The sequence below is a fragment of the Lacticaseibacillus chiayiensis genome (assembly GCF_004123795.1).
Lineage (GTDB): Bacteria > Bacillota > Bacilli > Lactobacillales > Lactobacillaceae > Lacticaseibacillus > Lacticaseibacillus chiayiensis.
The window spans coordinates 1-57671 of sequence record NZ_MSSM01000017.1; the positions used below are offsets into that span (position 1 = coordinate 1).

The following is a 57671-nucleotide window of genomic DNA, read 5'->3' on the forward strand; positions in this document are numbered from 1 at the left end:
ACCAGTGTGCCATCAGTAAGCTCAGGATCGACCTACACGGTTCAGTCTGGTGACAGTTGGTGGTCGATTGCTTACAAGTATGGCATGAGCATGTATACTTTGGCTTCTAACAACGGCAAGTCAATCTACAGTGTGATTCACCCAGGCGATGTTATCCTAGTATCTGGCACAAGTTATTCAAGCCACACGTACTACACGGTACAGTCGGGTGACGGCTTCTGGAGCATTGGCCAACGATACGGTGTCAACATGTATACCTTGGCGGCCAACAACGGTCTGTCAATCAACAGCGTGATTCATCCTGGACAGCGATTGCTGATTCGGTAACACCACAAAAAGAGCCTTCTGCCGTTTAACCGCGGTGGAAGGCTTATTTTTAGCCCGATTTTGAATTTAAAATGAAAATATTCTAATTTTTCCTTTTATGAAGGAATTTTAAGAATCGCATAGCATCAGGGATTAGAGCGAGTTTGTATATTTTATATATTATGTCTGAAATGCCTTTATTATAGGCTTTGCAAGAGTTATACACAGGGTTTATCAACAGACTTGACACTGGATATGATACGATTGAGTTGTGGTTAAAGAAATCACCAAAATCAAAGGAGGGGCATAACAGATGGAACAGCATATGTCGTATAAGGACGTCGCCGCATGGTTCTTATCAAAGTCTGCGATGTCGCCTAAAAAGCTTCAGAAACTTGTTTACTATTTTCAGGCTTGGGGCAATGCACTCCTACACTATCCAGTCATCGATGATACGTATTTTGAAGCTTGGCCACATGGCCCGGTTTCGATGGATTTGTATCAGGACTATAAAAAATATGGCTGGACTGATATTGAGAAAGGCAAGCCCATTGAGATTAATTCTGAGAACCTGGATAATCTTTTAGAATCTGTTTGGGTCACGTATGGCGATAAATCGGCTAACGAGCTTGAGGCTTTGACCCATAAAGAAATGCCTTGGAAAAAAGCCAGAGCAGAGTTAGGCCCAGGGGAACACAGTAATAAGCGCATTGCTGATGAAGATATGAAAGAGTTTTATCAGTCCATTTACTCAGGTGACTGACCGTGGGAAAGTCAAAGAAGAACCAGTTGACCAAGCACACAAGCACAGAGCAAAGTAAGTCCTCCTTCGGTAGGATATTGACGAATAGGAATTTTGCCTCAGATAAACCGCAAGGCATACAGTTGGCATCGGATTCTCGGACAACTGCCCGTTTTAAGCTCTCAATTGAACATGTTTTAGAAAATAATTACCAGTTCAAAGATATGAGAGTTGAGGATATAAAAAACTTTAGTAAGTTTATAACATCCACAGTTGGGCGAGGGTTGACGATTACTCAAGTGGAGAGTTCTCTGTTGAGAACTGATGGACCACATGGCGCGAAGAACATCGAACAAGTCGATGGCGAGAAGAAAGAGATGTACCATTTCGGACAAGACAGAACTAAATTTAGAGTGCACGGTTACTATAATGATGAAGACTATTTTGTTATTCATCGCATAGATCCCCAGCACAAAAAATTCAAGTAAAGCTTTCGAGTATATCTTGAGATTTACGGTTTTGAGTTGAAAACGCCATTTTCATTACTTTGTGGTACAAATCCGGCACTTGCGGTCCAAACATGGTGTGCAGAAAAGTGCGAGTGCTTTCAAAAATAAGCCTTCTGCCCGATTGGGTGGGAGGCTTATTTTTGTGCATAAATCATCAGCCACAGCGAAGCCGTTGAAACACGATTTAATAACTTGCTTCTGGATGCTTCTAGATTTGCGAGCCAAAGGGGACAAAAAGGGGACAAGGATACCTCAAATGTTGATACATAGCTATCAGTTATGCCCGGTGGAGGCATCTCTGTTAGCTGGCGAACGCTGACAAAATCGCATAAGAGGTCTTTGATATGCAACCTGTGCTGCTAGCCACTGTCCATCACCCAAATGTCTCTTTACCTCAGCTACAACAGGTTGTGGCGAGTGTCAGCAAAATATTTTCGTCCATTTACGTCACAATCAGTTCTGTCACTACTACTGATATCACGCATTTGCTAGACAAAGCGCCAAAATTTCATTGCCGCATTATTGAGCCGCATGGTGCTGCCGATGCCCGCCGAAAAGTACTTGAGTTTGGTTTGCGGGATGTCCAGTATGCGGCGCCATTTTTTTACTGCGATTTTGATAAAGTCGTGGTAGCGGTGGAACGGGCGGAGTCTGCGTTAGAAACATTTGTGAACCATCTTCAAGTGGTTGATGGGTATCAGATAGTTGGCCGCGATTCAGTAGTGATGCGCAGCTATCCGGCAACTTGGCGCGAAACCGAGGCTATTACCAATAAAGCGGCTTCTGCAGTGTTTGGATTGTCTGATTTGGATATAACGGCAGGATGCTGTGCTTTTAGCCAAGAAGCGGCTAGGTATATTTTAGCTAACTCAGAAGGTTTGCTGACAGATACGGAATGGCCGACGATTTGCAAAGCAGCGAAAGTACCAATCGCGGCAATAAAAGTTAGCTTTCTGCCTTATGATCCAGTGGTCAATGCCGGACGCGACGATGAAAATTGGCGTGGCTATGCATCACGGCTAAGGCTTGCTTATCAAGCACTGCGGTCATTGGAGCAAGGTGCGGATAGCCTGAACCGGACCGATCCGCTCAAGCAAGTTAGGGTCGGCTGGCCATATAATGGTCACTGAGATTGTGACAGTTTCCTATTTTTGGTTGGTGAGCAAAAAAACATTCTTTGAGTTTTACACTCAAAGGGATGTTTTTTCGTACACCTATCTCTTCTCCGCCGCCTTCAATGCCTGCGCTAAATCATCAATCAAATCCTGTTGATCTTCCAGCCCGATCGCAATGCGGACATGCTGCGGTGTCAAACCGGAACCTGTCCGTTTTTCTTCTGGCAGCTTGAACCACGGGAGTTTGACCAAACTGGAAACGGTGCCAAGCGAATCGGCAAAGTCAAAGACCTTGGTGCTGTTCACAAATTTCAGCGGATCGATGTTATCGGCGAGTTTGATAGATAGCAGTCCGCTGGCGCCGGTGGTTTCTTTTTGTGCCAGCTTATACCCCGGATCGCTTTTTAGTCCCGGATAGTAAACATGGGCAACATCAGGGTGCTGGTCTAAAAATTCGGCGACGGCCTGGGCATTGGCTGTTTCGCGATCGAGACGAACGGCGAGGGTGGCGATGCCGCGTGTTACTAAGCTACAGTCGAGGGGACTTAAGATGGCACCAATCGTATTTTGCAGGAAGGCCAGCTTTTTGCTGAGGTCGGGGTGCGCGGATACGACAAGTCCGGCAATGAGGTCGCCGTGGCCGCCGAGGTACTTGGTCGCACTATGTAACACAATGTCAGCACCGAGCTCAAGCGGCCGCTGGTAATAAGGCGTCAGGAACGTGTTGTCCACAATCGTGAGGAGATGGTGGGTTTTGGCCAGCGCGCTAATTGCCTTCACGCTGCTGACTTTAAGCAAGGGATTGGAAAACGTCTCAAAGAAGATCGCCTTGGTTTCAGGGCGAATTGCCGCCGCTACCGCCTTCAAATCACGCGTGTCAACAGCGGTAAAACTTAAGCCATGCTGGGCAAAATACTGATTGATCAGCCGATCGGTGCCACTGTACAGCGAGTCGCCGATAATGAAGTGACTGCCATTGGGGAAAATGGCTAAAACGGTGGCAATGGCGGCCACACCGCTGGAAAAGGCAAAGCCAGCGTCGCCATTTTCCAGCGTTGCAATCTGTCGTTCCAAGTATTCGCGAGTCGGGTTGCCACTACGCGCGTAATCCCAGCGAGTTTCCTGTCCATCAGGGGCAAACCGAAACATGGCGCTTTGATAAATTGGCGGCACGATAGCACCAGCCTGATCAGTCTGTAGTTGCGGTCCATGAACTAATTTCGTGTTGAATTGAGTCATTAAAACCCGCCCTCCCTTTGATGAACATGTTGACTATGTATTACCGCGAATTTCGCACATTCGCGGCTTGAAAGTTTAAAAGCAATGTGACAAGTTATTTTGTCGTCAAGTCGGCACCAAAGTATTTTTGTGATAACTTCTTCAACGTGCCGTCTTTGCGAAGCTCCTTGATGCCTTTAGAAAGAGCAGCTTGGAGCTTCGGTGATTTCTTGCTGACCATTCCCGCGATTTCGTCGGGTTTTGCTGCACTGGTTTTAAGCGTTTGACTCTTCAGACCTGCCGTTGAATTACTCTTGGCGTAAGCATACCAAGCAGCGCTTGAGTTAATGGTGCCATCAGCGCGTTTTTCTTTGACAAGGTTTAACGAAACCGTAAAGTCGCCGGACGGGGTGATGGTGGCGCCGTACTTTTTCGCTAAGGCAGCATTAGGGGTGCCGGTACCTTCAACGAATTTCTTACCTTTGATGTCACTCAGCTGCTTAATCGAAGTATCATCGCTGCGAGTGATCAACGCATAACGTGAGTACATATATGGCGTTGTGAAGGCATAAACTTTCTTACGCTGTGGCGTTTCGGCAATATTGTTGAGCACCAGATCGAACTTTTGACTGCCAAGACCGGCAATCAAAGAATCCCATTGAGTCGGGACAAACTTGGCCTTAACGCCTACCTTTTTGGCTAAGGCCTTGCCGAGTTCAACTTCGAATCCTTGCAGCTTACCGTCTTTGCGATAGGAGAACGGTGCGTAGGTTCCTTCAAGGCCAATCGTGAGTTCATTTTTGTTGATCAGTTCGCTCTTGACGTCGCTGCTTTTAGACGTGGACGAACTACTACCGCAAGCCGTGAGTGTGAAGGCGGCAAGTGCCATGATAGGCAATAACAACCACAACTTTTTCTTTGACATGAAAATTCTTCCTTCCATAATAACTTGAACTTGAACAGGTGCAATTTCTGCACCACGCGCGCAACAACAGCCATCTTACAATTGCGTTGGTTGCGTATTTGCCGTATAGCGCGAGGTGACTTTTTCGAGGTAGCGCTGACCCCAGGACAAAAAGGTGCAGACAATCGCATAAAGAAGTGCGACTAATGAGTACATCAACAACGGCTGGTAGTTTTCGGCCGCGATTTGTTGACTGACCTGAAACATTTCGACGATGGTGATCGATGCCGCCAAAGAAGTGTCCTTTACAAGGCTGATGAAACTATTTGACAGCGGCGGAACCGCGGTTCGCAGCGCCTGAGGGATGATGATTTCTCGCAAAACCAGTCGTCGCGGCAACCCCACAGCATACGCGGCTTCCCACTGACCGGAATCGATGGACAAAAGCGCCGCCCGAATCGTTTCCGCACAGTAAGCGCCAGTATTCAGCGAAAAGGTGATGATCCCCGCCACAACCGGATCGAGCTTAATACCATGCGGGAAAATGCCCGGAATAACTAGGCTTGGTAAGCCGAAGAAAACAATAAACAATTGAACCAGCAAAGGCGTTGAGCGAAAAAGCCAAACGTAAAAAGCGGCAATACCTTTTGCGATGGTGATGAAGATGCCTTTCCGTGCCGAAATGCGCGTCAAGGCAGTGATTAAAGCGATGATGAGGCCAATCGCAAAGGAAACGATCGCAATCGGAATGGTGTATTTGATTCCGGCGGCCACCATTTGCGGTACAGCGTCAACAATGATTTTCCACATATTTTTCCTCCTCTTAAGATACATGCCGGTACTTTCCGCTAAATGTCAAGCAGACTGCACGCTCTCAAGCCACTTTTCTTAGCAACATGCTGCAAACGAACGGGCAAATAAAAAAGCATTTCCGTTCTTGCCCATTTTGCATAGACAAGGACGAAAATGTTCCGCGTTACCACCTTGATTAACCGAACTGATTCGGCTCCCTTTAGGTACAACACACCTCATTGTGTGGATACCCTAACTCAATAACGGGAGCACCCGTCAGTTGCTTGCGGTGATCGTTCACAACTGAATGCATAAAAAGACCATCTTCGCCAGAACCCGACCGTTGTCTTTCACCAAATGACAGCTCGCTGCAGATCTTTGCCTGGTTACTCATCTCTTTACTGCTAAGATATTGACATAACATTAGGATAAAAAACGGGCGTTGTCAATAGGAGCGCGCGAACAGATTGGGCAATTAGGTAACACGCATGCTCTCTAATCGTCTGGCAAGTAGCTTGTAAGAAGGACATTATGTTGCCTGCAAGAGCTGGAGCAATTCGCCACTTCCAACACAAAAACAAACGCAATTTGAATGTCGAAATTGCGTCCGTCTTTATTTCTCCGTGAATAATCCTCTTAGATTATTTTTTTATGAACGAAAGCACGTTCTTCTTACTTGGTTTCATACTTCCCGCCAAGAACGCAATGATGATTGCAATAGCAGAAAGTACAAATTCCAATATTGACCACTTAAAAACCAAGGTTAAAACTAACAATATGATGGCTGCGATTAACAAAACGCCATCTCTAGGACCTAGATTAATGTAAGGATACATCATCATGAGATATCACTCCTCTCATTACCCAACTGTCTTAGGTAATACTAATTCGGTTATCCGTTGTAGTTATACTGCAGTGTCTTTACCAATCCGGGGAAACTCTTTGGCGAACAAATCAGGTTTGGACAAGCCTACATTTTGCAGTAAAACTTAGATATCAATTGAGGCGAAATCTTCTTCCGACAAGGATTGTGTCATGACATAGAAACAAGAACAACAGAAGAAAGCTCCCTTTGGTAATATGGTTGCTTAAAAACAGGTACTACAGGAACAAGAAAAGAAGAGATTTTACCTGATGTCGGTATTGAATCAGCAGGTGTTAGTGAGTTTCATCTCCTCGTAGCGTTGTAAAAAAGTATTTAAAAGAATGACTGAGACGGGAGAGGGAACGCAAAGTGCGCGGGAACATTAGTGACGAAAATGTAAGCGCTTGTTAGTCATCCCAACCACGTAATACACTCTTATCTTTTCACTGTCAATAGATGAACTTTGCCATTAAGAACGAGGACCATCGAAATACGCCGCGCAACCGTTAAACGAAGGTTCTGACCTCTTTGATACTCGTAATGTCGTTAGGAAGCACCATGAGCGTCTAGGCTACTTTCTCTTGATGCCGCAGAACCGTGTCGACGTACCGCTAGTGTGACCACCAATCCTAGTAGCAGACCAACCAAACTACCTGCTATGTGAATGTAATCGCTCATTGTGAACGAACCTCTTCCTAAGAAAGGATAGGTCCACGGTATTGAGCAGACAAACACCCAAAACGTAAGGTTGAAAAGATCAACCTTACTTTTAGCTCGATTTTTTTGGGTAATGATATACCGCACTAGTGTATAAAATAGAAGCCCGAATAAAGCAGTGGACATGCCCACTACATAGCCATTCGCTCCGTCGATATTCAAATAACTTGGAATCGTTATTTGGCTGTTAGCTAAGTAGATGATGAAGGTGTTTGCTAATAAGTTACCACCCATACCGCTGATAATGAAGATAATCAGAGACTCACTGTAGGTGGTTATTTTTTGGACAACAAAACTGAGTGCTACAAGCATGATACTGTTAGAGATTAGTTCTGAAAAGCCATAGTTACTTAAGAATAAACACGTTAAAGCACGGTACCATTGCATGGGCGAGGACATCGTGATGTTTGGAACGTTGGTAAAGTTTGCGATGCTGAAAGCGTTAAAATCGTTAAAACGGGTAGTGAGACCAAACACTAACCAGGCAATAATGAGAATTAGAATTGCTGGATTGGCAATAGTTTTCTTCGTCATTCTTTAAAGCTTCCCCTCTAGGTTGGTTTATTCGACCCGTTAAATTCTCTCATTCTGCATGGTACTTGACAACTTAGCCAAACAGTTTTGCACGCGGTGTGTTAACTTGACAGTCTGTTTTTCGTCTCGAAATTGAGCAGTCCGATAGCGATCTTGGGAAGCTCAGCTTACACTCTCTAGTCCCAAAGTCCAGTGACTTTATTTCATGAATGCGGTATATTAAATGCGGAGAAGGTATGTAAGATGTTAATGTTTTAGTGGAGGATAAGATGAAAAAGGCATGGTTTTACGGCTTAGCTGCCATGCTTGGTTTGGGTGTATCAACGGTGATCGCGAATCAATCGTCGACGTTTGCAGCAACAGCGCCGCCGACTGCGATCCAGGCTTCCGTTCCAAGCTGCAGTGACGCACAAGCAAAAGATGGACATAGCGATGAGCAGAATGTTGTCACCGAAAAGCCGACTGATGATCATCCACCGGTCATCACAGTGGCTGATACGGATGAACCGACTGATAGTAAGGAAAACTTGAAAAGTTCCGTGGTGACTTTAGACAGTCAGAATGACAAAAAGTCATCCACAAGCACTGAGGCAATCAGCAGTGTTCCAGTACCAAGTAGCAAAGCATCAGAAACCTCGGTAAACAAACCAAGTAAAACTTCCGAAAAAACGATTAGTTCCACGCCGACCATCAAAACCGAGCAGGAAGTTAATTCGCTGGTTAGTCCGTCAGTGACAAAGCCGACAGCAGAGGAGCAAAAAGAACAGGCCGTGGTTGCGGCAGCGCAAGCAGCAACTCACGATCCTGACAAAGGCGGTCAGTCATTGCCAGTCGTTTCAAGTGGTATTAATTACTTTACTACCAAAAAGCAGCAACACGAGCGAAACGCTATTGAACTCATTTGGCAGGCGTTGCTGGATACGGTTTTGCAACGGCAGCAATGCCCACTTGATTTAAATGATCGGTTGATTGTCAATGTACCGAGCATGCATCGTGGTATTCTTAAAACGTCTTGGACATTGATGACTAAAGCGCCCCACCAGACGTTTTTTGATAATGAATTTGCGCAGACTTTTCAAAAAGACATGTTGAAACCGACTCGTCGAACGATTAACGATGTCGTCGGGCTACTTAATCAAGCGCTGCTGAAGCACTTGATCAATATCGATTATCGGTGAATTTTTTAAGCGACAATAGAAGAGACCGTATAAAAATAAAGGTAGCGATCGCGCAGAACGTGATCGCTACCTTTTCGATTGCGGCGAAATGTCTGATCAAGCAGCCTTTGAGTAGCTGGCTTTTGGGATGATCAGCAAGAACGTGGCCGCTTAATTTTGTTCAGCTTAAACCTTGGCTAAGGCCGTTGCTCGCCGTGTTTTAACGGTGTGGGCGACCAAGCCGATAACCAGACCGACAGCAGCTGGAACCAGCCAGCCTAAGCCCATGGCAGCAAATGGCAGATAATGTAATTGGAAACTGTGTAAAGCCAGGCCAACTGCGCTTTGGCTCACAACTGCTGGGAATGCGGCAAACATGTCCAAAACAGCCGGTACTGCGGTGAAGGCAACGACGACGCGGTAAACGACCGGATCGTGATGGAATGCTTTACCGAAAACAGACATAAGGATGAGTACCATTGAGAATGGATATAGAAACATCAACATTGGCACGGACCAAGCGATGATTTGTTCAAGGCCGAAGTTAGCAGTCAGAAAGGACAGAAAACTCGTCAGTGCCAGCCATGCCCGGTAGCTCACCTTGGGAAAATGCCGGTGGAAGTCTTGCGCGAATGCGGCGACCAAGCCCACAGCGGTTGTCAAACAGGTCAGCGTTAGCAAGGTGGCTAAAACAGCGTGGCCAGCGGTACCGAAGTAATAAGTGACCACCTGATTAAAGGCAGTGCCACCTTCAGGACTTAGTTTGAAATGTGCCAGTGACATGCTGCCAAGCACGATTAATGCAACATAGATCAAACCGATAAAACTGGTTGCCATGACGCCGGCCTTAGCGGTTGCTTTGGCGACATGGTCATCATTTTTCAATCCCAAGCCACGAACTGCTGTTACAACGGTGACCCCAAATGCTAATGCAGCAAGGGCATCCATTGTGTTATATCCTTGCAAGAAGCCATTCATGAAGCTGCCGTTTTTGTATGCGGCGGTGACGGTTTGGGCAGCCGGATTGCCCATTGGATGCAGATAGCCGACAAAGAATACGAAGAATAAGAGCACTAGAAAAATCGGGTTCAAAACTTTACCGATAGCAGTGGTGATCTTCCGTTCCTTATATGACAGGAAGAACGCTGCGCCGAAGAACAAAGCGGAGAAAACAAGGAGGCCGCCTTGCTGCCAGTCTTTTGGCAACATTGGCAGAACACCGGTGGTAAATGAGACCGTTGCAGTCCGCGGGGTGCCGAACATAGGACCGATCGTTGCGTGAATCAGCACCATGAAGACGAGGGCGAATACGCTACCAAGCGGCCGGCCAATATCATAAACGCCTTCCGCATGCGTGGCGGCGATTGCTAAAACGCCTAACAGCGGCAGTGCAACCGCTGTGACCAGGAAACCGAGCATAGCCGGGAACCAGTTAGCTCCGGCAAGCTGACCGAGGTGCAGTGGGAAAATTAAATTGCCGGCGCCAAAGAAAAGGCCGAACAAAAGTGATGCAATGACGACATAATCACGGGTTGAAAGTTTCTTTTCAGACAATTCCATTTGAGTTCCTCCAATAGGTTTAAGTCAGATGTTAATTCATTCATGAAGCGACTAATGTGGGTAATGTCAGATTCCAATTGCATCACTTCCTTAATTGGTTTGATGATCTAGTTGCTACGCGGAAATGCGGACAAGTTGTGGACAAGATCGAGAGTTATGGCAGCTTAAGCTCACCATAACGCGTTCACCATTTCAGAAACCTGCGACCAAGGCCACTTACACTCCGTTTTCTAACAAGACTGGTTCACGCTCAAAAAAAGTCGCCCTTAGATTTAATCTAAGGGCGACTTTGCGCGGTACCACCTTAATTCGCCAAAGCATAAAGCCTTGGCCTTCATCGCATACGGTCCATTGACGATATGCTAGCACTGTAATGGGTGCTCCCATGACACGTTACTGAAGGTTCGGTGTCCTGCTTGAAAGGGATCTTCATCATGCCCTGAATGCTTCCTCACACCAACCGAAGCTCGCTGAATCCATGAACATGACTACTTGTCTTTCGCGTTGCATTTGTATTTGATTATGAGTTTAACACGCTTTGCTTCCTTGTCAACAACTAATCTAAATTTAATGTTGTTCGTAAGGTCAAAGAAAAACTCAGCGGCATTTAAAATAGTGTCTGGCAAAACTCGTGAGAGGAAAAATTATAATATTTATATAATGAAATCAATAGATATCTTTGACAAAAGTTCATTAGTGCACAGCTTATCTTGGTTAACCAACACACAAAATGACAATCACAAAAATAAATTTTTTAATGGGTTCAATAACGCTTATTTGATGAACTGGTTAAAAGTAAATTGCTAATGCTGCTTATAAATATACATTAATGTAAGTGGCCTAATTTTATAAAAAACAAAATTTCAAAAATTCCGTAATATTGCCCGTCTGACGGGGCTGAATAGCTGATCGTATTGTTTGATTACCGATTCAGCATGATGCTATATTGATATTAGTAACACAGGTAAAGAAACTTTTCATAACATCCATGGAGGTAAAATCTATGAAGAAAATTCATTATATTGTAACTGGTATTTCGGCGTTGACATTAGCAGGTTGTCTGGTACCAGCAGGCAGTGTGTTTGCTGCAAATGACACAAAGACTTCTGTGGCAGAAGTTAATATTATTCCTGGTAATATTACCCTGGATAAGGTGCCTGATCTTCACTTTGGCTCCATTGACATTGGTCAGATCACGGCAGCTAACGTTGACCTAAACCTTGACAACAATTCGATTGACACATCGGGTCCGGTTAAAGACGGCACCAATGCCATGGACGGTAACGATAATGGTGAACTAACTGTGGCTGACAATCGTGGTACCAGCGCAGGTTGGGCCCTGACCGCTCAATTAGGCAATATGAAAGAATCTGGCGGTAAAACCTTGAAAGGGTCACTGACACTCAAAACCGGTGACGTCGTGACAGATAACCCGACCCTCAATGCAGTTAATCCAACTGTAGGAAAAACACTTGATATCGGCGGTGGTTCAGTTCCAATCTGGAAGGCTGACGCTTTGGAAACAGGCACAAATGGGCAAGGGCAAGGTAAGAACACGGCCTTATTAAAGAAAGGCAGCGAAACGGTTCTTCATCTTCTCAAAGATCCAACAGCAAGCGCCGGCCGATACCAAGCAGCGATTACTTGGACGCTGGCTGATGCACCTTTGTAATTTAGTGTTCAAGCTAAAGGGCGGCGGGGCATCCGCTGTCCTTTTTTGGCAGATTAACGCGTTTTCCGGTTTCTACCCGGACTGGTTCACGCTCAGAGAGGGGTAAGCATGAAACGGAAAATTTTATTTGGCCTGATCGCGTTGCTGGGTCTCTTTTGGCTGGGCAATTCGCAGCAGGTTCAGGCGGCTGAAGGTGCAGGTTTCACGATTAGCCCCGCTCTGCCGCAAAATCAGATCGACAAGTCGACGTACTTTAATTTGCTGGTCAAGCCCGGTGATACGCAGCGGTTGCTCATTTATGTCAAGAACACGAGCAATGAGGCCAAGAAGCTAAAAGTCAGCCCCGTCAGTGCGTTCACGCAAAATAACGGAACATTAGGATATTATCCAAATAACAAGAAAGATAACTCGGCCGAATACACCTTTGCGCAACTGGCCAGTGACCCGCAAACTATTGACGTACCTGCCAATGGTCAAGTACCGGTGACGTTTGATGTCAAAATTCCCGAGCAAGGTTTCAAAGGCCAGATCCTCGGCAGCCTGTATGTCGAAGACCCGAATGTGCGTAAAAGCAGCGGCAGTGGGATGGCGATTAATAACAAATTTGCCATGCTGGTCGGCGTGGTGTTGCAGACGTCAGAAACCGAAGTGGCACCTGACTTGAAACTTTTACAGGTCAAACCGGGCTTGCAGGACAATCAAGCAGGGGTTTTGGCGACCATCCAGAATTTCAAGCCGCGTCTGTTTGGTGACATGACGCTGGACGGCAAAGTGTATCGCCAAGGCTCAAACGAACCGTATTTAACCCGACATGAAAAAGGCTGGTCGTTTGCCCCTAACTCACATTTTGACTATGCCATTTTCACCAAGGAGGCGCTTGCTCCCGGAACCTACACCTTGGATTTAACGGCCAAGGCAGTCGGAAAAACGTGGCATTGGCGCCGCAACTTTACAATTACCCGACAACAGTCAGACGCCATTGAAGAAAAATTAGGCCGGACACCGCAACAAACACCTTGGATGTGGATCATCATTGCGATCATCCTTGCCGTGGTGATTCTGATCCTGCTTTGGCTTATTTGGCGGCAACGACAGAAGAGAGGAAGGGAGACTGATGGCGAAAAGAAAGCGTAACTTTTGGTTTATGATGCTCATGATGGTCGGTCTCACGGCAGGCGGAGCCGCAGCCCATAAGGTATACGCCGAAACATCAGTGGCACAAGTCGAACTCGTCGGCGAATTACCGTCAACGGGGCCGGATCCAACGCCACCACCGACTTCGAAGCCTGATCCAAAACCTGACCCAAAACCCGATCCCGGCACAGACCCAAGTACAAAACCGGGAACCGACGATCCGAGCGATCCAAGTGCCCCTTCTCGTTCGTCTGATTCATCCGGAACAGGTGCTTCACATGATGACTCACACGGACAGGGCCAACGTCAATCGATTCTTGACTATAGCCGACTGCCGCAGACCGGAGATGCCGTTCAGCCATGGTTCATTGTGATCGGACTCGAAATTCTGGTCATTGTTGGCCTAGGCGCTTTACTGATACATGGACGTTCGCGGCAAGGAGGTAAAAAATGAAGAGAAAAACTTTAATGATGATCTGCCTTGCCGCGGTGTTTAGCATTTTGCTCGGACCACTGCAAGCTGTGGCAGCGGCGGCGACTTGGCCAGCTGGCAGCCCATACCCGGCACCGGGCGCGGGTACGTTTACGAGCTTGAATGGTGTTTTTTCACCAGTGAGCACACAGTCTCAAATGATTTCTAATGGCACGGATGAAGTTGGCCTTGAGTTGAACGTTAATAAGGCGGGGCAGACAGGTAGTGTTTGGAGTAATAAGCCGTTTGTTGATTTAGACAAAAGTTCTTTTAAGTTAGACATGCAAATTTATTTAGGTAATAGCAGCAGTGGGGCTGATGGACTTGCTTTTGCTCTGGCAGGGGACAGGCCAACCAAGCCGATGTCAGGTGGCGCGTCACTTGGCATCTGGGGGATTACTGGTAAGAGCGGTGGAAAGCCAATTGACATTGCCACAACTGGTTTGCCCAACAGTTTTGCAATCGCGGTTGACACCAAGAGAAGTATTGATGGCCTAATTGCTACAACAGGGATGGATCAAAGGGTTGGCTATCCCGTACTTGGTTCGTCAAACCAGTATATTGGTTCTGGTTATCCTGGCCAGTCAAGTATGTATGCAATCGGTTTTCCAAATTACAAAACCGAGCTCATATTCAACAACTCGGAATTTCCAAATAATGCCAAAGTTTTAAGTAGCAAAATTAACAACGGCTCATGGCACAATTTAAGCGTAGAGTGGAACAAGTCTGATACTGGCGGGGAGCTGTCTTATACATTAAGTGGTTCAGGTATCGACACTGTCACGCGCGCACTCACATGGACTGATCAACAAATCAACGACATTTTTGGCTATAAGCGCAAACTTTTCCTAGGTTTCACGAGTGCCACAGGTGACGCATTTGAACCCCATGTCGTTGCCATTAAAAGTCTCGCTGACTTCGTGACTGTCAACAAAACCGAAGTAACGTTAAAACGTGGCGATGAAGTCGTCCACGAAGATACGTTGTTAAATCCTGGTGATCAATTAACCTATAACTACAACGTTGACGTGGATAATCTCGATGGCACGAATTGGCCAGTGCACGAAATTGTCCTACCCAAAGGCGAGTATTTTGATTATCTCAAACCGGATGGCACACCGGCTCGAGCAGGTGATGAAGTGGATGTTGAATTGAAAGTGAACGGGCAACCGGGACCGACCGTTAAAGCAGTCGTCCAGGCCGATGAACGTTCCGCAATCATTTCCGAAATGCCAGCGTTGCCGAAGAACAAGGAGACGACTTTTTCATTCAGCCTCCCTGCTGAGGTCAAGCTGTATGATTTACCGACTAATCAGGCTTTTAGTGATGATGCCGGTAAGCTTGTTGGTGGCCCAGAAAATGTCAGTTATCCGTTTGTTAATACTGCCGACCGGTCGAATCAAATCAAATATGTCATTGCTTCACACCAAGGAAGCTTGTCTTTGGAAAGCGTTCCAAGTTTTATGTTTAAAAAAATGGCAGGTGGGTTTGTTAATCCGACGGTTGCCGATATCATCCGCGGTTTTCCAGGACAAAAACCGTTGCCAACAGATCCATCTGATGTTGATTTTGGAAAATGGGTAATCGCGACTGGTGAGGAAACGCCTGAAGTTTCCGGCAAATATTTGCAGGTTATCGACTCACGACCAACTAAACCAGGATGGCGTTTACAGATGTCCCTTTCGCCATTCGAATTAACCGATCATAGCTATGTGCTTGGTGATAATGGCAGTACCGCTGGCGGTAAGGCTGAAATGGTATTGGTTGATGCACCAGACCCTTCGACTGTTACTGAGGTAGCGAGGGTGAAAGACAATAACAATACCGTGACTATTAAGAATATGGCTTCGGGTGGTGACAATTGGCAGCTTGGCGATTCTGCCCAACACACCCAAGCCTTGATGGCGATTGAAAAAACACCGTCTGTCCGCGCCGGACAATACCATGCAACAGCAACCTGGACACTTGCCGATGTCCCTGAGTAAAGATTGGAGAACATGTGAAGTCTAGTATCTGTATGAATATGTTGATGATCTTGAAAATGAGGCGATATGAATGGTTCTTATTTTGGAAAATCGGATTGTCAGTATTGAAGATATAAGGGATCATAGATAAAAATATGTTAAATATTCACTTTCAATAATGCGTGTCGTCTTAAGTTCCTTAGAGCTTCTGCTTCAGTTGCCTTTTCATGTTTTGGTTGCTGGTGTTAGCGGCTTCATATAAATCATCGAAGTTAGAACCAAGCTCGGAAGATCAAAAAGAGAAGCCTAAGTTTGCAGTTTTCTCAAAACTTAGGCTTCTCTTTTTCTACTGCATTTTAGATTTTTGCAACAATTGACGGATCAGCCGTTTTTGAATACCCTGAATTTTCTTGAACGGCAGCGCCTGCAGCAAAGTGTTCAAGACGATGAGGATACCACCTAGCCATTCTGCCGGACCAAAGGCGATATGCAGGCGAGTGACGGCCAGTGTGGTGGCAGTTAGCGGTTCGAACGCGCTTAACATACCGGTTGCCACGGGTGAGATGTAATTGAGGCTGCCCAGCACTAGCAGGTAGGCAAGCATCGTGCCGAAGATGACGACAAATCCAATTGCTCCGAGATCTGGTAGCGTGAGCATCGGGTTGGGGTGAAGCGCGTACTGAGGCAAGAACGGCAGGCTACCAAGCAACATGGACCAGCCAGTGACTGCCCGCGCATCATATTTGGCCAGCAAGGTTCGCGGCAGCAACGTATAAAGCGCCTGACTGACGCCTGCCATAATGCCCCAGAACACAGCAGCAGGTGCGATCCGTAAACTGGTAAGATGACCGCGCGTGACCAACAGATAGGTACCAATCAAAGCTAATGTGATGCTGATAAAATCAATCCGCCGCGGCATTTGTCGAGTTGCCAACGCCATGTAAAGTAAAATAAACACTGGCCCTAAAAACTGCAAAATGGTAGCAGTCGCGGCATTACCTGCGTTGATGGCAAGAAAATAGGTCAGCTGCGACGGTACCATGCCAAAAAAGGCAAACAAAATCATAAGGCCCGCATCCCGGCGATTTTTCCAAAGTGCTAAAACCGATCGCGGATCTCGCAGAGCACTCCACAACCAGTAACAATCCGGCAAAAAAGAGCCGAATGCCCACAAGCCAAAGTGGTTTAACGCCGGCATTGGTAAAAAGGGTTTGCGTGAAAATACCACTCGCACCCCAAAAAATCGCGCCAACAACGGCAAATGTAACACCTTTTATTTTTCGATTTGAATCGTTCGTAAGATGAGCTTCAGTGCGCGGCATGGCGGTATTCCTTTCAAATTAAGACATCCAAACCATTCTACGCAAAAAGAACCTGGTTGGCTAGTTCGTGTTAATTTGATCAAACTCGATGAGTACGCGTTGTGTATCCGCGCACATTTTGATCGACAAACTAAAATCGCCCCTAAAGACAAACTTCGTCTAAAGGAGCGATTCCAGATTGATGTTCGTTTTAGGAGACTTGCGTGATTATTCTGGCTCGGTATTAATTCTTAATTCATACCGCAGATTGGTGCGATAAAAGTGCCCTAGTAGCAAGCCAAACGTCAAACCTAAGAGTGTCAGAACCAATGGGAAAATCCAGCCGCCAAGGAAGCCGCCAACAAAAATGATGATGACTGCCGCGATCATGCCTAAAATGATGCTGATAACGCCGATAGATCCTCCGCGGAAGTTGGCGTTGGCTGAATAGACACTTGCAAACGGAAATTGACTGCCAACCAGTGGCCAGCCCATGATCAGCGTGATGCCGTAAGTTAAAATGATGACCGCAATACCGGCCACCAACGCGTCAAGACCGCCAATGGCTGTGGTGATTGCCGTCATCAAGACTAGCGGTAGTAAGAACAGGCGGGCAAACATGGCCTTAACCACGCCGCGCAATAATAATCCGTGCGTTTTAAATGGTACATATTGGAAAATCGCCATGGCTTGAGGCTGACTCGAAAACCGGAGATTCACCAAAGCCGGTGCCAGCGCCACGATGATACCAATGCCTGCGTAAGCAATAAAGTGGCTTGCTGACTTGAAACTCATTTCCCGTAATTCATTGCCGATGAAGATTAATGGTAGAATCAGCCCATATGCCAGTTGCGGATAAACTCGTAATTTGTAGTCACGTTCACTGCCTAATACCCGCCAACCCAAGGTGAAATAAGTGCGTTCTTCGCCAGGACGCGTCATTAAAGCACTGATACCGCGGAACCACCAGCCGAGTTTGCGTGGACGGGCGTTACCTTGATTCAGTTTTTCCAAGTAAACTTCAAATACACCAGAGAAGTGAAAGAAAATAAGGGTCATGGCAACTGGAATCACGACACTTAAACCAGCTAGCAAGAGACTTAAAGCCGTTACCTGGCCGGCAAATAACATAGGCAAACCGGCGAACCAAGCAGGGAAGGCTGGTATGAAGAGCCAGCTAAATTGGTCACTAATGGACGCGCCGAAAATTGACATGGACTGTGGCAATAAATTAGGCAACTGGCCGCCAGCATAGATACCGATCATCAGTAAAATTTGCACCAGATTCAACATGTTCCGTAAGCGCTCACCATCGAAAAACCTCAAAATCAGCAAGTAGACGAAAAGCGCCAGCATCAGACTTAAGATGCCGCTGAATAGCAGTGCAATGAAACCGCCAATCGCAACAATCGGTCCATAATGAAAGCTACTGATAACAATTCCGGGACCGCCCATGGCCAGCAGCGTCATCCCTAAGTAGAAACAAATATTGAGAAGTCGGGCAAAACTCAACGTTCGGTCATTGACACCACGAGCGGCAAAAACCGTGCGATCACGCGGATCAAGAATCAAACTGGAGTAACTGGTTAAAATCGCCAGAAAACTCGTCAACAGTTGGACAGTCATGAACATGGTGAAGGTGGTCACGATTGATGCGGGAATAAGCAGTAACAAACCTAAAACTGCTCCGAATACGGTATTCCATAAAAAGGTTATTCTAAGACGTGAGCGCTTACCACGCTTATTGTTATTAAACATACTGCCTAAGCCACTCGATTCACGGGAGGCTAATAGACTCTTAGTTGCAAGGATCAATCGCAACTGATCAAATTGAATCCCGCGTTTTTCAAATGTCGGGCGAAGTCGTACTAACCATGAAAAAGCTTTCGGCAAAGGCAATGCCGCTGGGTCATTTGGTACCGGCTCTGTTTTTTTAAGCATCTTCATGGGATTCACCTTCAGTCACGATATCGACGAAGCTCTGCGCTTTTTGACCGTGTTCCGCAAAACCGGTCAGATCATTGAAGAGTTGTTGTAAATTGGTATCGGCTTCCTTGGCAATGGCTTTGAACGGTCCATCCGCCACCACTGTCCCGGCATTCAAAACAATAATCCGGTCTGAAAGCTTCTGGACAACATCAAGAATATGGCTGGAATAGAAAATCGTTTTGCCTTGATCACGCAAGTCCTGCAACACTTCTTCAATAACTAACACGGTGTTCGCATCAAGCCCGTTCAATGGTTGATCCCAGAATAAAATGTCCGGATTGTGCAGCAAACTGGCAATAATCAAAATCAGTTGCCGCATCCCTTTTGAATAGGACGAAATACGGCGGTCAAAAGCATCGCGCAAGTTGACAAGCTCGGCCAGTGCCAAGGCTTTTTGCTCGGCATCGGCAGCGCTCAAGCCATAAAGCTGGCCAATGAGACTCAAATATTCGCGCGCCGTTAACGCATCAAAAACATCGGCGCTTTCCGGCACATAGCCGATCCGCCGTTTATAGCTAGGATCTTTTGGGCTAATTGGCTGACCAAACAGTTCGAGTGTGCCGTCATCTGGCTCAAGCAAGCCGAGCATCATTTTAACGGTGGTACTTTTGCCAGCGCCGTTGGGACCGATGTAACCCACGATGTTGCCGGGAGCAATCGTGAAGTTAAGGTCTTTTAGAACCTTTTTGGATCCGAAACTTTTTTGAATGTGACTGAGGGTCACGATGGAATCTGTCATAAAAATGGCCTCCTGACCGAGTTAGCTGACATGTAGCCTCGTGCGCGAATAGCAAGATGTACATGCTTCTTTTCGCCGATTATGACAGAAATGATTATTGTTGTATAGGAAAGTGCTTGTTGAATAACGCCACAAAGATGCCACGAAAAAACACCAAGCGTTGTGCTTGGTGTAAGGTTGATTTGCGATTCGCTAGTCAAGGCTAATTTACAAAACAATTTAGGCAGTGAACCGTCTGAAGAGAGGTCGAAGCATAAAGTACAAAATTGGTACGATAAAAGCAGTGGCAACTGAGTTAATGACTGTTGCTGGCAAACTTAAAAAGGAACCGACAACTGCAGCTTTAAAGACGGTGCCAACCATTAACGCCTCAACAATGCCTGTGAGAAAGGAGGTGACGATTTTTGTTAACCCGGCAATAATTCCAATGATAATGATATTGCGAGGTTCGTCGTTATGCTTGAAGGCCTTGAATAGTGTGCTAACAACGATTGCCATCACAATCGCTTCCAAGACTGTTAGCCAAGAGGTGGCAGCGTAGCCGTTCAGCAAGTCGAAACCACCCAAGCCGATCGCTGCGGCTAAACCGCCTAGCCGACCGCCTAAAAAGAGAATGGCCAGCACCATTAAAGGATTGCCAAAGTGGATGAACGGTCGCCCGACCATGGCGGGAATTGGAATCCGCAACAGTGAAATGCCAATGTAGATGATCGCCGCGAACAAGCCAGTAAAGATGATGTTTTTTAAGGTGTTGTGAGAAGTTGTCATGATCTATAAATCCTCCAAAGATGAGCGCGAGCCCGCGCGGTTAGAAGCCGGAGTGTAAGTGGGCTTGGACGAGATGGCCCGGGCTTAGGCCATTGCGACCAAGGTCCTTACACGCAGGCATCTGCGCGGGGAAACGCGTTAAGATGAGCGTGAGCCCGCGTGGTTAGAAGCTGGCAGCCCGCTAGCGTATTTGTATAATCTAAGGCAGTTGCTTACCCAACGCCGGGATGACCCCAGCGAGATTTAACCCGTATTTTGGGTCGGCATCAGCAGTCAACGTGGCTTTGATCGCCAAGCGTGCGGCCACCATAGCAGTTGCTGCTGCTTGCCGCAAACGTTGGCCTTTCAGCAGACCGGTTGCCAAGCCGCCGCGAAAAGATCACCGGTACCAAAATAATGACCGGGTTCTTTTGGCTGTGCCAGCGCAAGCGTCGCGCCAGAGGCATCAACCCCGACAACGGCAATCTGCTTGTGAAAAGGGACGCCGGTAATCAAGACGGCATTATGAAATTGGGCATGCAGCCGTTTTGCCAACGCCATCACGGCTGACGGCTCCGTTAAGGCCACCAGTGGTTCGTCTAAGAGCAGTTGCGCTTCGGTGACATTCGGCGTCAAGACGGTGGCGCGGTAGGCTAATTGTTGCAACACTTCAACGTACGCGGCATCAAACCCTTTATAAAGTTTGCCGTCATCTGCCATAACCGGGTCAATCAACACAAGCGGCGCCGAAAATTTTGGCAGCCAACGTTGCCATTGAAGCGCGGCATTTTGGCCAAGATAACCGAGATAAATCCCATCAGGCTGCAGTTGCAATTGTTGCCAATGGGTTAGAATGCCTGGCATCTCGGAACTTAGGTCAAGATAAGTATTCGCGCCCAGTCCGCCTGTGTGGCTTGACAATAACGCAGTCGGCAGCACATATGGCGTCAACCCCAAACCAGCCGCTAATGGTAGCGCCACGCCCATGGAAACTTGGCCGACACCGCATAAATCCTGACTAATGATCAGACTTTTCGTGTTCAAAGTATGAATCCTTTCTAAAAGTATAGGTGCTTAACAAAGAGCATGCGCAATTTTTAACGAACTGTCAATGAGCTTTTTTATATATTGGCACAAACTGCCTTCTGTGCAAACTAAAATGGTCTTAGCACCGCGCCGGGACCATTCATATTGAAGGCATCAAACTCAACTAAGCATTCCGAATCGTTTTTGTCGCTGTGGCGATGCGTTTGACGACGGTGGGATTGTCCATGGTGTAAATGTGGATGCCATCGACACCGTGCACCAATAGATCAATAATTTGATCAATGGCATACGCAATCCCGGCATCGCGCATGGCTTCTTTGTTGTCAGAAAAATGTTGCATCATGGCGACAAATTTTGGCGGCAGATTGACGCCCGCCATGGTGGCCATGCGTTCGATTTGATGCTCGTTGATCACTGGCATGATCCCAGCTTCAATGGGCACGTGAATCCCTGCAAGCTCGGTCCGTTCCCGGAAGCGGTAGAAAACCTGATTGTCAAAGAAAAGTTGGCTAATCAGTTGGCTGGCTCCGGCATCGACTTTTTCCTTTAGATGCTGGATATCACTAACCACATCCGGTGATTCGGGATGTTTTTCCGGGTAACAAGCCGCTACGACATTGAAATCGCCGCGCTGGTGAATATGCTCGATCAGGTCGCAGGCGTAAGGAAAATCATTGCTGACGCGGCCGCTTTTGGGAATGTCACCGCGTAACGCCAAAATATTGTCAATACCGGTCTCTTGAAAACCGCGTAACTCTGCGTCAACTTGTGCGCGGGTGAGCTGCGCAGCGGGCAAGTGTGCCACTGGTTCTAGATCAAATTCGTCTTTGATCAGCTTAGCGACCTCCAGCGTGCCCATATGCGGCTTATTGCCATTTGCGCCGAATGTAACGGAAACAAAATCGGGATCGGCTTCTTTGACCGCATCAAGGGTGTTGAGAATCGGTGTCAGCGCAACATTGCTGGCGTTTTTACGCGGGGGAAAGACTTCAAATGAAATGACTTGATGATCTTTAAAGCACTGGTTGATTTTCATGAGTGAGTTCCTTACGTACTTGTTTGGCTGCTGCTACCATGTTAATCAGACTGGCTTTGGTTTCCGGTACGTCACGGGTTTTAAGACCGCAGTCAGGGTTGATCCAAACATGATCAGCCGGCAGTCGTTTCAAAATTTCGTGGATGATGTGGACAATTTCGTCTTTCGAAGGGATACGCGGCGAGTGGATATCGTAAACACCGGGGCCAACATGAGTCTGGAAATGGGTGGCTTTGAGAATGTCTAAGAGGCTGAAATCAGACCGTGCAGCTTCAAATGAAATCACATCGGCATCGAGATTATCGATGGCCTTAATGATGTCGCCAAACTGCGAATAACACATATGCGTGTGAATCTGGGTCTCCGGTTTCACTTTGCTGGCGACGAGGCGGAAAGCTGGCACTGCCCAGTCCAAATACTTGGGATACCAATCTTTTTTACGCAGCGGCAGATTTTCCCGTAAGGCCGGTTCATCGATTTGAATAATTTTGATGCCGTGTTTTTCAAGATCCAACACTTCATCTTCCAAGGCCAACGCAATCTGTTCCACGCTGGTTTTTTGGCTCAAATCTTCACGTGGGAAGGACCAGTTGTAAATGGTAACCGGTCCAGTGAGCATGCCTTTGACGAGGTGGTCAGTTTGACTTTGGGCAAAAACCGTTTCCGCAACTGTAATCGGCTTGGTGCGCACCACATCGCCCCAAATAATCGGGGGTTTCACACCGCGGGTTCCGTAGCTTTGTACCCAGCCGTTGTCGGTGAAGCGGAAACCGCCGAAGTTTTCACCAAAATATTCAACCATGTCGTTACGTTCAAACTCGCCGTGAACCAGCACGTCCAGGCCGATTTTTTCCTGGAATCTGATCCAGTCGACTTCTTCTTGATGATTGAATGCCGTATATTCGGCTTCTGTGATCTCATGGCGGCGGAATTTAGCCCGATTGCGCCGGACTTCAGCGGTTTGCGGGAAGGAACCGATTGTGGTCGTCGGTAGTAGCGGCAGGTTGAATTCCTTAGCCTGAATGGCAAGCCGGGTTTGGCGATCAGGCGTCCGCTTATAGTCTTCCGGAGTTAAGGCGGCAATTTTGGCGTTTAAGGCTTTATTTTCCTCGTAACGCGGTTTGCTGAACAAGGCGACGTTGGCCTGGTAGGCTTCGTGATCGGCATCGCTGTGGAAAATAGCGTCCAGTTCGTGCAATTCGTTTAGCTTTTCTTCAGCAAAAGCCAGATATTGCTTTTCTTCCGGCTTGAGATGTGTTTCATTGCGTAGGGTATAAGGAACGTGCAGCAGCGATGTGGAGGTACTCAACACAAGCTTGTCCGTGATGGCGGCCAGCTGCTTAATCGTCGCCAAAGCATCGGCATAGTGGGTGCGCCAGATATTCTTGCCGTTGACAATACCGGCAAACAAGGTGGCATGCGCCGGGAAGCCGTGCTTCTTCAGCAGATCGAGGTTCGCATACCCTTCCACAAAGTCCAGACCGAAGCCATCAAAAGGCAGTTTGGAAATCCGTCCAAACGAGTCGGTTAAGTCGCCGAAATAAGTCTGAACCAGAATTTTGGCGGCGTTCTTTTGCGCCAGAATAGGCGTATAAAGCCGTTCAAACAGCGCTAAGTCCGCATCGGTTTGGTCATAAACCAGCGCTGGTTCATCAAGTTGTATCCACTCAGCACCGGCTGCATGTAGCCGCTGAATGATCGTGCGATAAGCGGCGATTAAGTCGCCCACAAAATCATCCGGAGCGACATCAATGAAGCGTGACAGTTTGAGCAGGGTGTAAGGACCGATTAAAGTCGGGCGCGCCGCGATGCCTAGGTCTTTGGCCTCTTGATACTGTTCGAAAAGTTGCCAGTCTGTGACTTGGATGTGCGTGTCGTGATCAAATTCGGGCACCAGATAGTGGTAGTTGGTATTGAACCATTTCTTCATAGCGAGTGCCTTGACATCACCGGCATCGCCTTGATAGCCGCGCGCTTGGGCAAAGTAGGTATCGAGTGGCGACAGATTCAAGTCCAAGTACCGCTTTGGCACAATATTCAAAAGGTTGGCGACATCCAGGGTGTTGTCGAAGAAAGAAAAATCACCAGTGGGAATTTGATCAATGCCCGCCGCTTGAATCGTTTCCCAATGCTGCTGCCGCAATGCTTGGGCTTTTTCCTGCAGTTCCTGTGCCGTAATCTGGTGCTTGAAATATTTCTGGGTGGCAAACTTCAATTCGCGATGTTCACCAATTCGCGGGTAGCCGATGATGGTTGTTGTCATAAGAAAAACCTCCTATTTTGAAGTGAGCGTGAACTGGCGCGCTTAGGAGCCGGAGTATAAGCGGCCTTGGGCGTGATGGCCCGAACTTAGGCCATTGCGACCAAGGTCCTTATACGCAGGCTCCTGCGCCAGTGAACGCGTTATGAAGTGAGCGTGAACTGGCGCGCTTAGGAGCCAGAGTATAAGCGGCCTTGGGCGTGATGGCCCGAACTTAGGCCATTGCGACCAAGGTCCTTATACGCAGGCTCCTGCGCCAGTGAACGCGTTAAAGAGAACGCATGATGAAGTGTGACATCAGTCAGTCCAATGATGGATTGAAGAACACTTGCTGATGATTGAAATGAACTTTTGAAAGACGTGGCTTGTGTTAGCACGCAAGATCGAAAAATAAAAAAGCCGTCCTTGACCCAGACTAAAAATGTCTAGGCCAAGGACGGCTTACCGTGGTACCACCTTGGTTTGAAAGTCGCTCACACGACTTTCCTCAATCAGTCCGACAACCAATACTGTGAGACTTAACGCAATAATGGGCGTCCCCATGTGTGTTTTGTTTACGCTCAACACACCTGCATCACCAAGACCATATTCGTTGTCATTTCCAGATGTCCTTGCACCAAAATGGACACTCTCTAGACAGGAAACCAACAACTACTCATCTTTCCGCATTTCAATGTTGCGACTAGCATACTGACAATTATGGCAGCTGTCAAGATATTTATTAAATTAGAGTGAAGCCTCCCACAACTGTTAAATAATGGTTTGTTACGAAAACGACTGTTTCATTCTCATTATTTCGTAAATAATGGCGTAGTTTTGTTAAGATGACAATACCTGTGTCATGTTTACCCTTGTGATTGTCCAGCCGCAACATGAACAAGAAAAACCCAAGAGCGTTAACGCTGACTTGTTTCAACTTTTAGGGTAAGCTATTAGCACAAGTCATCGGAGGAAGAATGCTATGAAAGTTTTGGTTCCATACATTAAGAAATATCGCTGGGACGTGATTTGGTCAATCCTGGCTATTTTTGTGGTAGCGTTCGCTACACTTTGGCAGCCGCATCTGCTTCAGGTGATCATGAATGCCATCATGAAAAATGACAAGCAGACCGTCTGGACCAATGGACTATATTTGATTGGACTGGCGATCATCGGGATTGTCGGGGGGATTATCAATACTATCTATTCGGCGCGGGTGGCATTAGGCGTGGCTACTGATTTGCGGGCGGATGAATATGCCAAAATCCAAAGTTTGGCTTATGCTGATATCGAAAAATTTTCGTCATCGAATCTGGTTGTGCGCATGACGAATGATATTAATCAGGTGCAGCAAATTGTCATGGGCTTTTTTCAGCAAGTCACACGTATCCCTATTCTTTTTATCGGTGCAGTCATTTTGGCAATTGTCACCCTGCCTGAGTTGTGGTGGGTCATAGCCGTCATGATGGCGTTGCTGCTGGGGGTCAGTCTTTTTTCGTTCAGTCGTATGGGCAAGTATTTTGGCCGGATGCAACAATTAATTGAAAAAGTGAACACCTTGGCGCGTGAAAATTTAATGGGCATGCGGGTGGTGAAGTCGTTTGTTCAAGGCGCAAATCAGACAAAAAACTTTGCGGAATCAAGCGACGAGATGCGCGATGTCAGTGTTAAAATCGGCAATTTGTTTGCTTTGTTGATGCCGGCGTTTTTCCTGATTGCCAACTTAGCGATTGCTTTAAGTATTTGGTTAATCGGTCAGAATATCACGAGCCATCCGAGTAACTTGGCGGCAATTACCAGTTTTATCAACTATTTGATGCAGATTCTGTTTGCGATCATTAATGAGAGCTTTATGCTGACATTCGCATCACGGGCACTGGTTTCTTTACGGCGAATCCATGAAGTGATGGCTACCAAGCCGAGTATGACTTTTGTGAGTGGGCCACATCGGGATCTGGATGGTGCCGTTGAATTCGATGACGTGACATTCACCTACCCGGGGGATGACAAGCCGACTATCCGCGATATCGGTTTTGCGGTTAAGCCAGGTGAAATGATTGGCATTGTCGGCGCAACCGGTAGCGGCAAGACCACGTTGGCACAGTTAATTCCGCGACTATTTGACCCAGACACCGGGATTGTCAAGGTTGGGGGGCACGATGTTCGCGCCGTCACCGAAGCTGATTTGCGGCAGACAGTTGGTTTTGTCTTGCAGCGCTCCACGCTTTTTTCCGGCACCATTGCCGAGAATCTGCAGCAAGGTCATCCGAATGCTGATTTAGCGTCTATGAAGTGGGCAGCCCAGATCGCTCAGTCGGCCGAATTTATTGAACGGCTGCCGCACACTTACCACGCGGAAGTTGAAGAACGCTCGTCAAACTTTTCTGGCGGCCAAAAGCAGCGACTTTCGATTACACGCGGGGTGATTGGGCAGCCAAAGATTCTGATTCTCGATGATGCCACCTCGGCGCTAGATGCCCGTTCGGAGAAGTTGGTTCAAGAGGCGTTGGCACATGAGTTGAAAAACACGACGACCATTATTATTGCCGAAAAAATCAGTTCGATTATCAAGGCTGATCGCATTTTGGTACTTGATGACGGTCGCTTGGTTGGCAGCGGGACGCATCTTGAACTGGTTCGGCATAATGATGTTTATCGTGAAATTTATGCAACGCAAAAGGCACTGGAAGAGGGGGTGTAACGCATGAAAGACCTGAAAAATGCCGGTAAATTTTACGCGCATTATTTACGGCCTTATTGGCTAGAATTTTTGATCACGACGATTTTAATCGCGATTTCCACGTGGGCGATTGCCGTTGCACCGACGTATATGGGGCGTGCTATTGAAGAATTGACAGTCTATGTGCAGCAATGGGCCAATCCGGCGACACGCGCACAAGCCTCTTTTACGGCGTTTAACCACACTCTGGCCATTTTTGTCTTGCTGTATTTGATTGACGCATCCAGCATTTTGATCTCGAGCCTATTACTGTCAAAAGTCAGCGGTTATTCGACCGGCACCATGCGGGTAGGTTTGTTTCGGAAAATGCAGCGCATGAAAGTACAGTATTTTGATAGTCATAGTGACGGCGATATTCTGTCGCGGTTTACCAGCGACTTGGATAACATTTTCAATGCCATGAATCAGGCACTGATCGAAATATTCTTAAGCGGCGCGCAGTTTATTGGGATTATCTGGATGATGTTCACCCAAAATGCAACTTTAGCGTGGATTACCATGGCCTCGACACCAGTGGCGATTGGCTTGGCGGCTTTTGTGATGCATCAGGCGAGTGTGTCGGTTGATCGCCAACAAGATGACATAGGGCGGCTTAATGGCTACATTAACGAGCAAATTACCGGCCAGAAGATGTTAATCACTAATGGTCTGCAGCAGGAAAGTGTTGCCGGTTTTCAGACTTATAATGCCGCAGTGCGCAAGTCTAATTTGCGCGGGCAGATTTGGAGCGGCATTTTAAATCCCTTACTCATGGGCTTATCGTTGTTGAACACGGCGATTGTGATTTTTGCCGGCTCATGGTTGGCATTAAACGGTTCGTTGAGTCAAGGCGCGGCGTTGGCCTTGGTGGTTGTGTTCGTTAACTATGCGCAGCAGTACTATCAGCCAATTGTGCAGCTGACCAGTCTGTTTAACATGATTCAGTTAGCCATTACTGGTGCCCGCCGGATTACCGAGGTGCGGGAACAACCGGATGAAGTCGATCCGAAAAATGGCCGCACCCTCGATGGCTTGAAACACGAGCTGGTGATTGATAACGTGCATTTCAGCTACGTTCCGGGTAAGGAGATTCTGCACGGCGTCACAATTCATGTTGAAAAAGGCGAGATGGTGGCACTGGTTGGCCCGACTGGCAGCGGCAAGACCACGGTTATGAACCTGATGAATCGTTTTTACGATGTCGATTCCGGTTCAATTACGTTTGACGGTGTTGATGTGCGCGACTTTAAACTTGCATCGCTGCGGCAAAATGTCGGTATTGTTCTGCAGGATCCGCAACTATTTTCCGGCACCATTCGCGATAACATTCGTTTCGGTGATCCTGAGGCCGATCAAAACCGCGTTGAGGCCGCTGCCAAGCAGGCCAATATTCATGATTTCATTATGAGCTTACCAGATGGTTACGATACCTTTGTTTCGGATGAACAAAGCGTGTTCTCGGCCGGCCAAAAGCAGCTGATGTCGATTGCCCGAACCATTTTGACCGATCCGCGCTTGCTAATTCTGGATGAAGCGACCAGTAACGTGGATACGGTCACCGAGGCCAAGATTCAAGCGGCGATGGACAACGTGATTCAAGGGCGGACGAGCTTTGTTATTGCCCATCGGCTGAAGACGATTTTGAATGCCGATAAGATTGTTGTCCTCCGTGATGGCAAGATTATTGAAGAAGGTAATCATGAACAGTTATTGGCGCAAAATGGCTTTTACGCCGAGCTGTATCATAACCAAATGGTGTTTGAATAACGATCGTTCCAAATTCCGGACTATTCAATTATATTTTTTAATATAATTCGTATATAAATCGGTTTAGAAGCCTTCCTAAAGCTTAAACCTTATGATAGTCTTTCTATATCAGAACAATGACGTTATTGAGCTGATTAATAAACACATCATGGAGGTCGCTATGAGCAAACGTAGGTATTTAGTCGCTTTAGGCGGTATTTTGCTTCATTTGATGATTGGTTCGGTTTATGCATGGAGCGTATTTACCGGTCCGATTGCCAAACAGACGGGATGGGCGTTGTCTTCGGTTACGGTTGCATTTAGTATTGCCATTTTCTTCTTAGGCATGAGTGCTGCCTTCATGGGACGCGTGGTTGAGCGGTTTGGCCCAAGGCTGACTGGGACGGTTGCCGCGATCTTATACGGTTCGGGTGTTTTGCTAACCGGCTTGGCGATTCAAATCGATTCATTGCCACTGCTGTATCTGGGTTACGGCGTGATCGGCGGATTAGGATTGGGTGCTGGCTACGTGACCCCGGTTTCAACGATTATTGCGTGGTTCCCTGATAATCGTGGATTGGCGACGGGGATGGCGATCATGGGTTTTGGTTTTGCGGCCATGCTGACCGGTCCGATTGCCCAGCAACTGATTGCCGGCATTGGCGTGGTTGCCACCATGTATGTTTTGGGTGCGGTTTATATGGTGATCATGCTAGGCGCGGCGCAGGTGATTCGCAAACCGCGGCCGAATGAGGTGCCGGAAGCTGATTTGGCCAAAAGTGTGAGCCTCACCGGTGCAGCGATGACAGCCAATGAAGCAGTTAAGACTCGGTCATTCCGCTACTTATGGCTGATGTTCTTTATCAACATCACTTGTGGCATCGGCTTAGTGGCCGTTGCCTCACCAATGGCCCAGCAGCAAACCGGTATGTCCGCCGCCACCGCTGCCATGATGGTCGGCGTTGTGGGTTTGTTTAACGGCTTTGGACGGTTAGCTTGGGCAACTTTGTCAGATTTGATTGGCCGACCGTTGACGTACACGTTGATTTTTGTGGTTGACGTGATCATGCTTGTCGGCATTTTAACGGTCGGCTCGCCGCTGCTTTTCGGGATCGCGTTATGCCTGATCATGTCTTGCTATGGCGCGGGTTTTTCGGTAATTCCCGCCTATCTTGGCGATGTGTTTGGCACCAAGCAACTTGGAGCGATTCATGGTTATGTGCTTACCGCGTGGGCTGCGGCCGGTATTGCTGGCCCAACGTTGCTAAGCTTTAGCGAGGAATATTTTCACAATTATACCGTTAGCCTGGTTCTCTTCGTCCTTCTCGAATTACTGGCTTTTGGACTGTCGATTCGTATCCGGCGCCAATTCACGGCTTCGGAAAAAGCGGAGCGCGTGATCGATTAAAAGGGTTAACGACGGACTGAAATACCGAAAATATCAATGGGTTGGAAGATCAAGTCGACCTTGCACTGCTGTTATTGATATAAACCGCTACTAATGTAGATATTAATATATTAGAGATCCGTGCCTAGGTGCGGATCTTTTTTGCTGGGTAAAATCGTTGATGCAACAACGTTTTTAGTTAATGCCACAAATAATTAGCTAAATCGAAGTGCTTTTTGTTGACATACCTGTACGTACAGGTAAAATAAGCTCTGTAAGTGAAATCCCTTTCTGGAGGGGGAAGAAATGCGCAAGTACGACGTCATTTATCAGGATCTAAAAGATAAGATCGAAGCAGAGATTTATGTAACGGGATCTTTGCTACCGAGTGAACGGACGTTGCAGGAGATGTACCAAGCGTCGCGCGATACGGTTAGAAAAGCATTGCAGTTACTCAAAGACGATGGATTTATCCAGTCGCAAAAAGGTAAAGGTTCAACGGTGATTAATCGGCAGGAATACGTTTTCCCCGTTTCAGGAGTTGTAAGTTATGCCGAATTGGCCAAAGAATTTCACTTACAGACAAGAACCGTCATTTTGGCCAATCATTTTGCAACATTACCAGCCAAGTCGTTTAAGGACGTGGATCCGCATGTCACGACTAAGCAGATGCGGTTTTTGAAGCGGGTGCGGTATTTAAAAGGCGAGCCGGACATCATCGATATTGATTATCTTGATCCTAAGGTGGTGCCGCCGATTCCGGAGTCGGCAGCCAAAGATTCGTTGTATGCCTATCTTGAAGGTCAAGTGGGGTTGACCATTGCCTATGCGACCAAGGAAATCACGGTGGAAACAGCTACCGAAGAAGATCGCCGGTACCTGAAGTTACCTCAAGCCGCGGTGGTCGTGGTGGTTCGCAGTTGTAGCAGTCTGGTTGACACGACAAAGTTTCAATACACGGAGTCGCGGCATCGGGCGGATCGGTTTAAGTTTCATGATTTTGCTCGGCGGATGCGGCCGTGAATGGTGGCAGGCCGAGCTTCAGTTAAGGATGAAAAGTAACGAGGTGCGCGATGGGATTTCATAAGAAAGTCATTTATCAGCTGTATCCTAAGTCATTTTATGACAGCAATGGCGATGGGATCGGCGATTTGCGTGGCATTATTGAAAAGATTGATTATCTTAAGTCATTGCATGTTGACATGATCTGGTTCAATCCATTCTTCGTGTCACCACAATACGATAACGGCTATGATGTTGCCGATTATCGCAACATTGATCCGCGGTTCGGTACAATGGCGGATTTTGACGAATTGGCTCAGAAACTCAAAGAAGCGGGCATCGATATCATGTTGGACATGGTGTTGAATCATACGAGCACAGAACACGAATGGTTTCAGAAGGCATTGGCTGGCGACAAGCATTATCAAGCTTATTATTATATTCGTCCGCCAAAGCCGGATGGCAGCTTGCCGACGAACTGGGAAAGCAAATTCGGTGGGCCAGCGTGGGCACCGTTTGGCGATACCGGCAATTATTATCTGCATTTATACGAACGTCGCCAAGCTGATTTGGATTGGCACAATCCAGCGGTTCGCCAAGAAGCAGCAGCAATTATTAATTTTTGGCGGGCCAAGGGAGTCCACGGGTTCCGGTTCGATGTGTTGAATGTGATTGGCAAGGCGGAAAAGCTGGTTGATGCACCGCCAGAAGTTGCCAGCAAAACCCTGTACACAGATACGCCGATTGTTCAGGACTATCTGAAGGAATTGGCTGCTAACAGCTTCGGGCAAGATCAAAGTAGTGTAACAGTCGGTGAAATGAGTTCAACAACGGTTAAAAACTCAATCGCCTACACGAAGCCGGAAAATCATGAATTGTCCATGGTTTTTCAGTTCCACCACTTGAAGACCGATTATAAAGATGGCGAGAAGTGGACCAAGGAACCATACGATTTCAATGCCTTACGCGACATCTTGCATACGTGGGGGCAACAGTTAGATCAAGGTGGCGGCTGGCAGGCGCTGTTCTGGAATAACCACGATCAGCCACGGGCGCTTAATCGGTTTGGCAACGTGGGAAAGTATCGCGTTAAAAGTGCCGAAATGCTTGCTGCGGCGATTCATCTCAGTCGCGGCACTCCGTATATCTATATGGGTGAAGAAATCGGCATGACCGATCCGCACTACCATTCAATGGCTGATTACGTGGATATCGAAGCCAAAAATGCTTTCAAGGCATTGCTAAGTGAAGGCAAGTCCGAAAAAGAGGCATTTGCGATCATTTTGGCAAAGGCCCGCGACAACAGTCGGACGCCGATGCAATGGGATGATTCCGCTAATGCCGGCTTTACCACCGGCACGCCTTGGCTGCGGCCGACGAATCAAAAGGAAATCAATGTCAAAGATGAGTTGGCGCACGGTGAAATTTTCCAGTTCTATCAAAAGCTGATTGCGTTACGGAAACAATATGACGTGATCAGTGACGGCAGTTATGAACCGTTTGGGACCGACATTGATCGCCTGTATGCGTATGAACGGGTTGGTGGTGCGGATCACTTACTTGTGTTGAATAATTTCAGTGACAAGGCGATCACAGTACCGCTACCTAGTCGATTCCAATCCGCAAAAGTGCTTATTACCAATGAATCAGGATTAATACCAACTGCAACCATGACATTGCCGCCTTACGCGACGATTGCATTGTTAGCAACGGTAGAAAATAAGGGGGAATAGAAAATGGCTGACGAAAAGAAATTGCACCTCGTAGCACCTGTTTCAGGTCTAGCCATGGCGATTACAGATGTTTCCGATCCGGTTTTTTCACAGAAAATGATGGGCGATGGCTTCGGCATTGAACCGTCAGATGGCCAGATTGCGGCGCCAGTTGATGGGCGGATCATGATGATTGCCGATACCAAGCATGCCATTGGGATCAAAGCAAATGACGGCGCCGAGTTATTGATTCACTTAGGAATCGATACGGTTGAATTGAAAGGCGCGCCGTTTGAAATCGACACTGCGATGGACGCCAAAGTCAAAGCCGGCGATGTGATTGGTTCCATGGATTTGGACGCGATCAAGAAAGCCGGTAAGAAGACGACAGTTATCGTGGCGATTACCAATACCAAAGACGTGGTTGATCACCTTGATGTGACCCCGGGTGAAGTGAAACGCGGTGAAGAAGTTGCCGTGATGACACCCAAAGCAGCGGTAGCCGCACAAGCAACCGCGGCGACGTCGAATAAGAAAGAAAGCAAGTATGCGGCGACTGCACGTCAGATTATTGCTGATGTCGGCGGGGCGCAGAACGTCAACAGCTTGATTCACTGTATCACCCGGTTGCGATTTTATCTGAAAGATGAACAAAAGCCAGACGATGACACAGTGCGCAACATTCCAGGTGTCATTGATGTCGCTCGGGCAAACGGTCAGTATCAGGTCGTCATTGGGCAAGCCGTCACGGATGTTTATGATGAGGTTATTAAACAGTTAGGTCCCGGTTACTCAAATGCTGAAGGTACTGCGGAGGCCATTAAGGAAACCCAGGCAGAGGTTAAAGATACCAGCTTTTTGGGTACACTTAAGCGTTGGGCCCAAGCATTAATCGGAACAATTACTGGTTCCATGATTCCGGTTATCGGACTCTTGGCCGCCAGTGGGATGCTCAAAGGTGTGCTCAACATTATGACCACCTGGTTCCATCTCTCAACGACCGATCCGACTTATGTGATTATTAGTGCAATGGGCGATGCGGCTTTTTACTTCCTGCCTGTGATCGTTGGCTTTACGGCCGCTCAAAAACTTGGCTCGGATCCGGTTATCGTTGGCATCATCGGTGCGTTCCTGATTTACCCATCAATTGCTAAGATTGCAACGGCCGGTAAAGTCAGTGGCACGTTGCTGGGTATGGGCATCAATGCTAGTTTCTTCGGCTTACCTGTGCACATTGCGAATTACACGTATTCAATTTTCCCGATGATTTTTGCAGCGTGGATGGCATCCAAACTTGAACCGTGGATCAAGAGCTGGATGCCGCTGGTTTTGCGGATGATTTTCACGCCTTTGGTTGAAATCTTCTTAGTCGGTATGACAGTAGTCTTGATTGTTGGACCACTGATCACGGTGTTGTCTAGCGCGATCACATCCGGGATTCAGGCATTGCTCAGCTTGACGCCAATGATTTCCGATGCCATTATTGCCGGTTTGTATCAAGTGCTGGTTATCTTCGGCTTGCATTGGGCGGTTATTCCGGTTATTACCGCACAACTGTCCTCCGCGCACCCAGAGTCCGTGCTTAACGGCATCGTTTCCATTTCCATGATCGCCCAAGGTGCTGGTGCGTTGGCTGTCTGGGTTAAAACCAAGCACAACCCAGCACTAAAAGGCTTGTCTCTTTCTGCGTTCATCAGCGCATGCTGTGGCATTACCGAACCTGCTATGTATGGTGTTAACTTGAAGTATGGCCGTGTCTTCATCTTCGCTAGTATCGGTGCCGCAATCGGCGGTGTTGTCAATGGCCTGTTAGGTGTTTCGATGTACGGATTCACTGGCAGCTTTATCGGCTTCCCGTCATTTGCTGCTCCAGGTTGGGCTCACAATCCAGGCAACTTTGCTGGATTCTGGATTGCCTCAATTGTCACTTTAGTCGCCGCTTTCCTTTTGGTATACTTCTTCGGCTACAAAGACGCCGATGCCAATGCGGCTAAAGCAGCGCCTAAGAAGAAGCGGTTAGGTAAGACGGTTGAGTAAGGTTGTCATGAGTTGACTGACAGACGCGTTATGTCTGACCGGCGATTAAAAATTAATTAGCTGAAACACCGATGTCGCTGAGGCATCGGTGTTTTTGTCTGAAGGAGAAGGTAGTGAACTGGTAAATGTACAAAAGCTTAACGAAAATGGTTCTTGACGAAAATTCATGATTTCGATAAAAATAACTTGAAGTTGTGACCAAATTCAGGCAAACTTAAAAGTGTTCTCATTAAACATTAATTTTTACATGGAGGAGGGGCCAGTTTATGTATAGACGGTACAAAGATGTGTCGTTGATTCTGAAAATCGTTATCGGAATCGTTGTTGGGGCAGTGTTAGGGGTATTGGTGCCCTCCTGGTCCTTTATCGATATTTTAGGGAAGCTATTTGTTGGGGCATTGAAAGCGATCGCGCCGTTGCTGGTATTTTTGCTGATTATGTCGGCAATTTCCAAATATCGGTCCGGCTCGAAGAACCATTTCGGCACCGTAATCGTGCTTTATTTAAGTGCCACATTGCTTTCGTCCGTTGCGGCGGTTGCGGTTTCTTATCTGTTTCCGATCAAGCTGGTGTTGCCGGGTGCGATGAAAATTGCCGAAAGTGCGCCGAAGGATTTAGGCACGGTTGTCTCCGATTTGCTGACGAATGCAGTGGCAAATCCGATTTCCGCGCTGGTTGAAGGTAATTACCTGGCAATTCTATTCTGGTCGTTGCTGATTGGTGCGGGGTTGCGTTTGGCGAGCGGTACGACCAAAAAAGTGGTGACCGAGTTCGCGGAAACCGTCAGCAGCGTGGCACAAACGGTGATCCAGTTTGCACCGTTCGGGATTGTTGGTTTGCTGCATGAATCACTAAGTAAAACGGGCGTTAAGGGCGTCATGGCATATGGTCAGTTGCTCATCTTGTTGGTCGCGACGATGGTATTTGTCTATCTGATCGTGTATCCATTTATGGTGTGGCTGTTAACGCACCAGAATCCTTATCCGTTGACGTTTTGGACGTTAAAGGTCAGCGGCATTCCGGCTTTCTTCACTCGTAGTGGCGCCGTGAATATTCCAATCAATTTAAAAGCTTGCGAAGACCTAGGTTTGAACAAAGAAAGTTATGCGATTTCGATTCCACTGGGCGGTTCGGCAAACTCTGGTGGTGCTGCCATCACAGTGTCGATTATGACACTGGCAACTGCTAATACCATGGGTGTGCACGTCAGCATTTTTCTAGCGTTGCTGCTGTGCTTCCTGTCAGCCATTTCGGCCACCGGGGTTTCGGGAATTGCCGGTGGTTCGCTGTTATTAATTCCGATGGCAGCATCGCTGTTTGGGATCTCCAATGACATCGCAATGCAGGTGGTCGGCATCGGTTTCATCATCGGGGTGGTTCAGGACTCTGTGGAAACAGCGGTTAATTCGGCTTCGGATCTGCTTTTCACCGCCACCGCCGAATATGCCGATGATCGTCGCGATGGTCATCCTATTGATATGCGAGCGGCGGTTAAAGCGGCGAATAAAGTGAAGACTAAAGTTGCTAAACCAATTGAAGAAGAAGGCGAACGGATTTAAGTAAGTTTGCCTGTTCACGGTGCGGCGTATTAAGTGAGCGAATACCAGGGTGATTAATAAACTAATGAAAACTGCCCAGGCGACAAGTGGCGTTGCTTGGGCAGTTTTGTGTATCAACTTCAGCAATTTTTTTGGCTGTAAAATGTTGATTTAACAGTGATTGTGGTTGTCTAAGTCGACTGTGAAGGTTATTTTTTAAATGATAACTAATGTCATTAAAAATACAGCGCTTTCCAGTTTTGCTAAAATGTGCTAACCTAGTTTTCATGGATTTTTTATTAACACATTGAAAAGACAGCATTAACGATTTAATGGAGGTTTTGATGGGTAAAGTGTGGCAACGACTGTTTCGAAAAGAGGATCCAAGTGTTTACGAAGATAAAGATTCGCATCTACCACGGGTGTTGCGGGTACGTGACTTTCTCGCTTTAGGGGTCGGGACCATTGTGTCGGCGTCTATTTTCACGTTGCCAGGGGTGGTTGCGGCTAAACACGCCGGTCCCGCAGTCTCGATTTCTTTTTTAGTCGCTGCAATTGTGGCTGGGTTGGTAGCTTTTGCGTACGCGGAAATGTCGGCTGCAATGCCATTTGCCGGCTCCGCGTATTCGTGGATTAATGTGGTGTTTGGAGAGTTCTTCGGCTGGATTGCTGGCTGGGCTTTGTTAGCCGAGTATTTTATTGCGGTTGCGTTTGTTGCCTCCGGGTTATCGGCAAACTTCCGCGGCTTGCTAGCGACGATTGGCTTGAATTTTCCGGCGGCATTGGCCAATCCGTTTGGCACTGACGGTGGGGTCGTTGATCTCGTCGCCGTGGTGGTAATGTTGATGGTCGGCGTGTTGCTGTCACGAGGGGTCTCAAGTGCCGCGCGGGTCGAAAACATTTTGGTGGTCATGAAGGTTTTGGCAATTCTGCTTTTCCTTGTGGTTGGCTTGACGGCCATTCATCCGGAAAATTTCCATCCGTTTTTCCCAAAATATCATTTAAATGCTGATGGTACTCCGTTTGGCGGATGGCAGGGGATTTACGCCGGTGTATCAATGATTTTTCTGGCTTATATCGGATTTGATTCGATTGCTGCAAATTCGGCTGAAGCGATCAATCCAGAGAAAACGATGCCGCGGGGGATTCTTGGCTCGTTATTAATTGCGGTTTTCCTGTTTGTTTCAGTCGGCCTCGTGCTGTTGGGCATGTTCCCGTACCAGGATTATGCCAACAACGCCGAACCGGTTGGCTGGGCACTACGCCATTCCGGACATGCAGTGGTCGCAACCGTGGTCGAAAGTATCGCGGTTCTGGGGATGTTCACGGCCTTGATCGGCATGGCCATGGCAGGATCCCGGTTGCTTTATAGCTTTGGCCGCGACGGCATGTTGCCGCGCGGTTTGGGCAAGTTGAACAGCCGCAAACTGCCGAATATTGCGTTGGCAGTTTTAATTGCAATCGGCGTGATAATCGGTGCTTTCTTCCCGTTTGCCTTCCTGGCCCAATTAATTTCAGCTGGAACACTGATTGCCTTCATGTTTGTGACACTTGGCATTTATCGGCTGCGTCCCCGCGAAGGTAAAGACATCGCCAAGCCACGTTTTCAAATGCCGCTATATCCGGTACTGCCTGCTGTTGCTTTTCTCGGTTCACTTGTCGTTTTCATGGGATTGGATATCCAAGCTAAAATGTACTCTGGCATCTGGTTCCTAATCGGGTGCGCCATCTATTTCCTGTATGGCATGAGACACTCGGCATTAACAATAGGTTCGGTTGTTGAGCAGAAAACCAAAGCAGCGAAGCAGTCCAAAGAAGACTGAGCAGCTTAAAAAATACGTTCGAAATTAAAAACGCCTGTAAAGATTTTGTCTTTGTGGGCGTTTTTAACTTGCTTAGATTGATGGATACTGACTAAGCTTCCTGAGCCTTCAAGAGATTTTCTTTCAAAATCGCCGCAGAATCTGACAGACGCTTATGATCTTTGGCATTCAAATTAAGTTCGATAATACGTTCCAACCCGTTGGCACCGAGAATAACAGGAACCCCAATGGAAACGCCGCTTAAGCCATATTCACCTTCAAGATGAACGGACATAGCAAAGGCAGCGCGGTCATCATTTAAGAAAGCGCTGGTTAATCGTGTCAGCGAAGCAGCAATGCCGTAGAAAGTGGCACCCTTCTTTTCAATGATCCCGTAAGCCGCTGTTTTCACGCGTTCGCTGATTTCAGCAAGATCGCTTTCCTGACGATTTTTCGGAATCCAGTCAAGAATTGGCTTGCCACCGATATTGGTATAATCCCAAACCGGAAATTCGGAATCACCATGTTCACCCATGATATAGCCGTGAACGATGCGGGCATCAACATTGTAACGTAAGCCGATTTCCGAGCGCAGTCGAGCCGAATCTAACGCGGTGCCAGAACCTAATACTTGATTGCGTGGTAAGCCCGATTCCTGCAAAACCAGTTCTGCCAGCACATCAACCGGGTTGGAAGCCACCAAAATAAAACCATTAAAGCCACTCGCCATAATATTGCGGGTGATTTCCTTCATAATCTTGGCGTTAATCGCTAGTAACTCAAGCCGTGTCTGCCCCGGCTTCTGCGCGATTCCCGCAGTGATGACAATAATGTCGGCATATTTGCAGTCTTCATAACTAGCCGCATAAATATTCTTTTGTGACGTGTAAGGCAGTGCATCAGAAAGATCCTCAACGTCGCCTTGTACCCGTTTTTCATTAACGTCAATGATGCCCAGACTCTGGCCAACGCCGGTTGTAAGACAGTTAAACGCATAGCTTGACCCAATAGCACCGTCACCAATTAAAATGATATTCCCGTGATTTTGCATGCCAAAATTCCTCCTCAAAACGATATTGACACTGACGTAGCTATCCGAAGCTGAACAATGGCAGTCGCCAAACAATGGCCATTGTCAGCTGTTTTCATGTATCCGATTTCATTGTAACAGATGACAGGTACGATAACTTGATAAACGTGATTGATGAGTTGAAGATTGGCTCATGATTTGCCATAACGCGTTCGCCGGCGCAGGAGTCTGCGTGTAAGGACCTTGGTCGCAGTGGTCAAAGCCCGACCATCACGCCCAACGCCGCTTACACTCCGACTCCTGAACGCGCCGGCTCACGCTCACACCATAACGCGTTCGCCGGCGCAGGAGTCTGCGTGTAAGGACCTTGGTCGCAATGGCCTAAGCCCGGGCCATCACGCCCAAGGCCACTTACACTCCGACTTCTACCCGCGGTGGTTCGCGCTCAAAAAATTCTTATCAAAATGCCATTTTTCTGTTAACCTTAAAACAACGTCCGTTACGTTTTTCGAGAAAGGTGGTTTCCCATGTCAGCAGCTTCTTATGTGCAGTCAGTGCTTGCAACGCTTAAACAGCGCGATCCAAATCAACCGGAATTTTTTGAGGCGGCGTCAACGCTTTTGAACACGATTACGCCGGTGTTTGAGAAGCACCCTGAGTATGTGAAGGCCAATATTCTTGGGCGCTTGGTTGAACCTGAGCGGGTGATTCAATTTGCCGTTCCGTGGCAAGATGACCAAGGAAATATTCAAATCAATCGCGGATTCCGCGTTCAGTTCAACTCGGCGATTGGTCCTTACAAAGGCGGCCTGCGACTACATCCTTCCGTCAATCTCAGCATTGTAAAATTTTTAGGCTTTGAGCAGATTTTCAAAAATAGTCTGACCACACTGCCAATTGGCGGGGCAAAAGGTGGTGCCGATTTTAATCCAAAAGGGAAGTCAGATGCTGAAGTGATGCGTTTTTGCCAAAGCTTCATGACTGAACTAAGCAAGTATATCGGGCCGGATTTGGATGTGCCGGCGGGTGACATTGGTGTGGGCGCCCGCGAAATTGGGTATCTATACGGTCAATACAAACGGTTGAAAGGTGCGCAACGTGGTGTTTTGACTGGGAAAGGGCTCAGCTATGGTGGTTCGTTAGCGCGGACAGAAGCCACCGGTTATGGTTTGATTTACTACACCGATGAGTTATTGAAAGCCAATGAGGAAACGCTGGCCGGGAAACGTGCGGTTATTTCCGGTGCTGGCAACGTTGCGATTCATGCCGCCGAGAAAGCTGAAGCACTGGGCGTCAAGGTACTTACTGTTTCGGATTCGAATGGCTACGTGGTTGATGAAAACGGGGTTGATGTTGCGGCAGTCAAGCAGATCAAAGAAGTGGAACGTGGCCGCATTAAAACCTATGCTGAGCGTGTGGCCGGTGCTAAATATCACAAAGGCTCCGTTTGGGACGCGGATCTTAAATTTGATTTGGCATTGCCTTGCGCCACGCAAAACGAAATTGACGGTGAACAGGCGGCAAGGTTGAAGGCGGCTGGCGTGATCGCGGTTGCTGAAGGTGCCAATATGCCAAGTGATCCGGATGCCATCGCTGCTTATGCGGACGCCGGAATTTTATACGGACCGGCAAAAGCCGCGAATGCAGGAGGTGTCGCCGTGTCAGCACTGGAAATGGGTCAGAACTCTCGCCGCGAAAGTGATAGTTTTAAAAAAGTCGACAGCCAACTGCATGAAATCATGCAACACATCTTTAAAGCGAGTGCCGATGCTGCTGACGAATATGGGGTGACTGGTAACTACGAAGCGGGAGCGAACATCGCCGGCTTTCTAAAAGTGGCCGATGCCATGTACGCGCAGGGGATGTAAGTAAAAAGATGCGCAATCACACGAGTTGAAAAAGAACCGGTGAAACGCTCACCTTGCGCTTGTTTCCATGCTTACAGTCTTGGGTTGGATATCAACAAACAGCGATCGGATCAAAACTGATACCCGATCGCTGTTTGTTGTACACTCATCCAAAATATTCTAACAGTTGGATGATGTCATAACAGCAATTGCTTTTTGACAGGCGCGTCTTCGCAACACAAAGCGTCACCCTAGCTGAGTCAAGCTCAAACAGGTGTATGAGGCGCTGCGCCGGACCGTTTGATTTGCTTCGGTCGGTTTTCCTAGCTTGAATTGTTTGCGACGATACTGCCATGATCTGGGCAAAGACTCAGTGCATCGCAGGAAAAACCATAGCCGGTAAGAAATGACGCGTGATAAACGGATTTAGTCATTTTTATTCGTATTAATTGTATTCTACATAATTAATTCTATAAAACGCTTGAATTCTGAAAGCGGTTGCGTATAATTATTTATGTAGGAACGGTGTTTCCAAAAAAGAAATTAATGGGGTGGTATATTTGATTCAAATGATAAGGGTGGATGACAGATTAATTCATGGACAAGTAGCGTTGCTCTGGACGAAAGAACTGCAGATTGACCGTATTATTGTTGCTAATGATCTAGCAGCAAAAAACGATATTCAAAAAAACGCATTGCATCTTGCAGCGCCTACTGGTGTGAAAGTTGCTGTTGTGCCGGTTTCTCATGCTGTAAAGATGGCTAATGATCCCAGAGCAAAAGCTTTAAAAATATTGATTGTCGTAAATAACGTATCTGATTTGTTGACGTTGACAACGGGAATAGCCGAACCTGGGAAAGTCGATATTGCAAATGTTGGACGTGTACAGGGAGGACTAAAAGATAAAAGAAAATTATCAGATACCGTCTACCTTTCTGACGCTGACATTGACAAAGTTAAGCAAATTGCTGCCCAGACAGATAATTTGGTTTACCAGCCATTGCCAAGCGATACGGCAACACCTTTTTTGAAACTGTTGGAGGGGGATAATTAATAATGCTATTATATCAAGCTTTAATTGTCGGCCTTGCCTGTGCCTTCGCTAAATGGATTTCTGCATACGGTTCTTTTCTTCAGTTAATGCCTTTTATTACTTATATGTTAATGGCTCTTTTGCTTGGGAAAAGTGTTTCGCAAGCACTTATCGCTGGGGCGGCAGTAGAACTCGCTTTTTATGGCGTTATGCAAATTGGTGCGGTCTTGCCTCAGGATACCGCGGTTGGAGGTATCCTGGGTGTTGGCTTTGCTTTAATACTTAACGCAAAACCCGCAGTAGCCGTCGCGTTAGCCGTTCCAATATCAATGTTGGCCGTTATTGTTTGGAACTTATTGAAATTCTGGTTCACGGCTAACGTCGAAATCTTCGATAAGTACATTGATGAGCGCAATTTGAGCAAGTTTAATCGGCTGTGGTGGATTCAGATCGTTGTTTACGAACTGGTATATTTTGCACTTGCATTTTTCGCTGTTCTCGTCGGCACCTCGGGTATCAGGATATTCATCAATAGCATTCCCAAGGTGCTTTTAAGTGGCTTAACTGTCGCAGCTGGCATGTTACCGGCTGTTGGGATGGCCATGTTACTCAAATATGTTTGGAACATTCAATTCTTACCTTACTTTATCGCGGGCTTTGCGTTGGCTGCTTATTTGAAACTTCCAATTATGGCGATAAGTATTTTTGGGGTCGTCTTTGGTTTAATCGGATTCTTCATTGACCGTCAAATTAATGATGCAAAGAAGAGCGGCATGCAGCAAACGAGCTCGACTGGAAACGATGAGGAGGACTTTTTCAATGAGTAATTTAAAGCTAACGCCCGCAGAGAAAAAAAGAACAAAACGTCTTTTTTGGCGAAACATGTTTCTTGGCTTTAACATGAGCTATACCCGCCAGCAAGGGGTAGCATGGGACTGGATTCACGCACCAATCTATCGAGAAATCTATAAAGATGATGATCAGTTCTGGGAAGCAATGAAGCGTAATATGGAGTTCTACAACACGACACCGAATATGAACGGTATTGCTTCTGGACTAGCTGTATCAATGGAAGAGGAAAATGCGAGGGCTCCAAAGGGTACATTTGATACTGCTGGTATCAGTGGTATGAAGATTGGTTTAATGGGGCCACTTGCAGGGATTGGGGATACTTTCTTTTCCGGTGTTTGGGCTTTAATCATTATGGGTATTGCGATTAGTTTTGCCCGTGAAGGTAATTTAGTTGTAGCCGTCCTACCGCTAATTGCCCTAATTCCCAATATTTTGGTTCGTTGGTATGGTCAAAAGTACAGTTACAAACTTGGTAGCCAGTATATTTCAAAAGCCGTTAAAAGTGGCGTCATGGAAATGTTCACAAAGGCGACTTCCATTGTGGGTGTGACAGTTGTCGGCGGTATGATCTCAACTTTAGTCAAGGTTCCACTTGTCTTCAAAGCTAAAATTAACGGCAATACCTTAAACTTGCAAAAAATCTTCGACCAGATCTTGCCAACAATGTTACCGCTACTTTTAGCTCTCGGATGCTTTTACTTCCTGAGAAAAAATACGAGTCCCGTCAAAGTATTACTTTGCGTTGTTGCCCTTGGCTTTATCTTAACCTTCCTCGGGATCACTGGTGCTGCATAAATAACTATCGGTTGCAAGAATTTGGCAAAAACAGGTTGTTCTCACAAGAAAATGTGATTAATTTTCAAAATAATTAGTTTTTTTTTGCCAAACGTGTTACACTCTATTCATGGTAATACTTGAACGGGAAACATCATGTAACATGAATTTCCTTTTTAGGATTACGGTTGTCTGTTGTTGTTAGTTTTGAAAAGGAGATTCACTTTCATGCAAAAAGGTACAGTTAAATGGTTCAACGCTGATAAGGGTTATGGCTTCATCACTGGTGAAGACGGCCAAGACGTATTTGTGCACTTCAGCGCCATCAACGGCGAAGGCTACAAGAGTCTTGACGAAGGTCAGGCTGTTTCTTACGATGTAGAACAATCTGATCGTGGCCCTCAGGCTGCTAACGTTACCAAGCTTTAATTCTTGGTTCGTTAAATAAAGAGATCTATCCGGGAGACTGGATGGGTCTTTTTTGTTGAGCGTGAACCGGCGCGCTCAGGAGCCGGAGTGTAAGTGGCCTTGGGCGTGATGGCCCGGGTTTAGGCCATCGCGACCAAGGTCCTTACACGCAGGCTTCTGCGCCGGTGAGCGCGTTATAGAACATGAAAGTTTCCTACTTAATTGCCACTGATAGAACAGTCTTTTAGAACATCCTTTCTTCACCGCTCCAACGTCAACCGCCAGACACTCGTCAAAACCCAGCAAGCAAATGGCATCGCAGCAAGAAACAGGCCGATGAAAATAATACCTGGTGCATCACCACTTTTGGCCCACGCATAGGAGAGTGGCAAACTAATGATGGCCACAATGAGTGTGATCCCGCCAAGAAGCCATTGCAACCGCCGGACCAAATGACGGGTCGATTGCCGCGCCCGGACTAATTGCCATAGCGTGACGGCACAGGCGACGATGCCGGTGAGCGTCACCCAACCGCCGATCAAGGTGATAATGAGTGCAGCCGTGATTCGGGACGTGAGCACTAATAAAATGGTGGCCCAGATGCCAGTGGCCAAAAAAGCCATGCTGCCTAGCCACATACAAAATGTCAATCCTGGATGATGCGTTGTTCGTCCGTTACTTTGCTTGATCATCTTTGCTACCTCCACTTAAAGTTAAGTGTAACGCACAAGGTAGCTTAACTTATTGAGATACGGGAATCTTGACGGAAAAATTAAAAAAGTACGCCAGAAGTCTCGGAAGATTTCTGACGTACTTTTTTGCTTTAGGCGAACCCAGACGACGAACAGGCATCACCGATCATTATTCGCCTAATGTCGGCTCATCGGTAAACTCGTCAACAATTCGGAAGCTGACATTTTCGTTTTCTTTTAACAGTTTAGCAACTGGGCATTCATCTAGTGCCTGGGTCATAATTTTTTGTGCTTCTTCGCGTGTGTGACTTGGCATGAGAATTTGCGCATCGACAATGAATTTATAACCGATTTTGTCGTGCTCGATATCCACCCGAGTGCGCAGTTGCGAATCTTCCGCAGTGCCTTCGCGGTGTTGGACAATGCGAATCGTTGCATTGAAACAAGTGGACAGGGCAAATGCAATAAATTGCTCTGGATTGGTGCCGGGTGCATCAATAAGCGAGCTGGAAACACCAAGGGCTAGCCCTTGATTGCCTTCGACATAACTTTCACCGACTAAACCATTTTCGTTGCGGACATAGGTGTGATACAAAGATCGTTCTGCCATGCTATCCATCCTTTCTTGTTTTGAAGCTTTCACCGTGAGTATACCATGGAACCGCTTAATATGCGGGCGATGTGTCTCGGACATAACGCTGGGCGGGTCTGTTTCTGATTTACGTCAGCGGCGTCAGGCGGATAACTTTCGTGGCGATTTCATGGATAAAATGCTCGTCGTGTTCTACGAAAAGCATCGTCGGCTGATAACGGGTGATGGCGGTCACTATCTGGTCTTGATTGTAAGTGTCCAGATAGTTGAGCGGTTCATCCCATATATACAGAGAAGCCGGCGTGGCCAGCGAACGCGCAATTTCGACTTTCTTCTGCTGCCCCATGCTAAGGTGTTCGATCGGCGTGGCAAAATCGGCACGCGGCATCCCGAGCTTACGCAAGTTGTTAAGCAACGCTTCGAGACTGAGGTGCCGCTTTTCGGCAAAATCCGGTAGTAACCCGCGATTGTCCGGGTATTGTTGACGCACCAGGCTTAAGGCAACTGGTGCCAAGGTCAGGAGGCCGGTTTGTGTGCCAGTAAAATGGCCTAGCAAAGCATGGATCAATGTTGATTTACCGCTGCCATTTTCACCAACGATTGCCACTCGATCGCCGGGTTGCAACGTCAATGAAATCGGTTGAAAAAGCGGCTGATCATAGCCTATCTGAACGTTTTCCGCCACAATAAAATGGTGATGGTGCGTTGGTTGCGGCGCCATCGTGAGCGGATCAACTTTCTCCAGATTCTTAAGCAACTTTTCTTTTGCTACGATTTCTTTATCCATGCGGTGTTCGAGGTTTTTACTTTTTTTCATGGTTCTTGCCGCCCGAGCGCTGATGAAGCCGCGGGTGTTGTTATGGCCGCTGTCTTTAACGTGCCGATTGCCGTAAGCGCTGCGTTCTCTACTTTCTGCCCATGTTTTTTTGGCTTGGGCAGTTTGTTTCAAGCGACTGATTTCAGTTTTTAACTGGGCATTTTGCGCGAGTTCGGTTTGATCCTGCCGCTGCTTTTCCGTGGAGAAGGTGCTGTAATTGCCTTGGTAAAGTGTGATCTTTTGCCGTTCGATGGCCAGCGTGTGGTCGGTGACGGCATCGAGAAAATCGCGGTCGTGGCTGACCACAATGAAGCCGGGCTTTTGTTTTAGATAGGCAGCGACTTGGCGGCGGCTGCGCAAATCGAGGTGATTCGTTGGTTCGTCAATCAGCGCAAAACCATCGTCTTGGATGAAAAGCAAGGCGAGGCGGACCTTGGTTTGTTCGCCGCCGGATAGATCCCGAAATGGCCGCCACAGGATATCAGGGTCAGCGTGCAGTAAATTGAGTTCCCGCTCAAGTTGCCACTGTGCCACGTCTTGGGAGGCTTGCGCTGCGTGAAGTGTCAGTTGGTTTTCATCCAGCGTTTGCGGAAAATAGCGCAAGGAAACGGGAACGGTGATCGTTCCGCGATAATCCAGTTGATGCTGCAATAGCCGCAGCAGCGTGGTTTTACCGCGTCCATTGCGGCCAACCAAACCAAGGTGCCAGCCCGTATCAAGGTTAAACCCGGCATCGGTAAACAGCGGCACCTGGCCGTCATAGGCAAAATAAAGGTGTTTGATTTGAATCGTTGACATACAGCCACGTCCTTTCGCGGATATGCCTGTGCTATCAGAAGAAAGATCAGCTGACTTTTTGAACTTCGGAGCTGCTGCGGCGGTAAGCGACATCGTCACTGACAACGCTTGGCAATTCATGCCCATGAAAAAAGCCCTAAAAGAATTTAGGGCTAACCAAAATAAACGGAGCCACCGTCCTTGATCAAGCCCAATTGTCAAAAAGTCCGCACTGATCCCGTTGCTGAGAACAGGACTTAGACATTTTCAACAATTGGCTTACTTCAATGGACAGACCTCACTTTCGTTTTAACGTTGCTTTCAAATTAGCACGGCTTAATCAATTCGTCAACTTTTAACGGCTTCAGAGATCGGCATTTTGCCACTGGCGATTTTGATCGTTTCGCGATGGCGGTTGCTGTCTAAAGCGGCGATGAGTACGTCGGCAACATCGGCCCGCGGAATGGTCGATGGTCGTTGCGGCTTCAAGGTAATGGTACCTTGCGCCGGGTCATTGGTGAGCGCAGTCGGCTGGACAATGACATAGTCCAGATCGGTGTTATGGATCAGCCACTCATCGGCGTAGTACTTGGCAATGTAATAATCATGCAGCTCATCCGGCCATCTTGCAGGATCTTCGGCATCTAACGCGCTCAGCATGATGAAGCGACCGACATCATCGGCTTCGGCTGCTTTCATGGTTTTGATTGCACCGTCAAGATCAACACCGAGCAAATCCTTGCCACGTGAACCGGCAGCAAAAATAACCGCATCGTGACCGGTAAAAAGTTCCGTCAAGCGTGACACAGGCCAAGCAAGATTGAGCTCAACTGCCCGGAAATTTTTCTCCGGATCAGGCGTTTGGGTGAGTGGATCGCGATAGCCGCCTGTGACGGTATCACCACGGTCTAACAGTTTATGCACTAATAGCTGACCAATCTGGCCGTGTGCACCGACAACAAAAGTTTTCACAATCATGATCCTTTCCTGAAAAATCGTTGTTATTAGTATAACGTTTTTTATGGAATCATGAAAGCGCTCGCCACTTTTTCCCGCATGAGCTGTACCGGAATTGTCAGTCTGCAAAAACTAGATCATCTCAAGCGGAATATGGTGCCGCGGTGCCGGGAACGCTTGATCGAACAGCGCCAATTCGTCCGAGGTGAAAGTGACCTCAGCAGCTTTAATATTTTCGGCCATGTGGCTAGCTTCGCCGGTGCGGGGGATGGATAAAACATCACCGTTGCGGAGCACCCATGCCAGCATGAGCTGATGGGTTGAAATACCCTTAGTTTTGGCCAGATTCACGAGCTCCGGAGTTAACTTAATCGACTTCCCGCTGCCGGAACCATAAGGCGAGTAGCCAATGGTGGTGATGCCGGCTTGCTTTTGACGCGGCAGGAGGTCGTACTCAATGCCACGTGATTGCAAGTTGTATAACACTTCGTTAGCAACCACATGATCGCCACCTGGTTCCAGTGTGAGCTGATCCATGTCGTCTACGTCAAAATTAGAAACACCATATTGGCGAATCAAGCCTTCTTTTTTCAGTTCCTGAAGACCTTCGAGGGTTTCTGCTAATGGTGTTGCTCCGCGCCAATGCAACAAGTAGAGATCAAGGTAATCGGTTTTGAGGCGGCTCAGGCTATTGGTTAGAGCCGTCCGCATTTGCTTTTTATCCGCGTGAGAGGGGTAAAACTTGGAAATCAGGTAGATGTTGCTGCGGTGATAATCGCCCAGAAAATTGCCGATCAGCGATTCCGCCGCGCCATTGCCGTACATTTCCGCGGTATCAATGACGGTCAGACCATGATCCAGCCCGTATTTTAAGGCTTCGGTTTCACGCTTACTCTGCGCAGCATTGCCTTCGCCAAGATACCACGTGCCCATGCCCACATTTGGTAACGTCACGTCGCCGATTTTGATCGTTTTCATAAAAGCAGACTTCCTTTCTTCTTACGGGATCATTATACAAACTAGCGAAGAAATAAAAAACATGATCAAAAAAATGCAACGAAAGATGAGAATGTCACTTCGCTTAAAAGTGAGAAGATGCAAATTTTACATTGCCAAGGGCAGAACAAGTTTTAACGCAGGTCATCGTCAGAGCCGGCTGCCGGATGTTTTTTCGATCCGGTACGGTAGTGGAAATAGTAGTGCAGACAGACGAGCGCCAAGAAGATCACGCCGACTAACAACGAAATGCTGGTTTCGGGATTGAGGAACATGAAAAATAAAGTGAACGCAAGGAAAATAAGTGTGAGATAATTACTGTAAGGTGCGAATGGCATTTTGAACGGATGGTCAGGCATTTTATCGGCGTGAACCTTGCGGAAACGTGTCTCACTGACGAGAATGACGACCCACGGGATCATGCCGGGTAAAACGCTGGAGCTGTAAACCAGCACAAAAATATTCTTGGCGTCAGGAGTCACATAAGGCAGTAAGGCGTTTAAGATGACGCCGAGTAAAATGCCGGCCCCAACGGATACAACCGGGTAAAAAGGAACGCCGTGACGATTCAGTTTGGTAAAAATTCGCGGCAATTGTTTAGCATTGGCTAAGGTGTACAGCATCCGGCTAGCGGAATAGATGCCTGAATTTGAACCGGACAAGGCAGCCGTAATCACGACAAAGTTAATGAGGGATGCGGCAAACGTAATGCCGATTTTGGCAAAGGTCTGAACAAACGGTGATCCTAGCGTATTGAGCTGATTCCACGGGTAAATGGCCACGATGACAAAAATCGCGCCCACGTAGAAGATCAGGATTCGGCCGATCGTATCTTTGACCGCTTTGACAATCGTTGGCTTGGGATTAGCCGCTTCGCCTGCTGTGATCCCGATAAGTTCCACGCCTTGGTAAGAACCGAGCACGATCGATAAGGCGAAGCAAAAGCCTTTAAAGCCACCGGTGAAGAAACCGCCGTGGGTCCATAAATTACTGATGCCCACTGGATGGCCGCCATTACCAAGCCCGAATAAAATGACCCCGAATCCGGCAACGATCATCAAAATAATCGTGATAACTTTGATGAACGCAAACCAGAACTCCAATTCGCCAAACATTCGCACTGAAGTCAAATTGGCTAAAACAAGGAAGGTGATCGCTACGAGCCCAGGAAGCCATCCCGGCAGTCCGGGCCACCAGAATTTGAAATATTCACCAATGGCAATCATTTCTGACATGCCCACGACCACGAACTGGAAAACATTACTCCACGCGGTTAGATAACCAAAAAGCGGGTGCATATATTCGCTGGCGAATTTGGCAAAAGAACCAGTCGCCGGGTCAATATACAGCATTTCACCCAATGCCCGCATAATGAGATAGAGAAAAAGACCGGCGACGATATACGCAATCAAAACTGAAGGTCCGGTCCATTTGATGGTTGCGCCTGCCCCCATGAACAGGCCAACGCCGATGGTTCCGCCAAGCGCAATCATTTGCATATGGCGTCCGCTAAGTTTTCGTTGCATGTGAATAACCCACTTCTTTCATCTAGTGACATACAGGAGAAGACTATACAAGAAAAGTCTAGTTTTCGCAAACAGGTGGACATAAAGCACAGACAATTTCGGGACTGACATGCACTTCGTTTACAAGTATAACGCTGGTTGTTCCCAAACATGTTCGTGCGTCCTCATTTGCGTTAAACTAGTACCGAATCATTTAAATTTAAGTAGGATATGAGGAAATATTTTGGATAAAGATAATAAGTTAAAAGCATCATTAAATGCCTATATGGCCAAGCACCAACTAAACACCAATGCTACCTCTGTTGCAATCGGCGTGTCCGTGCCAACGTTACGCAAGGCGCTGCGCGGTGAAAAAGTCAGCCGCAAGACAACGGCCAAGATTGAGAGCATCATTGCTTCAGGTAAAGTGCCGACTGGTGCAAAAACGACAAAAACAACGAAGACGACTGCAGCTAAAAAACCGGCAGCCAAGGCGACAACGCGCAAGGCTGCGACAAAGACAACATCAACGTCAAAAACCGCGGCTAAGCGAACTGCAACAGGCGCAATCGGGCGGCAGGCGCAAAACCACGCCCAGCCGACCAGTACAGCGTCAACCAGCCACAGCCAAGCGGCAACTAACGCTCAGGAAAATGTTGCAAGTACGCAGGCAAAACGTCGGACAACGACGCGGGTTAACCGGGCAACCGCAACGACGCATCAAGCTAGCCGGACGAATAATCAGCATCAGAGTCAAGCACCAAGCTCTGAAGCGCCGACTGAGCAACCAACGACAAGCAAACGGCCAACGAACCGTAACCATCGCTTTACGATTCGTCAGCAGCCGGATGTTGCAACTCAAGCGGCACAGGCTGAAGAAAAGAAGCGGCAGGCGCAAATCAATAGCCAAGCTAAAGCTTCGACGAAACCGGCAGAAACCGAAGAGCGAAACGAAACCACTGCCCGGCATACTAAGCAGCATACGCCGGTCGGTAAAACCGAGACGATCCACCGCAATAGCAAAAACGAACACGAACCGGTGCGGCGCGAACGACGTAACGTGCGAATTGATCGCAACAAATCAAACAGTACCCGGCGTCCGGGACGCCCTAGGCAGAATCGTTTTGCTGCTAACGCCGATCCGCAAAACTGGCAACCGATGACGCAGCCGACTTCGACTAGCGCCTCGCAGTCAACAACCAGTCAAGAAGCCGGTAAGCGCCATGTACCAGCCGTGTTGAATAAGGCCGAAACCCACACACCGAGCGTGATCCGTTCAAGTAGCAATGATCATTATGGTGCGACCGCAAGCAGTACCAGCAATAACACTTCCGCCAACTACAACAGTTCGGGCAATCAGCGGGCCAGTTATGGTGTGCATACCGAAGCACCGTTAGTCACTGGGAAGCAATTGCAACTGTTTATTGACGAAAGTTTTGAAGAGCGGCGTCCGGATCCGCGCATGATGCATATGGGGATCGCGGCCATTTTCCCGGAAGGTGACGATGAAAGTCTTGCCGGATTCCGCAATGCGCTTTATCCATATGGCTGGGAACCAGGCGATGAAGTCAAGGCGCGTGGTAAACAAGTCAATGCGTTGACACAATTGATCAAAGCCGCCAAGCACGAGCATATGGGGATGTACACTGTCTTTTCCCGTAAAACGACGTATCCTGATTTTGCGCCATCAATGGAATATCTCTATCCGTATATTGGCGCGACGCTGCATGTGTTACGCGATGTGGACACGAGTTTTGATAGCATTGTGATCATGATTGACCACCGGAATGAGTTGGAAGGTAATCAGTTAGTCATGGGCGCCGATATTGTCAGCCGGTATCTGACCTTGTCACTGGAGCGGCCGATTAAAGTGCGCTTTGAGTTTGCCGATTCACGTGAGCATCTTGGCTTGCAGTTATCTGATTTCGTTGCCAATGCGGCGTTGCGGTTAAGTCATGATGAGCTCAGCCTAATCGGGATTAACCCGATGCCGGAACTGGGGGTTTCCCAGCACGATCAGCTTGTTCGCCTCACGCTGCTTGGCTTGCAGCAAGTTGTCATGGGCGTGCGCGCAGAACGAGCCGCAACACCATCCAAGCATTCGCAGCCGGATCGATTCATGCAGTTGATTTTCGATGCGACATATACCGACTCGGATCGCGTACGTGGCGCTTTGCCGGTGGTTAAAAGCGCGTTGGAGCAGCTAATTGATGTGCTGCCGAATGCGCGGGTTGGCCAGATTTCCGTGATGCCGAACCAGAGTTGGTACGACATGACGGCGCGCATGGCTGGGCTGCTTCGGTATATCAATAAGGATCCGAAGCCGTATGGAAAAGTTTTGGCGAAAATCGAGAGCGTTACTAAGACGGCGGCCGATGAGCTTGAAATGGCGTTGGATTCGGATTCGAAAACCAAACGCTAAGGTTGTTTTCGCGGATGAAAAGAGTTTAGGGTATTTGTTCCATGTCGTGCCAAACTTCGCAATCTCCGGCCAGATAGGGGCTGGCGACCGCGAAGCTAGAGTGGTGGGCACGACTGAGCCCCCCTCTGGCCTCCGATCGCTACGCTTTGGCACTGGAATTTAACGTGCATAACGGATTCCCATGAAGAACAGAAGAAACAAAAATTGAGTGCTGTTTCAGTTATGAAAGCTTAAAAGTAAAACGGTTCTGGAGAGATGATTTCATCTTCCCAGAACCGTTTTTTTTGCATTGTTATGGTTGGAATGCGTTTAGCCGATCCTGACCAACTTATGAAACATTCGTATCACGCATCGTCAAACAATAAAACTTTCCTGATTCTTCAGATAGGTGATTTCGTCGAACGTAATCCGCGTTTGCAGGCGCTGCATGATGTCGCGATTTAGTTTGCCATCTGTGAAGGCTTGTTGGATGAATTCGTACTCTGCGTGGAAGGCTTTGAGGAACATGGCGTAGAGGATGTCGCCGTCGAAGGAGTCGGAGTGGACACGGCGGTGGCGGTCGCGGTAGAAGCGGCGGATGGTGTTGACGGCGCTACGATTTTGCATATTTTCAACGTGGTTCAGATATTTCATGACGGCATTGTACCCAGCCTGTTCAATCGGCAGCAGATCTTCGCCATGCGCGGTAAACTGCCGCTTCCAAAAGATCGGCTCAAGATTAAGCGGCGTGGTTAAAAAGGCATTTTGGGCTTCGTTAAATGCCTTGTACATGCGGCCCATGTTGAAGCTGAAACGAATTCGCAGGAACAGATTTTTCCATAGCCGCTGATCCGCCGTGAAATCGTTTAGATCAATGAAGCGGTTATAGTAATGCGCCTCATCTTGGGTAATAGTTCCATTGGCGCGTAATGCTTCGATGGCAGTTTTCTCCGCGGTGATCGTGCCTTCAAAAATGCTTCGCCGCAGCCGCCGTGATGGGTTGTCGTTGAGAATCATTTCCTGAGCCAAAGCGTCGGCAACGATCTGCGCTTCGCTGTGGTGCTCGGTTTCATCGCGCATCGCATCAATGCCCGCTGATAGCATCCGCCGCAACCAAATGTATTGGCGATTGCGTTTCGGCTGTTTCGGTACGCAAAATGGTAATACGACCACTGGCACAATCAGGCTAAGCAGAATGACCACCGCTGCAATCAGAATCAAACCTTGACGCAGCGCAAATGCATGACCATCAATGGTGCGCGGCATTGAGAAGGCCAAGGACAACGTGATGGTTCCATTAGCGCCGCCCAGCATCATAATCAAGGCATTTCGCCAGCGATTTTTCTTGCCGATGCGGAGTAAGGTGCGGCTCCAGAAGAAGCGGACTAGTGATTTTGCCGCATAAATAAGGACACCGATGCCCACTAGCAAGCCGAACAAGCCGGCTTGTCCACGCAAGGCTTCGATGACGACATTCGGCAGAGATAGCCCTAGCAAAACGAACACCAACCCGGACAAAACAGCTGCGATCATTTCCCAGATATTAGCACTGATAATCTGCATGCGCGCACTGGTCAACCGCAGTCGATCGCGCTCCACGCCTTGCGCAATCCCGGCGGCTACCACCGCCAAAATCCCCGACAGAGCCAGCTCTTCAGCCAAAAAGTAAACCAGCAAGGGCGTCAGCAATTGTATGCCAACCATGATCAGCGGCTCGTCATCACCGATGCGAATGAGCCATGCTCGCAAATTGACGATCAAGGTACCGACAATTGCTCCAACTAAAATACCACCAAAAAAGACAATCAGGAAATCCAATAACGCATCCGTTGCCGAAAACCGGCCGGAAACGTAAGCAGAAAGCGCCAAGTCAAACGCCACAATGCCCGCTGCGTCGTTAAACAGGCTTTCATTATTTAAAAGTTGCATCTGGCTGTTGCTCAAAGGATTCGTCTGCGCCACTGCACTGACCGCCGAAGCATCAGTCGGCGTGACAATCGCAATCAACGCGAACGCCAGACTGAGCGGAATAACCGGGAAAAGCGCATGCACGCTAAACCCTAAAATGATCACCGAAAAGATTACCAAGCCCACTGCCAGCGACACAATATTCGTCAAGGAACGGCCGATTTGAAGTCGCGACGCATTTTGGCCTTCATTGAACAGTAGTGGTGCAATGATGGCGAAGGAAAAAACCGATGGATCAATCGCGAAATTTCGAAACGAGGGCATCACAGCCAACACCGCACCAAGGCCAATCAGGAAAAACGGTAAGGGGATTTTAGGAATATGGCGGGCAAGCAAATTGCCGGCAATCACGGCGGCCAACATAATGCCGAAAATAACAACCTGACCCAAAGAATTCACCCCCTTTAGTCGACCTAATTCGATGCCCCAATTTTAACACCAAATTTATAAAAACACTGGTTGCTAGCTCGTTGACGGATACTGGTAGGAACTTGACGATTTATTGATCATCATGACGCAGTAAAAAAATCCGATGCCAGAACTGCAAGCAATCTGCATGTCTGTCATCGGTATCTTGGTGAGTATTTAGGCTTTAGCATGCATTTGTAACGGCAAACGATCAAGCAAACAAAAACTGCAGTATCTTGGCATCAACGTAAGGATTTTGGTGCAAGCTGCTGTGATACGCTCCAATCGGCGTGCCGCGGTAGATGTAAAGCGAAGTGGAAATTCCGGCCGTCTTGAGTGCTTGTTCGTAACGCTTGACACCGGCCAGACTGACAGCCCAGTCACCTTTTGCCCCGAAAATCTGGCCACCGATGATTAGCGTTTTAACAGATTTAGGAAATTGCGCCAGTTGCGTTGCGGGGTCGCGATAAAATTCGCTGGCGAGTAACACATATTTAATCACTTGCGGCTGCGCGTCGGTGTGTTTGGTCGTCAAATAACGAAAGCTGAGATTGCTGCCCATGGAGTGGCCGACGAGATTAATTTTAGTCACTCGGTGTTCGGTACGCAGCCAATGCAACAAAGCCGTGAGCTGCTGTGTTTCCTTAATTGGTGACTTGGCATCCGCAAAAACGACATTGATCAACGGATTTTTTCCATCGTAGCGCTTAGCACCTGTTACCGTGCGTTTTCCAGTGGCACTCACATTGATGGTTGTAACTTGATTCGTGGCGCGATCCTTTTGAAAACGGCTGACCATGGGCCCAAACGTGAGACTGTTACTTGCATAGCCTGGGACGAAAACCGTGACAACGTGCGTGTTGCGATAAGTACGCGCGTGGATCGGTCGGCTGCCAATTTGCCACCAAAGCCAATAGCCTCCGCCGGCCAGCAAGAATAAGCCGAGGAGGGTTTTCCATAGCCAATGATGACGTTTCCGCTGTTTGTGCCTCATGTACAGCCTCCTCGAAAGTAGGTGAGTAGACGGCGTTAAAAATGTGGTCGGAACTTTTGCGTACGTGTTTTGAAGTCAATCTATTTTGACTTTTGGAAAAATGACCCGCACAGAATCGGCCGATTGTTGCGTGCCTGCAGTTTCCGGTTATTGTCCGGGAAAAGTCGTTGGAAACGGTGCAACTGATGCGTGCTGATGGTGATTTCCGCTTGGTCAATCACATACCAGGTCACACCTTCTGTTAGCGGCGGTGTGGTCAACGAGCCAAGGTAGCGATACACCGTTCCTTTTGCCGGAAGCAAACTGTTGAATTGCAACGCTACCGGCTGAGAACTCCCTGCCACAAAATGATCAAGCACGCTGTCCATCAACGGCGTGCCAGCGCCTAATGGTACCAAAACCGCCACCACACAAAGCGCGCCAATAGCCGACCGATGAACAAAATGCCATTCTGCAGCATGCCGATTGGCGGTTTGGTGTTCTGCCGGAACATGAAGATGTGCCTGAACGAAAAACCACTGCGTTTCATCAATCCGCGTGCGGCCTTTTCCAGTCATTCGGATGGTCACCTGATCGTCAACTTCCTGATCGACTAACCATGGCGTCTCGATCGTTAAAGCTGACGGATCTACAGCGGTTGCCTCGCGCAGATCAAGCGGGGATTGTTGTTGACCAAAACCATTTGGCCAGGCGTCTTGATGACGATAATCTAATGGGGGCATTTTTTGAGAGTTCCTTTCGTCACATATTAAATGAATGGATTGGTCTAAAAATAGGCCTTGCCAAAGCAAAACCTGGTTTCCGTCGTTCGAGAGGCAGGAAAGTTATTCATAAGTGATTGATCTGCTGCTTCCTGCTAATCGAGCAGTTTGACTGCCGTGCCGTACGCAACAACGCTTTGCATATCGCCGCCAATT

46 protein-coding genes, 1 pseudogene and 2 other annotated features (1 of these 49 running past the window's edge) are annotated in these 57671 nt (G+C 47.7%); of the genes and pseudogenes, 23 read left to right on the forward strand and 24 right to left on the reverse strand.

The features are described 5' to 3' along the window. The 4 genes from BVJ53_RS07360 to BVJ53_RS07375 form a co-directional block, all read left to right on the forward strand. Window positions 1-327 (forward strand): LysM peptidoglycan-binding domain-containing protein (locus tag BVJ53_RS07360; protein WP_137295983.1); only part of this gene is annotated, 327 nt, incomplete at its 5' end. 292 nt (window positions 328-619) lie between these two features. Beyond that, the gene (locus BVJ53_RS07365; RefSeq protein WP_129301855.1) at window positions 620-1069 is read left to right on the forward strand and encodes a Panacea domain-containing protein; all 450 of its coding nucleotides are present in this window, start codon (window positions 620-622) and stop codon (window positions 1067-1069) included. Window positions 1070-1071: 2 nt separating this feature from the next. Further along, on the forward strand, window positions 1072-1536 hold the full coding sequence (locus BVJ53_RS07370; protein ID WP_129301856.1) for an MAG6450 family protein: 465 nt from the start codon (window positions 1072-1074) through the stop codon (window positions 1534-1536). Window positions 1537-1901: 365 nt separating this feature from the next. Beyond that, complete coding sequence (locus BVJ53_RS07375) at window positions 1902-2687, forward strand: hypothetical protein (RefSeq protein WP_129301857.1); 786 nt, start codon at window positions 1902-1904, stop codon at window positions 2685-2687. Window positions 2688-2771: 84 nt separating this feature from the next. Here the strand turns inward: BVJ53_RS07375 and BVJ53_RS07380 are convergent, their stop codons facing one another. The 5 genes from BVJ53_RS07380 to BVJ53_RS07400 all read right to left on the reverse strand — a co-directional run bounded on the left by BVJ53_RS07380 (window position 2772) and on the right by BVJ53_RS07400 (window position 7702). Beyond that, complete coding sequence (locus tag BVJ53_RS07380) at window positions 2772-3911, reverse strand: trans-sulfuration enzyme family protein (RefSeq protein WP_129301858.1); 1140 nt, start codon at window positions 3909-3911, stop codon at window positions 2772-2774. Window positions 3912-4005: 94 nt separating this feature from the next. After that, window positions 4006-4815: a transporter substrate-binding domain-containing protein gene (locus BVJ53_RS07385; RefSeq protein ID WP_129301859.1), complete on the reverse strand. Its 810-nt coding sequence runs from the start codon at window positions 4813-4815 to the stop codon at window positions 4006-4008. A gap of 75 nt (window positions 4816-4890) precedes the next feature. Beyond that, window positions 4891-5604, reverse strand: coding sequence for an amino acid ABC transporter permease (locus BVJ53_RS07390; RefSeq protein ID WP_129301860.1), 714 nt, complete (start codon window positions 5602-5604; stop codon window positions 4891-4893). 143 nt (window positions 5605-5747) lie between these two features. After that, window positions 5748-5997, reverse strand: a binding site (T-box leader). A 230-nt stretch (window positions 5998-6227) separates the two neighbouring features. Further along, a complete protein-coding gene (locus BVJ53_RS15315) occupies window positions 6228-6428 on the reverse strand; it encodes a hypothetical protein (protein WP_129301861.1) in 201 nt (66 codons plus the stop codon). A 569-nt stretch (window positions 6429-6997) separates the two neighbouring features. Continuing rightward, window positions 6998-7702 carry a rhomboid family intramembrane serine protease gene (locus BVJ53_RS07400; RefSeq protein WP_129301862.1) on the reverse strand — a complete coding sequence of 235 codons (705 nt, stop codon included), beginning with the start codon at window positions 7700-7702 and terminating at the stop codon, window positions 6998-7000. A gap of 269 nt (window positions 7703-7971) precedes the next feature. Between BVJ53_RS07400 and BVJ53_RS07405 the strand changes: the two genes are divergently transcribed. Next, window positions 7972-8880, forward strand: coding sequence for a hypothetical protein (locus BVJ53_RS07405; protein ID WP_129301863.1), 909 nt, complete (start codon window positions 7972-7974; stop codon window positions 8878-8880). Window positions 8881-9045: 165 nt separating this feature from the next. Here the strand turns inward: BVJ53_RS07405 and brnQ are convergent, their stop codons facing one another. Continuing rightward, window positions 9046-10419 (reverse strand): branched-chain amino acid transport system II carrier protein, encoded by a 1374-nt coding sequence (brnQ, locus tag BVJ53_RS07410; protein ID WP_129301864.1) that lies wholly within the window; start codon window positions 10417-10419, stop codon window positions 9046-9048. Window positions 10420-10695: 276 nt separating this feature from the next. Beyond that, window positions 10696-10933 (reverse strand) — a binding site (T-box leader). A 489-nt stretch (window positions 10934-11422) separates the two neighbouring features. Between brnQ and BVJ53_RS07420 the strand changes: the two genes are divergently transcribed. The 4 genes from BVJ53_RS07420 (at window position 11423) to BVJ53_RS07435 (ending at window position 15682) form a co-directional block, all read left to right on the forward strand. Further along, window positions 11423-12091, forward strand: coding sequence for a WxL domain-containing protein (locus BVJ53_RS07420; RefSeq protein WP_129301866.1), 669 nt, complete (start codon window positions 11423-11425; stop codon window positions 12089-12091). 108 nt (window positions 12092-12199) lie between these two features. Next, on the forward strand, window positions 12200-13225 hold the full coding sequence (locus BVJ53_RS07425) for a DUF916 and DUF3324 domain-containing protein (RefSeq protein ID WP_129301867.1): 1026 nt from the start codon (window positions 12200-12202) through the stop codon (window positions 13223-13225). After that, window positions 13206-13679 (forward strand): LPXTG cell wall anchor domain-containing protein, encoded by a 474-nt coding sequence (locus BVJ53_RS07430; RefSeq protein ID WP_129301868.1) that lies wholly within the window; start codon window positions 13206-13208, stop codon window positions 13677-13679. The genes BVJ53_RS07425 and BVJ53_RS07430 overlap by 20 nt, the downstream gene beginning before the upstream one ends. Then, window positions 13676-15682 (forward strand): WxL domain-containing protein, encoded by a 2007-nt coding sequence (locus BVJ53_RS07435; RefSeq protein WP_129301869.1) that lies wholly within the window; start codon window positions 13676-13678, stop codon window positions 15680-15682. Before BVJ53_RS07430 ends, BVJ53_RS07435 begins: the two co-directional genes overlap by 4 nt. Window positions 15683-16007: 325 nt before the next feature. On the opposite strand, the gene BVJ53_RS07440 is transcribed toward BVJ53_RS07435, so the two are convergent. From BVJ53_RS07440 to metE, 7 genes and pseudogenes are all read right to left on the reverse strand, one after another. Then, window positions 16008-16859: a DMT family transporter gene (locus BVJ53_RS07440; RefSeq protein ID WP_462345211.1), complete on the reverse strand. Its 852-nt coding sequence runs from the start codon at window positions 16857-16859 to the stop codon at window positions 16008-16010. A gap of 331 nt (window positions 16860-17190) precedes the next feature. Then, complete coding sequence (locus tag BVJ53_RS07445; protein WP_129301870.1) at window positions 17191-18909, reverse strand: ABC transporter permease; 1719 nt, start codon at window positions 18907-18909, stop codon at window positions 17191-17193. Continuing rightward, window positions 18896-19690 (reverse strand): ABC transporter ATP-binding protein, encoded by a 795-nt coding sequence (locus BVJ53_RS07450; protein WP_129301871.1) that lies wholly within the window; start codon window positions 19688-19690, stop codon window positions 18896-18898. The genes BVJ53_RS07445 and BVJ53_RS07450 overlap by 14 nt, the downstream gene beginning before the upstream one ends. A 219-nt stretch (window positions 19691-19909) precedes the next feature. After that, entirely contained in the window at window positions 19910-20458 is a 549-nt protein-coding gene (locus tag BVJ53_RS07455) for an ECF transporter S component (RefSeq protein WP_129301872.1), read from the reverse strand. Between the two features lie 199 nt (window positions 20459-20657). Continuing rightward, a pseudogene (locus tag BVJ53_RS07460) lies at window positions 20658-21481 on the reverse strand (PfkB family carbohydrate kinase). Window positions 21482-21647: 166 nt separating this feature from the next. Then, window positions 21648-22520 carry a methylenetetrahydrofolate reductase [NAD(P)H] gene (gene metF / locus BVJ53_RS07465; RefSeq protein ID WP_129301873.1) on the reverse strand — a complete coding sequence of 291 codons (873 nt, stop codon included), beginning with the start codon at window positions 22518-22520 and terminating at the stop codon, window positions 21648-21650. After that, window positions 22498-24783, reverse strand: coding sequence for a 5-methyltetrahydropteroyltriglutamate--homocysteine S-methyltransferase (metE, locus tag BVJ53_RS07470; protein ID WP_129301874.1), 2286 nt, complete (start codon window positions 24781-24783; stop codon window positions 22498-22500). Before metE ends, metF begins: the two co-directional genes overlap by 23 nt. Window positions 24784-25741: 958 nt before the next feature. On the opposite strand from metE, the gene BVJ53_RS07485 reads away from it, so the two are divergent. From BVJ53_RS07485 to BVJ53_RS07520, 8 genes are all read left to right on the forward strand, one after another. Then, window positions 25742-27460, forward strand: a complete 1719-nt coding sequence (locus BVJ53_RS07485) for an ABC transporter ATP-binding protein (RefSeq protein WP_129301875.1) — start codon at window positions 25742-25744, stop codon at window positions 27458-27460. Between the two features lie 3 nt (window positions 27461-27463). Beyond that, a complete protein-coding gene (locus BVJ53_RS07490) occupies window positions 27464-29245 on the forward strand; it encodes an ABC transporter ATP-binding protein (protein ID WP_129301876.1) in 1782 nt (593 codons plus the stop codon). A 160-nt stretch (window positions 29246-29405) separates the two neighbouring features. Beyond that, complete coding sequence (locus tag BVJ53_RS07495) at window positions 29406-30632, forward strand: L-lactate MFS transporter (protein WP_129301877.1); 1227 nt, start codon at window positions 29406-29408, stop codon at window positions 30630-30632. Between the two features lie 285 nt (window positions 30633-30917). Further along, window positions 30918-31634, forward strand: coding sequence for a trehalose operon repressor (gene treR / locus BVJ53_RS07500; RefSeq protein ID WP_129301878.1), 717 nt, complete (start codon window positions 30918-30920; stop codon window positions 31632-31634). 50 nt (window positions 31635-31684) lie between these two features. Continuing rightward, window positions 31685-33346, forward strand: a complete 1662-nt coding sequence (treC, locus tag BVJ53_RS07505) for an alpha,alpha-phosphotrehalase (RefSeq protein WP_129301879.1) — start codon at window positions 31685-31687, stop codon at window positions 33344-33346. Between the two features lie 3 nt (window positions 33347-33349). Next, window positions 33350-35362, forward strand: a complete 2013-nt coding sequence (locus tag BVJ53_RS07510) for a glucose PTS transporter subunit IIA (RefSeq protein WP_129301880.1) — start codon at window positions 33350-33352, stop codon at window positions 35360-35362. 266 nt (window positions 35363-35628) lie between these two features. Then, window positions 35629-36921 (forward strand): serine/threonine transporter SstT, encoded by a 1293-nt coding sequence (gene sstT / locus BVJ53_RS07515; RefSeq protein ID WP_129301881.1) that lies wholly within the window; start codon window positions 35629-35631, stop codon window positions 36919-36921. 323 nt (window positions 36922-37244) lie between these two features. Further along, a complete protein-coding gene (locus BVJ53_RS07520; protein WP_129301882.1) occupies window positions 37245-38723 on the forward strand; it encodes an APC family permease in 1479 nt (492 codons plus the stop codon). Window positions 38724-38814: 91 nt separating this feature from the next. On the opposite strand, the gene BVJ53_RS07525 is transcribed toward BVJ53_RS07520, so the two are convergent. Continuing rightward, the gene (locus BVJ53_RS07525; RefSeq protein WP_129301883.1) at window positions 38815-39753 is read right to left on the reverse strand and encodes an L-lactate dehydrogenase; all 939 of its coding nucleotides are present in this window, start codon (window positions 39751-39753) and stop codon (window positions 38815-38817) included. Window positions 39754-40259: 506 nt separating this feature from the next. On the opposite strand from BVJ53_RS07525, the gene gdhA reads away from it, so the two are divergent. From gdhA to BVJ53_RS07555, 5 genes are all read left to right on the forward strand, one after another. Then, window positions 40260-41600, forward strand: a complete 1341-nt coding sequence (gene gdhA, locus BVJ53_RS07535; RefSeq protein WP_129301884.1) for an NADP-specific glutamate dehydrogenase — start codon at window positions 40260-40262, stop codon at window positions 41598-41600. Window positions 41601-42148: 548 nt separating this feature from the next. Then, window positions 42149-42634: a PTS system mannose/fructose/N-acetylgalactosamine-transporter subunit IIB gene (locus tag BVJ53_RS07540; protein ID WP_238150153.1), complete on the forward strand. Its 486-nt coding sequence runs from the start codon at window positions 42149-42151 to the stop codon at window positions 42632-42634. Between the two features lie 2 nt (window positions 42635-42636). Beyond that, the gene (locus BVJ53_RS07545) at window positions 42637-43440 is read left to right on the forward strand and encodes a PTS mannose/fructose/sorbose/N-acetylgalactosamine transporter subunit IIC (protein ID WP_129301886.1); all 804 of its coding nucleotides are present in this window, start codon (window positions 42637-42639) and stop codon (window positions 43438-43440) included. Next, complete coding sequence (locus tag BVJ53_RS07550; RefSeq protein ID WP_158280571.1) at window positions 43433-44260, forward strand: PTS system mannose/fructose/sorbose family transporter subunit IID; 828 nt, start codon at window positions 43433-43435, stop codon at window positions 44258-44260. Before BVJ53_RS07545 ends, BVJ53_RS07550 begins: the two co-directional genes overlap by 8 nt. A gap of 207 nt (window positions 44261-44467) precedes the next feature. After that, complete coding sequence (locus BVJ53_RS07555; protein WP_003563620.1) at window positions 44468-44668, forward strand: cold-shock protein; 201 nt, start codon at window positions 44468-44470, stop codon at window positions 44666-44668. Window positions 44669-44907: 239 nt separating this feature from the next. Here BVJ53_RS07555 and BVJ53_RS07565 read toward each other — a convergent pair whose 3' ends face one another. The 6 genes from BVJ53_RS07565 to BVJ53_RS07590 form a co-directional block, all read right to left on the reverse strand. Then, window positions 44908-45339 carry a hypothetical protein gene (locus BVJ53_RS07565; RefSeq protein WP_129301888.1) on the reverse strand — a complete coding sequence of 144 codons (432 nt, stop codon included), beginning with the start codon at window positions 45337-45339 and terminating at the stop codon, window positions 44908-44910. 169 nt (window positions 45340-45508) lie between these two features. Beyond that, window positions 45509-45949: an OsmC family protein gene (locus tag BVJ53_RS07570; RefSeq protein WP_129301889.1), complete on the reverse strand. Its 441-nt coding sequence runs from the start codon at window positions 45947-45949 to the stop codon at window positions 45509-45511. Window positions 45950-46058: 109 nt separating this feature from the next. After that, window positions 46059-47546 carry a ribosomal protection-like ABC-F family protein gene (abc-f, locus tag BVJ53_RS07575; RefSeq protein WP_129301890.1) on the reverse strand — a complete coding sequence of 496 codons (1488 nt, stop codon included), beginning with the start codon at window positions 47544-47546 and terminating at the stop codon, window positions 46059-46061. A gap of 327 nt (window positions 47547-47873) precedes the next feature. Continuing rightward, window positions 47874-48497 carry an SDR family oxidoreductase gene (locus tag BVJ53_RS07580; RefSeq protein WP_129301905.1) on the reverse strand — a complete coding sequence of 208 codons (624 nt, stop codon included), beginning with the start codon at window positions 48495-48497 and terminating at the stop codon, window positions 47874-47876. Window positions 48498-48614: 117 nt separating this feature from the next. Beyond that, window positions 48615-49460, reverse strand: a complete 846-nt coding sequence (locus BVJ53_RS07585; RefSeq protein WP_129301891.1) for an aldo/keto reductase — start codon at window positions 49458-49460, stop codon at window positions 48615-48617. 152 nt (window positions 49461-49612) lie between these two features. Continuing rightward, window positions 49613-51004 carry an amino acid permease gene (locus BVJ53_RS07590; protein WP_129301892.1) on the reverse strand — a complete coding sequence of 464 codons (1392 nt, stop codon included), beginning with the start codon at window positions 51002-51004 and terminating at the stop codon, window positions 49613-49615. 223 nt (window positions 51005-51227) lie between these two features. Here BVJ53_RS07590 and BVJ53_RS07595 point away from each other — a divergent pair, with 223 nt between their 5' ends. After that, window positions 51228-53405: a DUF3800 domain-containing protein gene (locus BVJ53_RS07595; protein ID WP_191983434.1), complete on the forward strand. Its 2178-nt coding sequence runs from the start codon at window positions 51228-51230 to the stop codon at window positions 53403-53405. 354 nt (window positions 53406-53759) lie between these two features. Here BVJ53_RS07595 and BVJ53_RS07600 read toward each other — a convergent pair whose 3' ends face one another. The 4 genes from BVJ53_RS07600 to BVJ53_RS07615 form a co-directional block, all read right to left on the reverse strand. After that, window positions 53760-55742, reverse strand: a complete 1983-nt coding sequence (locus BVJ53_RS07600; protein ID WP_129301893.1) for a cation:proton antiporter — start codon at window positions 55740-55742, stop codon at window positions 53760-53762. Window positions 55743-55971: 229 nt separating this feature from the next. After that, window positions 55972-56754, reverse strand: coding sequence for an alpha/beta fold hydrolase (locus tag BVJ53_RS07605; RefSeq protein WP_129301894.1), 783 nt, complete (start codon window positions 56752-56754; stop codon window positions 55972-55974). 80 nt (window positions 56755-56834) lie between these two features. Beyond that, the gene (locus tag BVJ53_RS07610) at window positions 56835-57476 is read right to left on the reverse strand and encodes a carbonic anhydrase family protein (RefSeq protein WP_129301895.1); all 642 of its coding nucleotides are present in this window, start codon (window positions 57474-57476) and stop codon (window positions 56835-56837) included. A gap of 134 nt (window positions 57477-57610) precedes the next feature. Further along, window positions 57611-57671, reverse strand: the 3' portion of a protein-coding gene (locus BVJ53_RS07615) for a heavy metal-binding domain-containing protein (RefSeq protein WP_047107266.1). Its footprint extends 266 nt past the window's final position; the window shows 61 of its 327 coding nt (coding positions 267-327); its start codon lies off the right edge, out of view; its stop codon occupies window positions 57611-57613.

Coding starts and splice junctions, on each gene's coding strand:
- BVJ53_RS07365 (WP_129301855.1), top strand. CDS start 620: ATGGAACAGCATATGTCGTATAAGGACGTCGCCGCATGGTTCTTATCA.
- BVJ53_RS07375 (WP_129301857.1), top strand. CDS start 1,902: ATGCAACCTGTGCTGCTAGCCACTGTCCATCACCCAAATGTCTCTTTA.
- BVJ53_RS07380 (WP_129301858.1), bottom strand. CDS start 3,911: ATGACTCAATTCAACACGAAATTAGTTCATGGACCGCAACTACAGACT.
- BVJ53_RS07385 (WP_129301859.1), bottom strand. CDS start 4,815: ATGTCAAAGAAAAAGTTGTGGTTGTTATTGCCTATCATGGCACTTGCC.
- BVJ53_RS07390 (WP_129301860.1), bottom strand. CDS start 5,604: ATGTGGAAAATCATTGTTGACGCTGTACCGCAAATGGTGGCCGCCGGA.
- BVJ53_RS15315 (WP_129301861.1), bottom strand. CDS start 6,428: ATGATGATGTATCCTTACATTAATCTAGGTCCTAGAGATGGCGTTTTG.
- BVJ53_RS07400 (WP_129301862.1), bottom strand. CDS start 7,702: ATGACGAAGAAAACTATTGCCAATCCAGCAATTCTAATTCTCATTATT.
- BVJ53_RS07405 (WP_129301863.1), top strand. CDS start 7,972: ATGAAAAAGGCATGGTTTTACGGCTTAGCTGCCATGCTTGGTTTGGGT.
- brnQ (WP_129301864.1), bottom strand. CDS start 10,419: ATGGAATTGTCTGAAAAGAAACTTTCAACCCGTGATTATGTCGTCATT.
- BVJ53_RS07420 (WP_129301866.1), top strand. CDS start 11,423: ATGAAGAAAATTCATTATATTGTAACTGGTATTTCGGCGTTGACATTA.
- BVJ53_RS07425 (WP_129301867.1), top strand. CDS start 12,200: ATGAAACGGAAAATTTTATTTGGCCTGATCGCGTTGCTGGGTCTCTTT.
- BVJ53_RS07430 (WP_129301868.1), top strand. CDS start 13,206: ATGGCGAAAAGAAAGCGTAACTTTTGGTTTATGATGCTCATGATGGTC.
- BVJ53_RS07435 (WP_129301869.1), top strand. CDS start 13,676: ATGAAGAGAAAAACTTTAATGATGATCTGCCTTGCCGCGGTGTTTAGC.
- BVJ53_RS07440 (WP_462345211.1), bottom strand. CDS start 16,859: ATGCCGGCGTTAAACCACTTTGGCTTGTGGGCATTCGGCTCTTTTTTG.
- BVJ53_RS07445 (WP_129301870.1), bottom strand. CDS start 18,909: ATGAAGATGCTTAAAAAAACAGAGCCGGTACCAAATGACCCAGCGGCA.
- BVJ53_RS07450 (WP_129301871.1), bottom strand. CDS start 19,690: ATGACAGATTCCATCGTGACCCTCAGTCACATTCAAAAAAGTTTCGGA.
- BVJ53_RS07455 (WP_129301872.1), bottom strand. CDS start 20,458: ATGACAACTTCTCACAACACCTTAAAAAACATCATCTTTACTGGCTTG.
- metF (WP_129301873.1), bottom strand. CDS start 22,520: ATGAAAATCAACCAGTGCTTTAAAGATCATCAAGTCATTTCATTTGAA.
- metE (WP_129301874.1), bottom strand. CDS start 24,783: ATGACAACAACCATCATCGGCTACCCGCGAATTGGTGAACATCGCGAA.
- BVJ53_RS07485 (WP_129301875.1), top strand. CDS start 25,742: ATGAAAGTTTTGGTTCCATACATTAAGAAATATCGCTGGGACGTGATT.
- BVJ53_RS07490 (WP_129301876.1), top strand. CDS start 27,464: ATGAAAGACCTGAAAAATGCCGGTAAATTTTACGCGCATTATTTACGG.
- BVJ53_RS07495 (WP_129301877.1), top strand. CDS start 29,406: ATGAGCAAACGTAGGTATTTAGTCGCTTTAGGCGGTATTTTGCTTCAT.
- treR (WP_129301878.1), top strand. CDS start 30,918: ATGCGCAAGTACGACGTCATTTATCAGGATCTAAAAGATAAGATCGAA.
- treC (WP_129301879.1), top strand. CDS start 31,685: ATGGGATTTCATAAGAAAGTCATTTATCAGCTGTATCCTAAGTCATTT.
- BVJ53_RS07510 (WP_129301880.1), top strand. CDS start 33,350: ATGGCTGACGAAAAGAAATTGCACCTCGTAGCACCTGTTTCAGGTCTA.
- sstT (WP_129301881.1), top strand. CDS start 35,629: ATGTATAGACGGTACAAAGATGTGTCGTTGATTCTGAAAATCGTTATC.
- BVJ53_RS07520 (WP_129301882.1), top strand. CDS start 37,245: ATGGGTAAAGTGTGGCAACGACTGTTTCGAAAAGAGGATCCAAGTGTT.
- BVJ53_RS07525 (WP_129301883.1), bottom strand. CDS start 39,753: ATGCAAAATCACGGGAATATCATTTTAATTGGTGACGGTGCTATTGGG.
- gdhA (WP_129301884.1), top strand. CDS start 40,260: ATGTCAGCAGCTTCTTATGTGCAGTCAGTGCTTGCAACGCTTAAACAG.
- BVJ53_RS07540 (WP_238150153.1), top strand. CDS start 42,149: ATGATAAGGGTGGATGACAGATTAATTCATGGACAAGTAGCGTTGCTC.
- BVJ53_RS07545 (WP_129301886.1), top strand. CDS start 42,637: ATGCTATTATATCAAGCTTTAATTGTCGGCCTTGCCTGTGCCTTCGCT.
- BVJ53_RS07550 (WP_158280571.1), top strand. CDS start 43,433: ATGAGTAATTTAAAGCTAACGCCCGCAGAGAAAAAAAGAACAAAACGT.
- BVJ53_RS07555 (WP_003563620.1), top strand. CDS start 44,468: ATGCAAAAAGGTACAGTTAAATGGTTCAACGCTGATAAGGGTTATGGC.
- BVJ53_RS07565 (WP_129301888.1), bottom strand. CDS start 45,339: ATGATCAAGCAAAGTAACGGACGAACAACGCATCATCCAGGATTGACA.
- BVJ53_RS07570 (WP_129301889.1), bottom strand. CDS start 45,949: ATGGCAGAACGATCTTTGTATCACACCTATGTCCGCAACGAAAATGGT.
- abc-f (WP_129301890.1), bottom strand. CDS start 47,546: ATGTCAACGATTCAAATCAAACACCTTTATTTTGCCTATGACGGCCAG.
- BVJ53_RS07585 (WP_129301891.1), bottom strand. CDS start 49,460: ATGAAAACGATCAAAATCGGCGACGTGACGTTACCAAATGTGGGCATG.
- BVJ53_RS07590 (WP_129301892.1), bottom strand. CDS start 51,004: ATGCAACGAAAACTTAGCGGACGCCATATGCAAATGATTGCGCTTGGC.
- BVJ53_RS07605 (WP_129301894.1), bottom strand. CDS start 56,754: ATGAGGCACAAACAGCGGAAACGTCATCATTGGCTATGGAAAACCCTC.
- BVJ53_RS07610 (WP_129301895.1), bottom strand. CDS start 57,476: ATGCCCCCATTAGATTATCGTCATCAAGACGCCTGGCCAAATGGTTTT.